Source organism: Janibacter sp. DB-40 (assembly GCF_029510815.1).
GTDB lineage: Bacteria > Actinomycetota > Actinomycetes > Actinomycetales > Dermatophilaceae > Janibacter.
In genome coordinates this window covers 111,787-168,531 of record NZ_CP120360.1, presented here as the reverse complement: position 1 = coordinate 168,531, position 56,745 = coordinate 111,787, and the positions used below count along the sequence as shown (strand labels likewise).

At 71.9% G+C, this 56,745-nt stretch carries 52 protein-coding genes and 1 pseudogene (2 of these 53 cut by a window edge); 27 read left to right on the top strand and 26 right to left on the bottom strand.

From position 1 onward, the window contains the following. Positions 1-913: the 5' portion of an HAD-IB family hydrolase gene (locus tag PVE36_RS00850; RefSeq protein WP_277453977.1), read on the bottom strand. The gene continues 554 nt to the left of window position 1, outside the view; 913 of the gene's 1,467 nt are visible here — the first part of the coding sequence; its start codon is at positions 911-913; its stop codon lies beyond the left edge, outside the window. A 62-nt stretch (positions 914-975) separates the two neighbouring features. On the opposite strand from PVE36_RS00850, the gene PVE36_RS00845 reads away from it, so the two are divergent. After that, complete coding sequence (locus PVE36_RS00845; RefSeq protein ID WP_277453976.1) at positions 976-1,638, top strand: VOC family protein; 663 nt, start codon at positions 976-978, stop codon at positions 1,636-1,638. A gap of 108 nt (positions 1,639-1,746) precedes the next feature. Here PVE36_RS00845 and PVE36_RS00840 read toward each other — a convergent pair whose 3' ends face one another. After that, positions 1,747-2,919, bottom strand: a complete 1,173-nt coding sequence (locus PVE36_RS00840; RefSeq protein ID WP_277453974.1) for an MFS transporter — start codon at positions 2,917-2,919, stop codon at positions 1,747-1,749. A gap of 69 nt (positions 2,920-2,988) precedes the next feature. Here PVE36_RS00840 and PVE36_RS00835 point away from each other — a divergent pair, with 69 nt between their 5' ends. Continuing rightward, positions 2,989-6,738, top strand: coding sequence for a transglutaminase family protein (locus PVE36_RS00835; protein ID WP_277453973.1), 3,750 nt, complete (start codon positions 2,989-2,991; stop codon positions 6,736-6,738). A gap of 24 nt (positions 6,739-6,762) precedes the next feature. Here PVE36_RS00835 and egtD read toward each other — a convergent pair whose 3' ends face one another. The 4 genes from egtD to PVE36_RS00815 all read right to left on the bottom strand — a co-directional run bounded on the left by egtD (position 6,763) and on the right by PVE36_RS00815 (position 10,276). Continuing rightward, positions 6,763-7,698 (bottom strand): L-histidine N(alpha)-methyltransferase, encoded by a 936-nt coding sequence (gene egtD, locus PVE36_RS00830; RefSeq protein ID WP_277453971.1) that lies wholly within the window; start codon positions 7,696-7,698, stop codon positions 6,763-6,765. After that, entirely contained in the window at positions 7,695-8,945 is a 1,251-nt protein-coding gene (gene egtB, locus PVE36_RS00825) for an ergothioneine biosynthesis protein EgtB (RefSeq protein ID WP_277453970.1), read from the bottom strand. Before egtB ends, egtD begins: the two co-directional genes overlap by 4 nt. Positions 8,946-9,100: 155 nt before the next feature. Further along, positions 9,101-9,574, bottom strand: a complete 474-nt coding sequence (locus tag PVE36_RS00820) for a pyridoxamine 5'-phosphate oxidase family protein (protein WP_277453969.1) — start codon at positions 9,572-9,574, stop codon at positions 9,101-9,103. 75 nt (positions 9,575-9,649) lie between these two features. Further along, on the bottom strand, positions 9,650-10,276 hold the full coding sequence (locus tag PVE36_RS00815) for a hypothetical protein (protein WP_277453968.1): 627 nt from the start codon (positions 10,274-10,276) through the stop codon (positions 9,650-9,652). Positions 10,277-10,352: 76 nt separating this feature from the next. On the opposite strand from PVE36_RS00815, the gene PVE36_RS00810 reads away from it, so the two are divergent. The 4 genes from PVE36_RS00810 to PVE36_RS00795 are packed head-to-tail and all read left to right on the top strand — an operon-like array spanning position 10,353 to position 13,586. Beyond that, positions 10,353-10,805 carry a MarR family transcriptional regulator gene (locus PVE36_RS00810; protein ID WP_277453967.1) on the top strand — a complete coding sequence of 151 codons (453 nt, stop codon included), beginning with the start codon at positions 10,353-10,355 and terminating at the stop codon, positions 10,803-10,805. Continuing rightward, positions 10,802-11,224, top strand: coding sequence for an organic hydroperoxide resistance protein (locus tag PVE36_RS00805; protein ID WP_277453966.1), 423 nt, complete (start codon positions 10,802-10,804; stop codon positions 11,222-11,224). Before PVE36_RS00810 ends, PVE36_RS00805 begins: the two co-directional genes overlap by 4 nt. 5 nt (positions 11,225-11,229) lie before the next feature. After that, positions 11,230-12,240 (top strand): NADP-dependent oxidoreductase, encoded by a 1,011-nt coding sequence (locus PVE36_RS00800; RefSeq protein ID WP_277453965.1) that lies wholly within the window; start codon positions 11,230-11,232, stop codon positions 12,238-12,240. Continuing rightward, positions 12,240-13,586, top strand: coding sequence for a deoxyribodipyrimidine photo-lyase (locus tag PVE36_RS00795; protein WP_277453964.1), 1,347 nt, complete (start codon positions 12,240-12,242; stop codon positions 13,584-13,586). Before PVE36_RS00800 ends, PVE36_RS00795 begins: the two co-directional genes overlap by 1 nt. 43 nt (positions 13,587-13,629) lie before the next feature. On the opposite strand, the gene PVE36_RS00790 is transcribed toward PVE36_RS00795, so the two are convergent. After that, entirely contained in the window at positions 13,630-14,640 is a 1,011-nt protein-coding gene (locus PVE36_RS00790) for an aldo/keto reductase family protein (RefSeq protein WP_277453963.1), read from the bottom strand. An 80-nt stretch (positions 14,641-14,720) separates the two neighbouring features. Then, a complete protein-coding gene (locus tag PVE36_RS00785) occupies positions 14,721-15,530 on the bottom strand; it encodes a maleylpyruvate isomerase family mycothiol-dependent enzyme (RefSeq protein WP_277453962.1) in 810 nt (269 codons plus the stop codon). A 137-nt stretch (positions 15,531-15,667) separates the two neighbouring features. On the opposite strand from PVE36_RS00785, the gene PVE36_RS00780 reads away from it, so the two are divergent. Both PVE36_RS00780 and PVE36_RS00775 read left to right on the top strand, forming a co-directional pair. Further along, a complete protein-coding gene (locus PVE36_RS00780; RefSeq protein ID WP_277453961.1) occupies positions 15,668-16,507 on the top strand; it encodes an SDR family NAD(P)-dependent oxidoreductase in 840 nt (279 codons plus the stop codon). A 20-nt stretch (positions 16,508-16,527) separates the two neighbouring features. Then, positions 16,528-17,310 carry a thioesterase family protein gene (locus PVE36_RS00775; RefSeq protein WP_277453959.1) on the top strand — a complete coding sequence of 261 codons (783 nt, stop codon included), beginning with the start codon at positions 16,528-16,530 and terminating at the stop codon, positions 17,308-17,310. A gap of 127 nt (positions 17,311-17,437) precedes the next feature. Here PVE36_RS00775 and PVE36_RS00770 read toward each other — a convergent pair whose 3' ends face one another. After that, positions 17,438-18,919, bottom strand: a complete 1,482-nt coding sequence (locus PVE36_RS00770) for a DEAD/DEAH box helicase (RefSeq protein ID WP_277453958.1) — start codon at positions 18,917-18,919, stop codon at positions 17,438-17,440. 344 nt (positions 18,920-19,263) lie between these two features. Here PVE36_RS00770 and PVE36_RS00765 point away from each other — a divergent pair, with 344 nt between their 5' ends. Continuing rightward, positions 19,264-19,542: a hypothetical protein gene (locus PVE36_RS00765; RefSeq protein WP_277453957.1), complete on the top strand. Its 279-nt coding sequence runs from the start codon at positions 19,264-19,266 to the stop codon at positions 19,540-19,542. 73 nt (positions 19,543-19,615) lie between these two features. On the opposite strand, the gene gdhA is transcribed toward PVE36_RS00765, so the two are convergent. Then, the gene (gene gdhA / locus PVE36_RS00760; RefSeq protein ID WP_277453956.1) at positions 19,616-20,971 is read right to left on the bottom strand and encodes an NADP-specific glutamate dehydrogenase; all 1,356 of its coding nucleotides are present in this window, start codon (positions 20,969-20,971) and stop codon (positions 19,616-19,618) included. A 163-nt stretch (positions 20,972-21,134) separates the two neighbouring features. Between gdhA and PVE36_RS00755 the strand changes: the two genes are divergently transcribed. From PVE36_RS00755 to arsC, 4 genes are read left to right on the top strand one after another with little or no spacing between them, the layout of a single operon-like run. Next, positions 21,135-21,449 carry a GNAT family N-acetyltransferase gene (locus tag PVE36_RS00755; protein ID WP_277453955.1) on the top strand — a complete coding sequence of 105 codons (315 nt, stop codon included), beginning with the start codon at positions 21,135-21,137 and terminating at the stop codon, positions 21,447-21,449. 10 nt (positions 21,450-21,459) lie between these two features. Then, complete coding sequence (locus PVE36_RS00750) at positions 21,460-22,374, top strand: exodeoxyribonuclease III (RefSeq protein WP_277453954.1); 915 nt, start codon at positions 21,460-21,462, stop codon at positions 22,372-22,374. A gap of 30 nt (positions 22,375-22,404) precedes the next feature. Then, positions 22,405-23,805 (top strand): PQQ-binding-like beta-propeller repeat protein, encoded by a 1,401-nt coding sequence (locus tag PVE36_RS00745; protein ID WP_277453953.1) that lies wholly within the window; start codon positions 22,405-22,407, stop codon positions 23,803-23,805. Between the two features lie 20 nt (positions 23,806-23,825). After that, entirely contained in the window at positions 23,826-24,182 is a 357-nt protein-coding gene (gene arsC / locus PVE36_RS00740; protein WP_277453951.1) for an arsenate reductase (glutaredoxin), read from the top strand. A gap of 107 nt (positions 24,183-24,289) precedes the next feature. Here the strand turns inward: arsC and PVE36_RS00735 are convergent, their stop codons facing one another. Both PVE36_RS00735 and PVE36_RS00730 read right to left on the bottom strand, forming a co-directional pair. Beyond that, a complete protein-coding gene (locus PVE36_RS00735; RefSeq protein WP_277453950.1) occupies positions 24,290-24,610 on the bottom strand; it encodes a putative quinol monooxygenase in 321 nt (106 codons plus the stop codon). 4 nt (positions 24,611-24,614) lie between these two features. Then, positions 24,615-25,763: a hypothetical protein gene (locus PVE36_RS00730; RefSeq protein WP_277453948.1), complete on the bottom strand. Its 1,149-nt coding sequence runs from the start codon at positions 25,761-25,763 to the stop codon at positions 24,615-24,617. A gap of 28 nt (positions 25,764-25,791) precedes the next feature. On the opposite strand from PVE36_RS00730, the gene PVE36_RS00725 reads away from it, so the two are divergent. Both PVE36_RS00725 and PVE36_RS00720 read left to right on the top strand, forming a co-directional pair. Further along, entirely contained in the window at positions 25,792-26,868 is a 1,077-nt protein-coding gene (locus tag PVE36_RS00725) for a phosphatase domain-containing protein (protein ID WP_277453947.1), read from the top strand. Beyond that, positions 26,861-27,721: a DNA-formamidopyrimidine glycosylase family protein gene (locus tag PVE36_RS00720; RefSeq protein ID WP_277453946.1), complete on the top strand. Its 861-nt coding sequence runs from the start codon at positions 26,861-26,863 to the stop codon at positions 27,719-27,721. Before PVE36_RS00725 ends, PVE36_RS00720 begins: the two co-directional genes overlap by 8 nt. Before the next feature lie 133 nt (positions 27,722-27,854). On the opposite strand, the gene PVE36_RS00715 is transcribed toward PVE36_RS00720, so the two are convergent. Beyond that, positions 27,855-28,583: an FCD domain-containing protein gene (locus tag PVE36_RS00715; protein ID WP_277453943.1), complete on the bottom strand. Its 729-nt coding sequence runs from the start codon at positions 28,581-28,583 to the stop codon at positions 27,855-27,857. 162 nt (positions 28,584-28,745) lie between these two features. Between PVE36_RS00715 and PVE36_RS00710 the strand changes: the two genes are divergently transcribed. The 4 genes from PVE36_RS00710 to PVE36_RS00695 are packed head-to-tail and all read left to right on the top strand — an operon-like array spanning position 28,746 to position 33,374. Continuing rightward, on the top strand, positions 28,746-30,476 hold the full coding sequence (locus PVE36_RS00710; protein ID WP_277453941.1) for an L-lactate permease: 1,731 nt from the start codon (positions 28,746-28,748) through the stop codon (positions 30,474-30,476). Then, a complete protein-coding gene (locus tag PVE36_RS00705) occupies positions 30,473-31,264 on the top strand; it encodes a (Fe-S)-binding protein (protein ID WP_277453939.1) in 792 nt (263 codons plus the stop codon). Before PVE36_RS00710 ends, PVE36_RS00705 begins: the two co-directional genes overlap by 4 nt. A 44-nt stretch (positions 31,265-31,308) precedes the next feature. Then, on the top strand, positions 31,309-32,724 hold the full coding sequence (locus PVE36_RS00700) for a LutB/LldF family L-lactate oxidation iron-sulfur protein (RefSeq protein ID WP_277455885.1): 1,416 nt from the start codon (positions 31,309-31,311) through the stop codon (positions 32,722-32,724). After that, positions 32,721-33,374: an LUD domain-containing protein gene (locus tag PVE36_RS00695; RefSeq protein WP_277453936.1), complete on the top strand. Its 654-nt coding sequence runs from the start codon at positions 32,721-32,723 to the stop codon at positions 33,372-33,374. Before PVE36_RS00700 ends, PVE36_RS00695 begins: the two co-directional genes overlap by 4 nt. Positions 33,375-33,459: 85 nt before the next feature. Here PVE36_RS00695 and PVE36_RS00690 read toward each other — a convergent pair whose 3' ends face one another. Genes PVE36_RS00690 through PVE36_RS00680 form a run of 3 tightly spaced genes read right to left on the bottom strand, consistent with a single transcriptional unit; the run spans position 33,460 to position 36,272 of the window. Continuing rightward, the gene (locus PVE36_RS00690; RefSeq protein WP_277453934.1) at positions 33,460-34,308 is read right to left on the bottom strand and encodes a hypothetical protein; all 849 of its coding nucleotides are present in this window, start codon (positions 34,306-34,308) and stop codon (positions 33,460-33,462) included. A gap of 3 nt (positions 34,309-34,311) precedes the next feature. Beyond that, on the bottom strand, positions 34,312-34,977 hold the full coding sequence (locus PVE36_RS00685) for a response regulator transcription factor (protein ID WP_277453931.1): 666 nt from the start codon (positions 34,975-34,977) through the stop codon (positions 34,312-34,314). Further along, the gene (locus PVE36_RS00680; protein ID WP_277453929.1) at positions 34,974-36,272 is read right to left on the bottom strand and encodes a sensor histidine kinase; all 1,299 of its coding nucleotides are present in this window, start codon (positions 36,270-36,272) and stop codon (positions 34,974-34,976) included. Before PVE36_RS00680 ends, PVE36_RS00685 begins: the two co-directional genes overlap by 4 nt. A gap of 178 nt (positions 36,273-36,450) precedes the next feature. On the opposite strand from PVE36_RS00680, the gene PVE36_RS00675 reads away from it, so the two are divergent. Beyond that, entirely contained in the window at positions 36,451-38,211 is a 1,761-nt protein-coding gene (locus PVE36_RS00675; protein WP_277453927.1) for a long-chain fatty acid--CoA ligase, read from the top strand. 3 nt (positions 38,212-38,214) lie between these two features. On the opposite strand, the gene PVE36_RS00670 is transcribed toward PVE36_RS00675, so the two are convergent. Together PVE36_RS00670 and PVE36_RS00665 are read right to left on the bottom strand one after the other, a co-directional pair. Then, complete coding sequence (locus PVE36_RS00670) at positions 38,215-38,994, bottom strand: fructosamine kinase family protein (protein WP_277453926.1); 780 nt, start codon at positions 38,992-38,994, stop codon at positions 38,215-38,217. Positions 38,995-39,163: 169 nt separating this feature from the next. Next, positions 39,164-40,642 carry an NAD-dependent malic enzyme gene (locus tag PVE36_RS00665; protein WP_277453923.1) on the bottom strand — a complete coding sequence of 493 codons (1,479 nt, stop codon included), beginning with the start codon at positions 40,640-40,642 and terminating at the stop codon, positions 39,164-39,166. Positions 40,643-40,902: 260 nt separating this feature from the next. On the opposite strand from PVE36_RS00665, the gene PVE36_RS00660 reads away from it, so the two are divergent. Continuing rightward, the gene (locus PVE36_RS00660) at positions 40,903-42,117 is read left to right on the top strand and encodes an ATP-binding protein (RefSeq protein WP_277453920.1); all 1,215 of its coding nucleotides are present in this window, start codon (positions 40,903-40,905) and stop codon (positions 42,115-42,117) included. Between the two features lie 22 nt (positions 42,118-42,139). On the opposite strand, the gene PVE36_RS00655 is transcribed toward PVE36_RS00660, so the two are convergent. Beyond that, positions 42,140-43,324 (bottom strand): TIGR04053 family radical SAM/SPASM domain-containing protein, encoded by a 1,185-nt coding sequence (locus PVE36_RS00655; protein ID WP_277453919.1) that lies wholly within the window; start codon positions 43,322-43,324, stop codon positions 42,140-42,142. A 70-nt stretch (positions 43,325-43,394) separates the two neighbouring features. Then, a complete protein-coding gene (locus PVE36_RS00650) occupies positions 43,395-44,171 on the bottom strand; it encodes a hypothetical protein (protein WP_277453918.1) in 777 nt (258 codons plus the stop codon). Positions 44,172-44,215: 44 nt separating this feature from the next. Here PVE36_RS00650 and PVE36_RS00645 point away from each other — a divergent pair, with 44 nt between their 5' ends. The 4 genes from PVE36_RS00645 (at position 44,216) to PVE36_RS00630 (ending at position 47,133) form a co-directional block, all read left to right on the top strand. Further along, entirely contained in the window at positions 44,216-45,739 is a 1,524-nt protein-coding gene (locus PVE36_RS00645; RefSeq protein WP_277453916.1) for a fused MFS/spermidine synthase, read from the top strand. Positions 45,740-45,818: 79 nt separating this feature from the next. After that, positions 45,819-46,052, top strand: a complete 234-nt coding sequence (locus PVE36_RS00640) for a ribbon-helix-helix domain-containing protein (protein ID WP_277453914.1) — start codon at positions 45,819-45,821, stop codon at positions 46,050-46,052. 4 nt (positions 46,053-46,056) lie between these two features. Continuing rightward, positions 46,057-46,371, top strand: a complete 315-nt coding sequence (locus PVE36_RS00635) for a type II toxin-antitoxin system PemK/MazF family toxin (RefSeq protein ID WP_277453912.1) — start codon at positions 46,057-46,059, stop codon at positions 46,369-46,371. A 51-nt stretch (positions 46,372-46,422) separates the two neighbouring features. Next, the gene (locus PVE36_RS00630) at positions 46,423-47,133 is read left to right on the top strand and encodes a VOC family protein (protein ID WP_277453911.1); all 711 of its coding nucleotides are present in this window, start codon (positions 46,423-46,425) and stop codon (positions 47,131-47,133) included. 29 nt (positions 47,134-47,162) lie between these two features. Here the strand turns inward: PVE36_RS00630 and PVE36_RS00625 are convergent, their stop codons facing one another. After that, complete coding sequence (locus PVE36_RS00625; protein ID WP_277453910.1) at positions 47,163-48,497, bottom strand: alpha-hydroxy-acid oxidizing protein; 1,335 nt, start codon at positions 48,495-48,497, stop codon at positions 47,163-47,165. Positions 48,498-48,552: 55 nt separating this feature from the next. Between PVE36_RS00625 and PVE36_RS00620 the strand changes: the two genes are divergently transcribed. Next, the gene (locus tag PVE36_RS00620) at positions 48,553-49,590 is read left to right on the top strand and encodes a zinc-dependent alcohol dehydrogenase family protein (protein ID WP_277453909.1); all 1,038 of its coding nucleotides are present in this window, start codon (positions 48,553-48,555) and stop codon (positions 49,588-49,590) included. Positions 49,591-49,610: 20 nt separating this feature from the next. Here the strand turns inward: PVE36_RS00620 and PVE36_RS00615 are convergent. The 5 genes and pseudogenes from PVE36_RS00615 to PVE36_RS00595 all read right to left on the bottom strand — a co-directional run bounded on the left by PVE36_RS00615 (position 49,611) and on the right by PVE36_RS00595 (position 55,765). Further along, positions 49,611-51,022 (bottom strand): annotated as a pseudogene (locus tag PVE36_RS00615) (FGGY family carbohydrate kinase). A gap of 78 nt (positions 51,023-51,100) precedes the next feature. Further along, complete coding sequence (locus PVE36_RS00610; RefSeq protein ID WP_277455884.1) at positions 51,101-52,552, bottom strand: mannitol dehydrogenase family protein; 1,452 nt, start codon at positions 52,550-52,552, stop codon at positions 51,101-51,103. A 47-nt stretch (positions 52,553-52,599) separates the two neighbouring features. Continuing rightward, positions 52,600-53,442, bottom strand: coding sequence for a carbohydrate ABC transporter permease (locus tag PVE36_RS00605; protein ID WP_277453908.1), 843 nt, complete (start codon positions 53,440-53,442; stop codon positions 52,600-52,602). Beyond that, positions 53,439-54,320 carry a sugar ABC transporter permease gene (locus PVE36_RS00600; protein WP_277455882.1) on the bottom strand — a complete coding sequence of 294 codons (882 nt, stop codon included), beginning with the start codon at positions 54,318-54,320 and terminating at the stop codon, positions 53,439-53,441. Before PVE36_RS00600 ends, PVE36_RS00605 begins: the two co-directional genes overlap by 4 nt. Positions 54,321-54,391: 71 nt before the next feature. Next, the gene (locus tag PVE36_RS00595) at positions 54,392-55,765 is read right to left on the bottom strand and encodes a sugar ABC transporter substrate-binding protein (RefSeq protein WP_277455881.1); all 1,374 of its coding nucleotides are present in this window, start codon (positions 55,763-55,765) and stop codon (positions 54,392-54,394) included. A 109-nt stretch (positions 55,766-55,874) separates the two neighbouring features. On the opposite strand from PVE36_RS00595, the gene PVE36_RS00590 reads away from it, so the two are divergent. Then, positions 55,875-56,745, top strand: the 5' portion of a protein-coding gene (locus PVE36_RS00590; protein ID WP_277453907.1) for a sugar-binding domain-containing protein. The gene runs 98 nt beyond the window's last position; 871 of the gene's 969 nt are visible here — the first part of the coding sequence; the start codon lies at positions 55,875-55,877; its stop codon lies beyond the right edge, outside the window.

Here is a 56,745-nt window from a genome sequence, read left to right as displayed (position 1 = left end):
GAGCGGGGGCGTCGAAGAGCTCCTTCTTGCCCAGGAAGCGTGCGGTCCGGCCGGTACGTCCCATCGCGACGACCATCGCGGCGACGTCGAAGTACGAGCGGTGGTTGCCCACGAGGATCGCCGGTCCCGTGTCGGGGACGTTCTCGGTGCCCCTGACGGTGAACCTCGCGTAGGGGAAGACCTCGGGCCGGGCGAGCATCGTGACCAGGCGCTGCAGCTCCATGCCCAGGACCGGCACCTTGAAGACGCCGGGTGAGGCGTCGAAGTGCAGCACCGGCCACTGGGCCGCGGTGGCCAGGACCTGCAGCCGCGGGTCGGGGTTGACCGCACCGGGGTTGCCGACGGCCCTCAGCAGCGGCGCGTCGTAGATCGAGTCCGAGTAGGCGAAGGACTCGTCGAGGTCGATGCCCTCCTCCGCCGCCCACTCGCGCACCGCGGCGACCTTGCCCATCGACCACACGAAGTGGCCGTCGTTGCGGCCGGTGAAGTGGCCGGTGTCGTCCACCTCGTACCGGGTGGCGATGACGTAGTCGATGCCGAGGCGCTCGGCGAAGGGCAGGATGAGGTGCTCCGGGGTCGTCGTCGCCAGCACGACCGGTCGTCCGGCTTCGTGGTGCTCGTCGATGAGCATGTGGGCGAAGGGCCCGACCATCGGCTCGAGCACGTCCGCCGCCAGCTGCGCGGCCTCGTCGAAGGCATCGGCCGGACGCCCCTTGGCCACGAGCACGGCCTGGCGGGCGAGGGCGATGGACCCGAGGGACTCCCCGAGGAGGTTGAAGTAGCCGAAGAGCAGCGCCTCCCCCGGCAGCCGCGCGGACACGACACCCGTCTCCCGCATCGCGGCCGACAGGGCCGGGCCCGAGGCCTTGGGCAGGAGGGTGCGGTCGAGATCGAAGAACGCGGCGCCGGTCATTCCGCGAGGCTACCGAGCCGTACCAGTGCGGGTGAACCCGAAAGCGCCCTAACGTGGGTCACATGAACGATGACGCCAAGCAGGTCCTGACCAGCCAGCAGGTGAACGACCAGGCCCCCGTCGGGTGGCGCGAGGTGAACGGGATGCTGTGCACGCGCCTGATCACCAAGGACTTCGACCAGTCGTTGCGGCTCGTCGACGAGATCGCCACCGCCGCCGACGAGGCCAACCACCACCCCGACATCGACCTGCGTTACGGCTGGGTCGGCCTGCGGATGGTCAGCCACGACGTGGGCGGGATCACCTCGCGCGACATCCAGCTCGCTGGCGTGATCTCCCGGCTCGCGGACGACCGCGAGGTCGAGCACGCCCCGCAGGTCCCCACCGCGATGACCGTCGGCATCAACACGGCCGACCCGGACAGGATCCGCGACTTCTGGTCGGCCCTGACCGGTCACGCACCGGCCCCCCACGACAGCACCTCCCTGCCGAGCCCGGACGGCCAGATGCCGGAGATCTGGTTCCAGGTGACCGATGACCCCGGCGAAGGGGGCCCCTTCCACCTCGACGTGTACGTGCCGCACGACACGGCGCAGGAGCGGGTCGACGCGGTGGTCGCGGCCGGTGGCCGGCTCGTCACCGACGAGTACGCCCCCGCCTGGTGGGTCCTCGCGGACGCCGACGGCAACCGGGCGTGCGTCTGCACCTGGCAGCCGCACAACTGACCCCGTGGCGAAGGGGGGGGGCACTCCCCCCCTTCGCTCGCAGGAGCCTAAGCAGTTGCGCCCGGACCTCGCAGGAGCCTAAGCAGTTGCGACCGGACGCGCAGGAGCCTAAGCAGTTGCGGGGCGTCCCCGCACCAGCGCCAGGGGCAGGGTGGCCAGCGAGAGCACCGCCGCCACGAGCAGCGCCTCCGTGAGCGACGCCCCGGCGGCGATCGCACCGACGAGGACCGAGCCGAGGCCGGTGCCGGCGTCGAAGCCGACGTTCCACACCGCGCTCGCCGTGCCGTAGTCACGCCGGGAGACGGAGGCGAAGGCGAGGAGCAGGGTGAGGTTCTGCAGCGCGCCGTAGGAGATGCCGACGCACAGGACGCCGAGCAGGAGCAGGACCGCGGCCGCTGCCCCGTCCCGGGTGAGGGACACCGCGACGAGGACGAGCCCCGTGCTCGTGACGAGCACGAGCGGCCACAGGAAGGGGCGGGTCCCGTAGATGTCGGCGAGCGCGCCCATCTTCCACCGGGTCACGGCGGCGGCGCCGGTGAGCACGAGCAGCGCCACGGTCGCGAGCCAGGCCGCACCGGCGAGGTCGCTGGAGAAGGTGATGAGCGCGCCGCCGGCGAGGGTGACGCCCAGCAGCAGGAGCATCGCGCGCACGAGCGAGCGGTAGACCTGCGCCCGCGAGTGCGTCACGGGCGAGTCGTCGGGCTCGACGACGAGGGACCGGCCGGCGAGCCACGCGGGGACGGCGCCGACGACCGGCAGCGCCCCGGCCGCGAAGACCAGCCAGAAGCCGATCTCCTGCGCCAGCCACGGGCCGATCGGCATGAAGACCACCTGCGGGGCCGCGATGGCCAGCCCGTAGACGCCCACCGCCTGACCGCGCCGGCGGGGGTCGACGAGATTCGCCACCGCGGCGCTGCCGGTGACGGTGAGGACCCCGAAGCCCAGGCCGCGCACGGCCGCGAGGAGGAGGACCCACGACAGCTCGTCGGCGACGAGGTGGAGCAGCGCGGGCAGGCCGAGCAGCAGCTGACCGGCGGCCATGACCGGGCCCCACCCCCACCGTCGCACCGCCACGGGGACGAAGGGCTGGGTGAGCACCGTGAAGAGCATGAGGACGCCGTTGACGGCCCCGACACCCGCCGAGTCCGCGCCGCCCTGGGCGGCCCAGAGCGGCGCGACCGGCATGAGGGCGGAGAAACCGCTGAAGCCGGCCACCGTGGCCACGAGCAGGACCGGCATCCCGGGCAGGCGCCAGACGGGCGTGGTCGGGACAGCGGTCATCCCCGCATTGTCGCCGACAGGGCTCCTCGTCCCGTCATCCGGCACCCCACCCGCGCCTACAGTGGGCGGGTGACCATCCGCGTGGCCCTCGAGCACCGCACGAGTTATCGCTTCAGCGAGCCCGTGCAGGTCTATCCGCACACGATCCGGCTGCGCCCGGCGCCGCACTCGCGCACGCCGATCCCGAGCTACTCCCTGCGGATCGAGCCGGAGAACCACTTCGTCAACTGGCAGCAGGACCCCTTCGGCAACTGGCTGGCGCGCGTCGTCTTCCCGGACAAGGTCGACCACCTCGAGGTCACCGTCGACCTGCTCGCGGACATGACGGTCATCAACCCCTTCGACTTCTTCGTCGAGGACTGGGCGGCCACCTTCCCCTTCGCCTACCCGGAGCAGCTGCGCGGCGACCTCGCCCCGTACCTCCACCCCGTGGGCGACGAAGGGGGTCGTGGGGACGCCGCGACATCCCCCGACGTCGTCGCCTGGCTCGAGGAGCGGCTGCCCTCGCTGCTCACCGCCCCCCGGGACGCGGCCGTGGGCACCGGCACCCCGATCGTCGGCTTCCTCGTCGGCCTCAACCGCGCCATCCGCGAGAGCGTCGACTACACGGTCCGCCTCGAGGCCGGCGTGCAGACGCCCGCCCACACCCTCGACCGCGGCATCGGCTCGTGCCGCGACAGCGCCTGGCTGCTCGTCGCGGCGCTGCGCCACCTCGGGCTGGCCGCCCGCTTCGTCTCCGGGTACCTCGTGCAGCTGAGCACCGACCAGGCCGCGGTCGACGGCCCCAGCGGGCCGGAGGAGGACTTCACCGATCTGCACGCGTGGGCCGAGGTCTACGTCCCCGGCGCGGGTTGGGTCGGCCTCGACGCGACGTCCGGGCTGCTCTGCGGCGAGGGGCACATCCCCCTCTCGTGCACCCCGCACCCCTCCTCCGCCGCCCCGATCAGCGGTGCCACCGGCCCCGTCGGCGTCGACTTCGACTTCGCCAACACCGTCACCCGCCTGGCCGAGGACCCCCGCGTCACCAAACCGGTCGACGACGGGCAGTGGTCCCGGATCACCGCCGTCGGCGAGGCGGTCGACGACCTGCTGGCGAAGGGGGACGTCCGCCTGACCATGGGCGGCGAGCCGACCTTCGTCGCGGCCGGGGGCACGACCGACCCGCAGTGGCACACCGCGGCCGACGGCGAGCAGAAGCGCGCCCTGGCCATGGCGCTCGCGCGGCGGCTGTCCGGTCCCGGCACGCTGCGTCACCACGGCCAGGGCAAGTGGTACCCGGGTGAGCCCCTGCCCCGCTGGCAGATCATGCTCGCCGACCGCACCGACGGGCAGCCGCTGTGGAGCGACCCCGACCTCCTCGACGACCCGTGGGGCGAGGAGCGCCTCGACTCCGGATCGCCGGAGGCCGTCGGCGCCGCCCGCGACCTCGCCGTCGCGATCTCCCGCCGGCTCGGGATCGACGTCGCGCACCTCGCCGCGGCCGTCGAGGACCCGCTTCAGCGGCTCGTCACGGAGGCTCGTCTGCCGGCGGGCGAGCGGCCCACCGCGGGCGACCTGACCCCGGACTCCCCGGAGCTGGCCGACGAGCGGGCCCGGGCGGCCCACGTGGCCGGGGTGGACGAGTCCGTCGACGCGGACACGCCGGCCGCGTGGGTGCTGCCGGTCTTCCCCGCCCCCGACGGCGAGGGCTGGGCGACGACGACGTGGCGGACCCGTCGCGGCTTCCTCGCCCTCGTCCCCGGCGACTCGCCGGCCGGTCTGCGCCTGCCGCTCGGCTCCATCGCGTGGGGTGAGGGGCCGACCACGCCGGAGCGGTCCCCCTTCGCCCCGCGCGGAGCGCTGCCCGCCGCCGACCCCCCTTCGCAGGAGCCTAGGCAGTTGCACGGCGACAGGGCCTTCAATTCGCAAGAGCCTAAGCAGTTGCAGGGTGAGGGGGCAGCCACCGCGCAGGAGCCTAGGCAGTTGCAGGGTGAGGGGGCGGCCACTGCGCAGGAGCCTGGGCAGTTGCGAGCTCCCGCACAGGTGATCCCGATCGAGGAGGCGCCGCGGACCGCGCTGGCCGTGGAGCACCGCGACGGTCACCTCTTCGTCTTCCTGCCCCCGCTCGAGGACCTCGAGGACGCCGTCGGGCTCATCGCGGCCGTCGAGGGCGCCGCGGCCGAGGTCGGGCAGCCGGTCGTCCTCGAGGGCTACCCCCCTCCCGGTGACGAGCGGGTGCGCACCATGTCCGTCACGCCCGACCCCGGCGTCATCGAGGTCAACGTCTCCCCCACCTCCTCGTGGGCCGAGCTGGTGGAGCAGACCGAGTCCGTGCACGAGCACGCCCGCCAGATCCACCTGGCGAGCGAGAAGTTCGAGCTCGACGGCTCGCACACCGGCACCGGCGGCGGCAACCACCTGACCCTCGGCGGCCGCACCCCCGCCGACAGCCCGCTGCTGCGCCGCCCCGACCTGCTGCGCTCGCTCGTGACCTACTGGCAGCACCACCCGGCGCTGAGCTACCTCTTCTCCGGGCGCTTCATCGGGCCGACGTCGCAGGCACCGCGCGTGGACGAGGGCCGCTCGGACACGCTCTACGAGCTCGAGATCGCCTTCGCCCAGATGGACCACGTCCTGGCGATGGAGCACGACGCGCAGGACATCACCGAGCCGCTGACCGAGGACCACCACGTCAGGCGGCACACCCGGCCGTGGCTCGTCGACCGCCTGCTGCGGCACCTGCTCACCGACGTCACCGGCAACACCCACCGCGCGGAGTTCTGCATCGACAAGCTCTTCGCCCCCGGCAGCGAGCGGGGGCGCCTCGGGCTGCTCGAGATGCGCGGCTTCGAGATGCCCCCGCACCCGCGGATGGCGTTGCTGCAGGCGCTGCTCGTGCGCTCCCTCGTCGCGAAGTTCTGGGACGAGCCCTACTCCGCCCCGCTCGTGCACTGGGGCACCCGCCTGCACGACCGGTACCTGCTGCCGGCCTTCGTCGCCGCCGACCTGCGGGACGTCCTCGACGACGTCAACCGCTACCTGGGGTCGCAGGGCGTGGGACAGCTCGACCCGGAGTGGTTCGACTCCTTCCTGGAGTTCCGCTTCCCGCGGCTCGGGGACACGGTCGTCGGCGGAGTCGAGCTGGAGCTGCGGAGCGCGATCGAGCCGTGGCACGTCCTCGGTGAGGAGGTCAGCCAGTCCGGCACCGCCCGCTACGTCGACTCCTCCGTGGAGAAGGTCCAGGTCCGCGCCGTCGGCCTCGTCGAGGGCCGGCACGTGCTCACGTGCAACGGCGTCCCCGTCCCGATGGTCCCGGTCGCCGAGCAGGGCTGGGGCGGGCCGGTCGGGGCGAAGGGGAGCACCGGCGCCTTCGTCGGCGGGGTCCGTTTCCGCGCGTGGGCGCCGCCGTCCGCGCTGCACCCGACGATCGGCGTGCACGGCCCGCTCGTCTTCGACCTCGTCGACCGGTGGTCCGGGCGCTCGCTCGGCGGCTTCACCCACCACGTGACCCACCCGGGAGGGATCTCCTACAGCACCTTCCCCGTCAACGCGGCGGCTGCCGAGTCCCGCCGTGCGGCGCGCTTCGTCGTCGGCGGGCACACCCCCGGACCGGTCGACGTCGCCGCGCTGCCGGACCCGCTCGCGAGCCTGGGCCCGGCCGTGACCGACTTCCCGGTCACCCTCGACCTGCGCCGCTTCCCCGGGACGGACCGGGCCACGGGGACCGTGGACGACGTCGCCGGGCCGCCGGCCGGTGCGGGCGGGGCCGGGATGCCTCCTGCCGCCGGTGCCGACGTCGTGGAGACGAGCGCCGAGGGCCCGGTCCCGCCCACGGCCTGACCCCTCGACCAGCGCACCGCGCCCTCAGGTGGCGCGGGCGAGAGTGAGCGAGAAGTCGCCCGCCTCGTCGGTCCACCCGGCGACCGTCGCCAACCCGTGGGCCGCCAACTCGGCGTGCAGCGCATCGAGGTGGAACTTGCGGGAGATCTCGGTCCGCAGGTGCTCCCCCTCCGCAAGCCGCCACCGCCGGCCGATACCGGTGAAGTCCGCCTCGACGTCACGAACCGCTCGCAGGCGCATCTCGATGTGCAGCGCGTCCTCGTCCCACAGCGCCACGTGCTCGAAGTCCTCCCGGTGCAGCCCGGTGACCGGGGCCTCCCGGTTGATGACGTCGATGAGGTTGAGGTTGAACTGCGCGGTGACGCCGGCGGCGTCGTCGTAGGCGGCGACCAACCGAGCCGGGTCCTTCACCAGATCCGCGCCGAGGAGGAAATGGTCCCCCGGGACGAGCGCGCCGCGCACCATCGCCAGGAAGTCCGAGCGCTCGGGATCGGTGAAGTTGCCGATGGTCCCGCCGAGGAAGAGCAGCAGACGTCTGCCCGGCTCCCCGGCGAGCGAGGGCAGGTGGTGGAAGTCGGCCACTGCCGGCGCGACGGTGAGCGTCGGGTACTCCGCTCGCAACCGGTCGGCGGCCTCCAGGAGCACCTCTCCGCTGATGTCCAGCGGTGCGTACACCGCCTGCCGGTCACCGGTGGTCAGCGCATCGAGGAGGACCCGGGTCTTCGTCGAGGAGCCGGCACCGAGCTCGTCGACGGCGCTGGCACCGGTGATCTCGATGATCTCCGCGCTGCGACGCGCCAGGATCTCGTGCTCGGCCCGGGTGGGGTAGTACTCCGGCAGGCCGGTGATCTCGTCGAAGAGGCGGCTGCCGCGCTCGTCGTAGAACCACCGCGGCGGCAGCGACGGCGGCGGCGACCACAGGCCGGCGCGCAAGTCGGCCTCGAGCTGCTCCCGGCTCACCGGGCGAGCCGCAGACCGGAGAAGACCCAGCGCGAGTCCGCCGGGAAGAAGTTGCGGTACGTGATCCGCGGGTGCTCCAGCGGCGTGATGGCGCACGCACCGCGCAGCACGTGCTGGTCGTTCATGAACTTGCCGTTGTACTCGCCAACCGCGCCGGGTGCCGTCTCGAAGCCGGGATAGGGCAGGTAGGCGCTGGCCGTCCACTCCCACACGTTGCCGAGCGTGATCTCGCGGGCAGGCGCCGGGTGGCACCGCTCGGGGTCGAGCAGCTCGCCGCGCACCTCGTCGCCGCTGGCGGCGAAGGCCTCCCACTCCTGCTCGGTGGGCAGGCGGTACCCGGCCCACCGCGCGAAGGCGTCGGCCTCGAAGTACGAGATGTGGCAGACCGGCTCGGCCGCGACGACGGGCCGGCGACCCGAGAGGGTGAACGTCGTCCACCCCTCGTCCTCGTCCCGGCGCCAGTAGCCGGGGGCGTCCCAGCCGGTCGCCTGCAGCGTCGCCCACCCGTCCGACAGCCACAGCTGGGGATCGCCGTAGCCACCGTCGGCGATGAACTCCATCCACTCGGCGTTGGTGACCTGCCTGCCGGCGACCTCCACGTCCTCCAGCCACACCCGGTGGCGGGGGCGCTCGTTGTCGAAGGCGAACCCGCGGCCGTCGTCGCCGACCTGGGTGAGCCCTCCGGGGAGGTGCGTCCAGCGAAGGGGGTCGGGTCCGGCGCCGGGGTCCAGATCGGGCGCCCGGTCGACGTAGGACGGCTGCAGGACGTTGCCGGACAGGAGGTGCTTGAGGTCCATCAGCAGCAGCTCCTGGTGCTGCTCCTCGTGGTGGCAGCCCAGCTCCACGAGGTCGAGCGCCGCGTCGTCGAGGCTACCCGCGGCGAGCCGGTCGGCGACCTGCCGCTCGACGTCCTCGCGGTAGGCGGCGACCTCGTCGATCCCGGGGCGGGTCACCTGGCCGCGGGCGGCTCGCGGGTGTCGCTCCCCGACGGCCTCGTAGTAGCTGTTGAAGAGGTACCGGAAGGCCGGGTCGCGCGGCCGGTACCCGGGGTCGCTGCCGAGGACGAACTCCTCGAAGAACCAGGTGGTGTGGGCCCGGTGCCACTTGGCCGGGCTGGCCTGCATCATCGACTGCGGCGTCTGGTCCTCGGGGCTCAGGTCCCGGGTCAGGCGATCGGTACGGCTGCGGACGTCACGGAAGCGTGCGAGCAGCCTCGTGACGTCCGGGCGGGTGGATGTCGTGGTCATCGTGTCCTCCATGCGACGAGGTCTGACGAACCCCGCCGGGCACCGAGTTGTGGAGCTTCGGACGCGATCGACGTTACCCGACCCGAGCGATCGGCGCCGGGTGTCCGGTGAGGTGCCCCCGACCGATCAGCCCCTGACGCGCCCGTCCTCCCGGATCACAGGGAGATGGTGCCGGAGTCGCCGGGCTTGGCCTTGTGGTCGCCGACGACGCCCTTGGCCATCTCCACCACCAGCGCGGCCTTCCCGGGCGACTCCCAGTAGGAGGCGGTCTCCGCGGTGACCGTGAGCACGGTGCTGTTGGGGTCCTCGGGTCCACCGGGCATGAAGGCTGCATTCGCCGGGCCCCAAAGCTGCTCGAGCAGGCTGCGGTCGTCGTTGCGTCGGGCGGTGCCGCTGAGGCTGACCCACCCGTCGTCGGAGGAGTAGGCGACGTTGACCTGCGGGGTGGCCTCGATGGCGGACATCTTGTCGGCGACGGCCTCGGTGATGAAGTGCACGACACCCGGGTCGTCGAACTCCTGCGTGGCCATCGGCATGGAGACCAGACGTCCCTGCTCGTCGACGTAGGTCAGGACCGCGATCCGCGTGTCCTTCATGATCGAGGTGACGACGTCCTTCTCGTGCGGCATGTGGCTCTCCTTCTCCGGATGGGGTGCGGCACCGGTGGGCGCCGCAGGTCGGCGCACTACCCGGTCACGGGCCGTTCACACCCGCACGACGGTGGTCGTCACCACGGTCAGGCTCGGCTGCGCGGGGGTGGAGCTGAAGCCGAAGCGCGGGTCCGGGGTCACCTCGCCCAGGCGTCCCAGGTCCCGGCCCCGCCACGTCCCGGCCGCGTGGGTGACGGCGTGCTGGTCGCGGGCGCCGTAGTACTCCCGGCGCCCGTTGCCCGCGCTGCCCCGGGTCCGCACGCCCGGGTGCACCAGGCGCGCCACCGGGTCGGCGAGGGTCGCGAAGGCCCGGCTGCGGGTGAGCGGCCCGGGCACCGCTGCGAGCAGCCACCCGGTCGCCGTCCGCGACCCGAGGTCGAGGCTGGCGCGCAGTGGCCCGGCCTCGACGAGCCAGCGGCGGGCCCCCTTCGCCCCGGTCTCGGTCAGTGCCACGTCGCACCGCACCACCTCGTCGAAGGTGTAGGTCGAGGTGACGTAGTCGGCCACCGCATCGGTGGGCGCCAGGAGCACCCTGCGGTCGTCGGCGGTCGCGACCATGACGTCGGTGAAGGACCCCAGCGGCGAGTCGGCCCAGTCGCCGACCACGAGACGGACCCCGCTGCTCGTCCCGGCCCCGAGGATCCGCCCGTCGAACCGGTCCACCGTCCGCCTGTGTGCCATCGGACCATCCAAGCAGGATGGATAGATTGCGCACAACCAAGTTGTGCGCAATCTAAATGTGTGCAACTGTCGACGCATGCAGACCGACCACCAGCTCGACCAGCAGCTCTGCTTCGCGCTGTACTCGGCGGCACGCACCGCCATGGCGGGCTACCGCGAGGAGCTCACCGCGATGGGTTTGACGTACACCCAGTACGTCGCCCTGCTCGCGCTGCTGGAGGAGGACGGGCGCACCGTCTCGCAGCTCGGCGCGGCCCTGCACCTCGACAGCGGCACCCTCTCCCCCCTGCTGGGGCGGATGGTCGACGCGGGCTTCGTCGAGCGCCGACGCGAAGGGAGCGACGGCCGGGCCGTGACCATCCACCTCACGCCGGCCGGCCGCGAGCTCGAGCCGAGGGTCTGCGCCATGCAGCAGCGCCTGTACGAGTCCCTGGACATGGACACCGACGAGCTGGCGACGCTCCGCCGGCTCGCCCGCCGCTTCAGCGAGGCGGCGACCACCCACCCCGACGAAGGAGCACCACGATGAACCCCATCTACACCGCAGAAGCCCTGGCCACCGGGGCCGGGCGCGACGGCCGCGGCCGCAGCGCCGACGGGCGGCTCGACCTCGACCTGGCCGTCCCGACGGCCATGGGCGGGTCCGGCGACGGCACCAACCCGGAGCAGCTCTTCGCCGTCGGCTACGCCGCCTGCTTCCACTCCGCCCTCCAGGCCGTCGCCCGCGAGACGAAGGCCGACCTGCGTGACTCGGCCGTCGGCTCCCGCGTGCACATCGGCTCCACCGACGCCGGGGGCTTCCGCCTCGCGGTCGAGCTCGAGGTGACCCTGCCGCACGTCGAGGACGAGGCCGCCCAGCAGCTGGCGGACCGCGCCCACGAGGTGTGCCCCTACTCCGACGCCACCCGCGGCAACATCGACGTGACCGTCACGGTCGTCCAGGACTGATGCAGATGAGCAGCACCCCCACGACCACCCGTCAGATCTCCCTGGCCTCACGGCCGCACGGCGAGCCGACGCCGGAGAACTTCCGCCTCGAGACCGTCGACCTGCCGCAGCCGGCCGACGGCGAGATCCTCGTGCGCAACACGCTCATGTCGGTCGACCCCTACATGCGCGGCCGGATGAACGACGCAAAGTCCTATGTCGCCCCCTTCCGGATCGATGCTCCGCTGGACGGCGGGGCGGTGGGCGAGGTCATCGCCTCCCGCTCCGCGGACGTCCCGGTCGGGGCTCACGTCGTGCACGGTCTCGGCTGGCGCGAGCACGTCACCCTGCCCGCTGCAGAGGCGAGGGTCATCGACACCGAGGCCGCACCGGCGTCCGCCTACCTCGGCGTCCTGGGCATGCCCGGGGTGACCGCCTACGTGGGCCTGACCGCCATCGCCGGGATGCGTGAGGGGGAGACCGTCTTCGTCTCCGGCGCCGCCGGCGCCGTCGGGCAGGTCGCAGGTCAGGTCGCCAAGGCTCTCGGCGCCGCGCGTGTGGTCGGCTCGGCCGGCTCCCCGGCGAAGATCGAGCGGCTGCTCGAGCTCGGGTACGACGCGGCGTTCAACTACAAGGAGACCTCCGTGCGCGACGGCCTGCGCGAGGTCGTCCCCGACGGCATCGACGTCTACTTCGACAACGTCGGCGGCGACCACCTCGAGGCCGCGATCGGTCACCTCAACCGCTTCGGCCGCGTGGCGATGTGCGGAGCGATCTCCCAGTACAACGCGACCGAGCCCGCTCCGGGCCCACGCAACCTCTTCCAGGCCATCGGCAAGGGACTGACCCTGCGCGGCTTCATCGTCAGTCAGTACCCGCACCTGGCCGACGAGTACCGCGCCCACGCCGCCACGTGGCTCGCCGAGGGGCGGTTGGTCGGGGACGAGACCGTCCGCGACGGTCTCGAGGGCGCGCCGCAGGCCTTCATCGACCTGCTCGCCGGGGCCAACACCGGCAAGATGCTCGTGCGGCTCTGATGAGCACCTCGCTGCTGTGGTTCCGCAGGGACCTGCGTCTGGGCGACCACCCCGCCCTGTGCGAGGCGGCCGCCCGGGGCGAGGTGCTCCCCCTCTTCGTCATCGACCCCTCGCTGTGGAAGCCATCCGGCGGACCGAAGCTCGCCTGGCTCGCCGCGACCCTGCGTCACCTCGACGAGTCGCTGGGCGGCCGACTGGTCATCCGGCTCGGCGACCCGGTCGACGTCGTGCCGCGCGTGGCCCGCGAGGTCGAGGCCGGATCCGTGCACGTCTCCCGCGAGAACGAGCCCTACGGCCTCGACCGCGACCGGCGGGTCGTCGCCGGGCTGCAGGAGATCGGGGTGGAAGGAGTTGCCACGGGGTCCCCCTTCGCGGTCGACCCCGGGACGCTCACGACGAAGGGAGGCACCCCCTTCAAGGTCTTCACCCCCTTCGCCCGGGCCTGGCTGGAGCACGGCTGGGCCGCGCCCCTGGCGGCACCCACCGACGTGCGGTGGGCCGAGGCCGCGAGCGACGGCCGCGTCGCCGCGATGATCGACAAGGCGATCCGGGAGAGCCCGATCGAGCTGCCCGACGCCGGTGAGGAGGCCGCGTTGCGGCGCTGGGCGGACTTCCGCGACGGGCCGCTGACGGACTACGACGGGGACCGGGACCGGCCGGACCGCGACGGCACCTCGCGGATGTCCGCCGATCTCCACCTCGGGGTCGTCCACCCCAGACAGCTCCTGGCCGACCTCGCCGGCCGCGGCGACGCAGGCGCCCGGGCCTACCGCACCGAGCTCGCGTGGCGGGAGTTCTACGCGGACGTGCTGCTCGCGCAGCCGGAGTCCGCCTGGCACGACCTGCGCCCGCTGGCCATCTCCTACGACGAGCCGGAGGATGCCATCGCGGCCTGGCGCGAGGGGCGCACCGGATACCCCTTCGTCGACGCCGGGATGCGTCAGCTGCTCACCGAGGGCTGGATGCACAACCGGGTGCGCATGGTCACCGCGAGCTTCCTGACCAAGGACCTGCACGTGTGGTGGCCCACCGGCGCCCGGCACTTCCTCGAGCACCTCGTCGACGGCGACCTGGCGTCGAACAACCACGGCTGGCAGTGGGTCGCCGGAACCGGCACCGACGCGGCTCCCTACTTCCGCGTCTTCAACCCCGTGACCCAGGGGCAGCGCTTCGACCCCGACGGTGACTACGTGCGCCGGTGGGTGCCCGAGCTGGCACACCTGCCGGGCAAGGCCGCGCACGAGCCGTGGAAGCACGATGACGGGTACGCCCACGACTACCCCCGGCGGATCGTCGACCACGCCGAGGAGCGGTCAGTCGCCCTCCAGCGCTACGAGGCCGGCTGACCCCGGGCCGGCCGACCGGGGGCCAGCCGGCCCGGGGTCGACCTCAGCTCGGCCGCGTCTGCGGCGCCTGCTTGGCCGTGATCGCGGGGTCGCTCGCGACGTGCTCGCCGAGGACGTCGTCGATCCTGGTCATGACCTCCGGCTCGAGCACCACGCCGGACGCAGCGACGTTCTCCTCGACCTGCTCGGGGCGCGAGGCCCCGATGATGGCGGCCGCGACGTTCTCGTTCTGCAGGACCCAAGCCACCGCGAGCTGGGCCATCGTCAGGTCGAGCTCCTCGGCGATCGGCCGCAGACCCTGCACGGCGGTCAGGAGGGCGTCGTCGTTGACCCGGCCGGCGATCGACTGGCCGGCCTCCTCGTGGGCGGCCCGGCTCCCTTCGGGCAGCGGCTGACCCGGCTGGTACTTGCCGGTGAGGATGCCCTGGGCGATCGGGGACCACACGACCTGGGAGAGGCCGAGCTCCTGGCAGGTCGGGACGACCTCGCCCTCGATGACCCGGTGGATCATGGAGTACTGCGGCTGGCTGGAGATCAGCCGGATGCCCAGCTCCTTGGCCAGCGCGTGCCCCTCGCGGATCTGCTCGGCCGTCCACTCGCTGACGCCGATGTACAGGGCCTTGCCGGAGCGGACGACGTCCGCGAAGGCCTGCATCGTCTCCTCCAGCGGCGTCTCCGTGTCGAAGCGGTGCGCCTGGTAGAGGTCGACGTACTCCGTGCGCAGCCGCACCAGCGAGGCGTCGATCGACTCGCGGATGTGCTTGGCGGACAGGCCGGAGTCGTTGGGTCCCTTCGGGCCAGTCGGCCAGTAGACCTTGGTGAGGATCTCCAGCGACTCGCGCCGCTCCCCCACGAGCGCCTCGCCGAGGACGCTCTCCGCGGCGGTGTTGGCGTAGACGTCGGCGGTGTCGAAGGTCGAGATGCCGTGGTCGAGCGCGGCGCGCACGCACGCCTTCGCCGCGTCCGCCTCCACCTGCGACCCGTGGGTGAGCCAGTTGCCGTAGGCGATCTCGGAGATCTTCAGACCGCTGTTGCCGAGGTATCGATGCTTCATGCCGCCACGCTACGCGGGCTGGAGGCCTGGGTCGAAGACGGAGCGCGGCCTCGAGGTCGCGCTCCGTCTTCGACTGCGTCTCAGGGGGTGACGTTCAGCTGGCGCACCACGCGCGCCGCGATGTCCGCGTCGCCGGTCACGGTGACCTCGGCGTCCTCGGGCGCGATCCGCCCGCCGGTGAGCAGCAGCCAGGTCTCGTCGCTCATCTCCAGCACGACCGCCTCAGCCTCGGCGCCGTCCTCGGGGGCGAAGGGGGCCGCCCGCCCGTCCTCGCCGACCCGGGCGGTGAGGACCCGGCCCTGGGGGCCGCTGACGTGGGCGACGACGGAGGTGCCGGCGGGCAGCTTGCGCAGCGCGGCCGGGAAGGCAGCGGTCATCACGCCGGCGACGTGCGCCGCGCCCGTCGTCGCCGTCGTCATCGGCCGGCCGGTGGCGCGGCGGATGTCCTGCTCGTGGACCCACAGGTCGATGGGCCGGTTGCGCAGCCAGGTGCGCATGTCCCAGCCCAGCTCGCCGGCGAGACCGAGCGCGGGGGCCTTCGGGTCGCTCAGGTCCGCGCTCGCCAGTGCCTCGCGGCGCACCGCGCTGGCCCGCTCGAGCTCGGTGAGCAGCTCCTGCGCCGAGCGGCCACGCCGGGCGGCGACCCCGGCCTCGGTGACCTCGGTCGGCATCGGCTGGTTGCGGGCCGGCTCGACCACGACCCGGCCGCCCGCCGGCTGCTCGAAGCCGGCCGCCTCGGACTCCAGGTGGGTCAGGTGGGCGAGGACGTCGCGCACGGTCCAGCCCGGGAGCGCCGGGCGGTCCCACTCCTCCTCGGACAGGTCGTGGAGGAGCGCCAGGAGATCCTGCGCGGCCTCGTCCCACACGGTCAGCGGGTCAGCGTTGGTCATGGCGACACCCTAGAGCGCCGAGGGTTTCGCAAGAGCCTAAGCAGTTGCGGCACCTGCTCGCAGGAGCCCAAGCAGTTGCGCCGCCCTGCTCGCAGGAGCCCAAGCAGTTGCGGGTGAGGGCGTGGGACCATCGGGCGGTGACCACCTACCGAGCTGACGGATCCCCCCTTCGCGTCGTCCTCATCGGTGCCGGTGACCTCGGGATCCGCGTCGGGACCGCACTCGCCGACGCCGGCCACCACGTCACCGGTGTCCGCCGCACCATCGACGCCCTCCCCGCCCAGATCACCGGTCTCTCCGCGGATCTCGCCACCGACGACCTGCCGGACCTGCCCGCCGACCTGCTTCTCGTGGCCCTCGCTCCCGACCAGCGGGACGAGACCGGGTACCGCCACACCTACGTCGAGGCGATGCGACGGGGGGTCGACGCCGTGCTGCGCGCCGGCACCCCGCGGCGAGCGGTGCTCATCTCCTCGACGAGCGTCTACGGCGACCTCGAGGGGGAGATCGACGAGGACACCGCACCCGCGCCGGCCACCGGGCGGGCGGAGGTGCTGCTCGAGGCCGAGCGGCTCTTCCACGACCGGACGAAGGGGGCGGTGCTGCGCCTCACCGGTCTGTACGGGGCGCCGGGCAACCGGCTGGTCACCCGCGTCCGGCAGGGCGAGAACCACGACCCGGGGAGGTGGACGAACCGGATGCACCGCGACGACGCGGCCGCTGCCGCCGTCCACCTGCTCACCCGGGTCGACCCGCTGCAGCCGCTCTACATCGGCACCGACGACGAGCCGGCGACCGCCGGGGCCGTGCGGGACTTCGTCGCCGACGAGCTGGGGGTGCCGCGGCCGGAGCCGACCGGGAGCACCGAGCCGAGCGGCCGCCGGATGAGCAACGCACGGTTGCGGGAAAGCGGTTTCCGGCTGCGGTACCCGACCTTCCGCGAGGGCTACCGGGCACAGGTGCAGCTCGACTCCTGAGGCCTGCTTAGGGTGAGCCCATGAACCTGCAGGAGATGCTCGACCAAGCCGCCACCGGTACCGCCCACGTCGAGGAGGGCTGGGGCCAGGGCCGGGCCACCTACGGCGGGCTCGTCGGGGGGCTGATGCACTCGGCGCTGCGGGCCCAGCTGCCCGCGGACGTGCCGCTGCGCAGCCTCACGGTCAACTTCGTCGCGCCGGTCACCCCCGGGGCGGCCGAGGTCGACGTGCAGATCCTGCGCTCGGGCAAGAGCGCGACGCAGGGCCTGGTGACGCTGCGCCAGGCGGACACGGTCGTGGCTGCGGCACTGGCCGCCTTCGGCGCGCCGCGCGAGTCGGCCCTGGCGGTGCGCTCGGCGATGGCGATGCCGCAGCTGCCCGAGCCCACGACGATCGACCCGCTGCCCTACGTCCCCGGGATGACGCCGGACTTCTTCCAGCACGTCGAGATGCGTCTGGCCGACGGCAACATCCCCTACTCCGGAGCGGAGACCTCGCACATGACGGGGTGGATGCGCTTCCGCGAGGCGCCGCCGGCCTTCGACGAGCGGCACTTCGTCAGCCTCGCCGACTCCTGGCCGCCCGCGGTCATCCAGATGCTGGCGAAGCCCGCGCCGGGCAGCAGCCTGACCTGGACGCTCGAGCTCCTCGACGACGTGACCGCCGAGCCGGACGCCCACTGGGCCTACGCCGTGCACACCGACCATGCCGAGGACGGGTACGCCCACACCGACGCCCGCATCTGGCACCCGGACGGTCGGCTCGTGGCGATCAGCCGGCAGACGGTGTCCGTCTTCGGCTGAGCCAGCACCCGACCGACGACCCTCATTCGAAGAAGGAACGCGCCCTCGAGGCCGCGTTCCTTCTTCGAATGCCAAACGCCCCGCAGGGTCCATGGCTCTGCGGGGCGTCTGCGTCAGCTGGTGAGGATCAGCGGCTGCGACCCGAGCTGCTCGAGGAGAAGGCGACGACGCTGCCGCCGCGGGAGTTGCCGCCCTGGCGCGATCCGCCGCTGCGGCCCTGACCGGCACCGCGGGACTGGCCACCGCGACCGGAGCCGCCCTGGCCGGAGCCGCGGCCCTGACCGTTGCGGTTGCGACCCGCGCCGCCGCGCTCACCGCGACCACCAGCGCCACCGCCGTTGCGGCCGCCCTGGCCACCACGGCCGGAGCCGCCACGACCGCCGCGGGAACCCCCCTTCGCCCCGCTCTGCTGCTGCGGGGTCGCGGCGACGAAGCCGCCGGGGAAGGACCGCTCACCGGGGGCGAGCTCGGCGAGGAGCGCGTCGCCGGAGGTGACCTTGGTCGTCGTCGGCTTGATGCCGGCCTTGCGGGTGAGGTCACGCACGTCGCGGACCTGCTCGTCGGTCATGAGCGTGACGACCGTGCCCTCGGCGCCGGCACGGGCGGTCCGGCCCGAGCGGTGGAGGTAGGCCTTGTGCTCGACCGGCGGGTCGGCGTGGATGACGAGGGCGACGTCGTCGACGTGGATGCCGCGGGCGGCGATGTCCGTGGCGACGAGCGTCTGGGCCGCGCCGGAGTGGAAGGCGTCCATCGAGCGGGTGCGCGCACCCTGGCTGAGGTTGCCGTGCAGCTCGACCGCGGGGACCCCGGCGGCGTTGAGCTGGCGGGCCATCCGCTTGGCGCGGTGCTTGGTGCGGGTGAAGACGACCTTGCGACCGGGGGCCGCGACGAGGTCGGTGAGGACCGGCAGGTGCTGGTTGGACTGGATGTGCAGCACGTGGTGGGTCATCTTCGCGACCGGGGACTGCGCCGAGTCGGCCTCGTGGGTGACCGGCTGGTCCAGGTAGCGCTTGACGATCTGGTTGATCGCGCCGTCGAGCGTGGCGGAGAAGAGCATCCGCTGGCTGCCGCGCGGGGTCTTGTCGAGGATGCGCTTCACGCCGGGGAGGAAGCCGAGGTCGGCCATGTGGTCGGCCTCGTCGAGGATCGTGATCTCGATGGAGTCGAGGTTCACGTGGCCCTGGTTCATCAGGTCCTCGAGGCGGCCGGGGCAGGCCACGACGACGTCGACGCCCTTGGCGATGGCGTTGACCTGGGGGTTCTGGCCGACGCCACCGAAGACGGTGCGGCTGCGCATGCCGAGGACGGCGGCGAAGGGGGCGAGGGCCTCGTCGATCTGCGTCGCCAGCTCACGGGTCGGCGCGAGGATCAGGGCGCGGGGACGCCGGCCCTGGCGGCGCTTGTCGCTGGCCGCGAGGCGGGTGAGCATCGGCAGCACGAAGGCGAGGGTCTTGCCCGAGCCGGTGCGCCCGCGGCCGAGGACGTCACGGCCGGCGAGGGAGTCCGGCAGCGTCGCGGCCTGGATGGGGGTGGGGGTGGTGATGCCGTCCTTCTCGAGGATCGAGGTGAGGGCGGTGGGCACGCCGAGGTCGGCGAACGTGGTGGTCACGAAGGGGTGCTCCTGAGGGAGTCATGATGCTTCGGTTCTGCCCGGCGCGGACCCGCTGTGTGCGGTCGCGGCGCGTTGGCATCGTTGCAAGAAGAAGAGCAGCACGCTGCAGAACTGGGCGGCTGCTGGTGTCCAGTCTACAGGTGGCGAAGGGGGACACTCACCACGGTTGTGTGTTGAAGAGGTGGCCCACGCTGCCGGGGACGCTGCAAGAGCCCTGCCGGCACCGGGAGGTACCGGTTCAACACACAACCATTCGAGGCTTCTCGACAGCAGAGCTGCGGTTAAGCTACGACCCGTCGAGGGGAGCTGACTCTCCCTTCGCCGGAGCTCAGGGTGGCCGAATGCACCGAGACGCGACGGATCAACCCGACCACACCGCCGAGCTGACCCTCTTGCGAGCCCGACTGCACGCGCCGCACCTCAGCGTCCTGGAGGCGGGGGCGATGCTCGCGGTGGTGGAGTTGCTCCGTCGACACGAGCAGGGGCGGTTCGAGATCTGCGAGAACCCGTACTGCGTCTCACTCGTCTCGCTGTGCCTCGGCTCGCGCTTCCAGGTGACGCACGACCAGGAAGACCTCGAGGCGCGCTGTGGGTGCGACTGCCACGAGCCGATCACCTGATGTGCGCACTCAGGTAGGCGGTCTCGAGGCTCGCTCGCTGCGCGAACTCGCACCTCGACCAACGTGGGGTGGATCAGATGACGCCCTGCGCCACCATCGCGTCGGCGACCTTGATGTAACCCGCGAGGTTGGCGCCCATGACGTAGTCCCCGGGCTGGTCGAACTCGGCCGCGGTCTCGACGCAGTTGCGGTGGATGTCGCGCATGATGTCCTCGAGGCGCGCCTCGGTCTCCTCGAAGCCCCAGGAGTCGCGGCTGGCGTTCTGCTGCATCTCCAGTGCGGAGGTGGCGACACCACCGGCGTTGGAAGCCTTGCCGGGCGCGTAGAGCACCTTGGCGTCGCGGAAGACCTCGACGGCACCCGGCACGCACGGCATGTTCGCGCCCTCGGCGACGAGCTGGAGCCCGTTCTCGACGAGGACCTTGGCGTGGTCCCCGGTCAGCTCGTTCTGCGTGGCGCACGGGAGGGCGACGTCGCACGGGACGTCCCAGATGGAGCCGTCGGCCACGTGGCGGACGGATCCCCCCTTCGCCTCGGCGTAGTCGGTCAGGCGGCCCCGCTGGAGCTCCTTGATCTCCTGCAGCAGCGTCAGGTCGATGCCGTCCTCGTCGACGACGTAGCCGCCCGAGTCGGAGACGGCGATGACCTTGCCGCCGAACTGGTGGATCTTCTCGACGGCGTAGATCGCGACGTTGCCGGATCCGGAGACGACGACCTTCTTGCCCTCGAGGGACTCGCCCCGCTCCTTGAGCATCTCCTGGGCGAAGAAGACCGTGCCGTATCCGGTCGCCTCGGTGCGCACCTGCGAGCCGCCCCAGGACAGGCCCTTGCCGGTGAGGACACCGGACTCGTAGTTGTTGGTGATGCGCTTGTACTGGCCGAAGAGGTAGCCCAGCTCACGACCGCCGACGCCGATGTCACCGGCCGGCACATCCGTGTACTCGCCGATGTGGCGGTAGAGCTCGGTCATGAAGGACTGGCAGAAGCGCATGATCTCGGCATCCGAGCGACCCTTGGGGTCGAAGTCGGAGCCGCCCTTGCCGCCGCCGATGGGCATGCCGGTCAGGGAGTTCTTGAAGACCTGCTCGAAGCCGAGGAACTTGATGATCGACAGGTTCACGCTCGGGTGGAAGCGCAGCCCACCCTTGTACGGGCCGAGCGCGGAGTTGAACTCGACGCGGAAGCCACGGTTGATCTGGACCTCACCGGTGTCGGTCGTCCACGGGACGCGGAAGATGATCTGACGCTCCGGCTCGCAGATGCGCTGCATGATCGACCACTGGGCGTACTCGGGGACCCGGCCGGCGATCGGCGACAGCGACGACATCACCTCGTAGACCGCCTGGTGGAATTCCTTCTCACCGGGGTTGCGGGCGATCACCTCGTCGAAATGACTCGTGAAGAGGGGGTGGAGGGCGGGAGCAGACATGCTTGATCTCCATCATCGTCGGGTCGCGTTCAGGGGCCACACGGTAGCGGCCCGGTCGCCGATCCCGTGTCCCCGTCCTTTGGCTGAGAAGACACTCGCGCCCCCCGCCACCCCGCGGAAGTGACCTCTCTCACGGATCGGGACGCGTGGCACAGTGGGCCCCATGAGTACCTCTGTCACCCGCGAGAGCAACCCGGATCGCTTCGAGATCAGCAGCGACGACACCGTCGCCGGGTTCACCCAGTTCCTCGACCGGGACGGACGCCGGATCTTCTTCCACACCGAGATCGGCGAGGAGTTCGGCGGGCAGGGCCTGGCCGGGATCGTCGTCGGCGAGGCGATCGACGCGACCCGCGAGGAGGGGCTGACCGTCGTTCCGGTGTGCCCCTACGTCAAGAAGTGGCTGACGAAGCACCCGGAGCACGAGGACATCACCGCCAAGCCCACGCCGGACGACCTCGCCGCGGTCGGTGCCTGACACCGCCCGCATGCGCGTCGCCACCTTCAACGTCAACGGCATCCGCGCGGCGCAGCGCCGTGGCTTTGAGCCGTGGCTCGCCGAGCGCGACCCCGACGTCGTCGCGCTCCAGGAGGTCCGTTGCTCACCCGACAAGCTGCCGCCGGGTGTCTTCGGCGAGTACCACCTGACCTACGAGCCCGGCCACATCGCCGGTCGCAACGGCGTCGCCGTGCTCACCCGCGAGCGCCCGGCGGCCGTGCGCACCTGGGACGGCGAGGTGCTGGTGCGCGCACCCGGCGAGGAGCACACCCACCGGGAGCCCTCCCCGCCGGGGACGATGGCGCGGGGACTGGCCCCCTTCGCCTCCGAGGGGAGGTACGTCGAGGTGGACCTGTCGGACCGCGCGGTCACCGTCGCCTCCCTCTACCTGCCGAAGGGGGGTCTGCCGGCCCATCTGCAGAAGCCGGGTGGGCGCGAGGCGCCGGACGGCGGGGCGAAGTACGAGCGCAAGATGGGCTTCCTCGCCTCCTTCGCCCGGCAGCTCGACCGCTCCCGCAAGGCGGCGCGGGCCGCGGGCCGGGACTTCCTGCTCCTCGGTGACCTCAACGTCGCCCACACCCGCCAGGACCTCACCAACTGGCGCGGGAGCGCCAAGTCCGAGGGGTTCCTGCCCGAGGAGCGCGAGTGGTTCTCCTCGATCGTCTCGCCACGCACCCTCATCGACGTCGTGCGCCACGTCCACCCGGACGCGGACGGCCCGATGTCGTGGTGGTCGTGGATGGGCGGCGCCTTCGACCGGGACACCGGCTGGCGGATCGACTACCACCTCGCGACCCCGGCGCTGGCCAAGCGGGCCGTGGCCGCCGGGACCGACCGACCGGCCAGCGCGGCCGAGCGGGTCAGCGACCACGCGGCCGTCGTCGTCGACTACGTCGACGCCTGACCGGAGACCACGAGAAGGGGGCTCACCCGCATGACCCACACCCGGCGGATCCGCGCGGTCGGTGCCGCGCTGGCCGTCGGCGTGCTCGCCGGGTGCAGCCTCATCGGTGACGACCCCGCCCCCGAGGGCGAGCCGCCGGAACAGGCGTCCGACCGTGTGACGGCGTTCCGCGAGACCGGACGGCCGGTGACGCACGACCTGCTGGCGACGATGGGTAGGGCACCCACGCAGCTCTTCACCCTCCCCGTCGCCGCGACGGACCCGCGGCAGGAGTGCCGCGGAGCGACGTGCGTCGTCACCTGGCGCCCGCTCGACGCCGACACCGTCGTGGCCGAGGGCACCGTCAGCAGCTCCCGCGGGGACCGGCACGACTTCCGCTCCGCCGTCGACCTGACGACCGGTGGGGTGGCGTGGTCGACCTCCGAGTCCGTCCCCGCGGGGCAGGTGGACACCGGTGAGATCTGCGTCGGCGGGACCGCCGACGCGCTCGTCTGCGTGGAGACCGGGACCAGCGGCCCCGACCAGTACGCCTTCCGCACCATCTCGGCGGACAACGGCGCGCAGGTGGCGCGTGCCCCCTTCGCCGAGGTCGTGCCCTACGCCGGGGCACCGACCCCGCAGGACTCGACGATCGTCGGCATGAGCGCCGAGCGCCGCGGTGACGACGTCCACGTGAGTGTGCTCGTCCAGGAGGACGAGGCCGCCACCCGGACGGCGTCGGTGCACGCGGCGAGGATCGGGGCCGACGGCTCGATCCTGTGGCACAACCAGTCCCCGGCCAGCATCGGCGACGGGATCCTCAGCGAGATCCACCTCCTCGGCGACGAGCTCGTCATCACGCACGTGACCACCGAGGACGGCGAACCCTTCGCCCTCTCGGCCGAGACCGGCGACCTCGTCGTGATGTCCTCGGACAACGCCGACGCGCTGACCGGCATCGCCGAGTCCGCCCGCCAGTTCGTCGACGACGGCAGCGCCACCGACCACCGCTTCCTGCACGACGGATCCGGCAACACCCAGGTGCTGCCCAGCGGTGACGTGGACGAGGACCCGCTGTGGAGCATCCCCTCCGACGTGGGGCTGGGAGCCGTGTGCGGTGGCGTCGTGGCCCTGACCAACGACCCGTACGACGACGTGACCGGGCACGCCGCCTCCGTGCACGCCCTCGAGGACGGTCGCGAGCTGTGGCGCCGCCCGCTGCCGGACGAGGCGGCCATCTCCTGCGACGGCGACCACCTCGTCGTGGCCGACGACGACGGGCTGACCGCGCTGGCCCCCGAGACGGGTGAGCAGGCGTGGTCGGTCGACGGCCCGTGGGAGCAGGCGCGCACCATCAAGGCGCTCGACCCGACCGGAGCGTCCGAGCGCTTCGCCGTGATCGGCGCCGACGCTGCCGGCGAGGAGACGGTCACCGTCTACCAGGCCCGGTAGGCACCGCTACGGTGACAGCCATGAGTGACCTCACCGTGCTGCACAACCCGAAGTGCTCGACCTCCCGCTCCGCCCTCGAGACCCTCGACGCGGCCGGCAAGCAGGCCCAGGTCGTGCAGTACCTCAAGGAGCCCCTCGACGAGGCGGCCCTGCGCGAGCTGATCGCCAAGCTCGAGGACGAGCCGACCGACCTCGTGCGCCGGGACTCGTTCTTCAAGGACCAGGGGCTGAGCGATGACGACGTCGCCACGACCGACCAGGTCGTCGCCGTCCTCGTCGAGCACCCGCGCCTGATGCAGCGGCCCGTCATCGTCAAGGGCGAGCGCGCGATCATCGGCCGCCCGAAGGACCGCGTCGCCCCCTTCGTCGAGGACTGAGCGCACCCCACTCAGCAGGAGAAACCCCCGCTTCGCAAGAGTCTGGAACTCATGCGAGGCGGGGGTTCATCGGGTCACCCGGAAATCGGGGGGCTGGTGGGGCGAACTCAGTCCACCTGCAGCTCGCCCATCTCCTCCCAGCCGGTGCCCTCGACGACGCGGCTGATGATGCGCGGCGTCTCGGCGAGCGCGGGCCGCATGGTCTCCAGGCCCTTGGCGAAGTGCTCGCTGCTCACGTGCGCCTCGCCGGCGTCGTCCTGGAAGGCCTCGACGAGCACCCACTCGTCCTCGCGCTCCAGGCTCTTGCTCCACTCGAAGAAGATGTTGCCCGGCTCGGCGCGGGTGGCCTCGGTGAACTCCCGGACGAGCTCGGGCCACTGCTGCGTCCACTCGGGTTTGGTGCGGTACTTCACGACGATGAGGATCATGCCCTCACGCTAACGCGGTCCGCAGCGCGCCGTGGTTGACCAGGTCGGCGGCCGCCGCGCGCACCAGCGCACTGGCATCGGGGTGGTCCCCGAGCTCGGCGACGACCACGTCGACCAGCTCGTCGATGGTGTGCTCCACGTCCGCGGCCAACCAGATCGCGGCCCCGGCACCGGCCAGGCGAAGGGGGCGTGACCCGACGAGGACGAGCACCTCACCGTCGTGGGCGATGGCGTCCGACCACGACCCCCGGACGAGCTGGGTGGCCGCCCCGAGACGCATTTCCCCAGGGAGGTGCGGATCCTTGGGGGCCGTGTCTGGCACTTCCCCGAGGACGTGCGGGTCGTCGGGGGGCAGGTGCTCCCATGCCGGGGGCGGCATGGCGGGGCCGGCGAGGTGCTCGCGCACGAGGTCGTGGCAGGTGTCGATCTCGGCGTAGCGCAGCCGGGCGGCTGGCCCACCGACGGTGACCGCGCGGGCCAGCCGGTCCAGACCGTCGGGGACGAGCCAGGTCGAGGAGGTCTCCGGCAGCACCGCGATGAGCTGGTCGAGCAGGCCCACCGGCTCGATGCTCGGCTCGGTGGCCTCCCCGTCCCGCTCGAGCGTGAGCAGTCGCTCGAGCCGGGCCAGCCCCGGCGTCGGCCCGAGGCCGAGCTCGTCCGGTGACGGCTCCTCCTTGCGCCAGCGGTCCCGCGGGTCGACGACCAGGGACGGCGGCTTGGGGTGCGGCGCGATGCGGTGGTCCTCCAGCAGCACGAGTGTCTCGTCCGAGAGGTAGCCCAGCCGCCGCCCGAGGACCCGGGTGGCGGTCGACTTGCCCCCACCCGAGGGTGCGACGAGAGCGATCGCGCGTCCCGACTCGTCGGCGAGCGCCGCCGCGTGCAGCAGGGTGACCCGACCGCGCAGCCGCACCAGCCCCTTGTTGGTCACCTCGCGGGAGAGGTCGTAGGGCTGCTGCGACGTGGTGACGCGGATCGTCTCCGGCTCGTCGTCGACGATCGTCGTCGCCCGGGTGGCGAGGTCGATGCACCGCTGCCACCGGGCCGCGGTCCCCGCGGCGGTCGCCGCATCGAGCCCGGACACGTCGAGCACCCACCGGCACCCCATCGACACCATGTCGAGGTGACGGTCCTCCCCCTTCGCCCGGTGACTCACGCACGACATCCTCCCCTAGGCTCGGAGCATGCCGAGACCGCACTCCGCCGCGATCATCGAGGACGCATGGCACCGCCAGGTGGCCGGCGCCATGCGTCGCCGCGGATGGGGCACCCGGGTGCTCGCCCACACCGGCTACGGGAGCGTGGACCGGGTGCGCGTCCTCGGCCGGGTGCTGATGACCCGCCGCCCGTACGCCCCCGCCGCGGCCGACGCCCGGGCGACCTGGCTGGAGCTGCGCACCGCCGACAACGAGCGAAGGGGGTGGCGCTTCTTCTTCGCCACCCCGGCCAGCGGCGAGCCGGTCACCGTGACCATCGGGGAGAAGGAGTTCCGCACCCGCGTGGACCGCTCGGGCATCCTCGACCTGACGATCACCGGCCACGACCTCGAGCCGGGCTGGCACGACCTGCACATCTCCTCGCCGCGGGCCGCGGACACGACGGCGGCGGTCTTCATCGTCGACCCGGAGGAGACCTTCGGGATCGTCTCCGACATCGACGACACGATCATCACGACAACGATGCCCCGGCCGATGATCGCCGCGTACAACACCTTCTTCCGCCACGAGGGCACCCGCCGGGCCGTCCCCGGGATGGCGACGATGTACCGCGAGCTGCTGCGCGAGCACCCGCGCGCACCGATCGTCTACGTCTCGACGGGCGCGTGGAACGCCGTGCCGCCGCTGACCCGCTTCCTGCGGCGGGCCGGCTACCCGCTCGGGCCGATGCTCATGACCGACTGGGGCCCGACCAACACCGGCTGGTTTCGCTCCGGCCAGGACCACAAGCGCGCCTGCCTGCACCGGCTCGTGCGCGAGCTGCCCGAGGTCCGGTGGGTGCTGATCGGTGACGACGGGCAGCACGACCCGAGCATCTACGGCGAGTTCGCCGAGCAGCGCCCCGACCGGGTGCGCGCCATCGGTATCCGTGTGCTGTCCGCGACCGAGCAGCTGCTGAGCCACTTCACCCCCATCGCCACCGACGCCTACGAGCAGCACGTCGGGGTCCAGCTGCCGATCTGCCACGCGGCCGACGGCTACACGATGCTGGAGCAGATGCGCCAGGCCCTCGGGACCACACCCTCGGAGCGGAGCGATGCCTGAGCTGCCCGAGGTGCAGGGACTCGTCGACTTCCTCGACGAGCACCTCGGCGGGCTGGCCGTCGAGTCGCTGGAGCTCGCCTCCTTCACCGTCCTGAAGACGGTCGACCCACCGCCGCAGGCCCTGGCCGGTGCGCCGGTCGACGGGGTGCACCGGCACGGCAAGTTCCTCGACATCGACTGCGACGGGACGCACATGGTCATCCACTTGGCGCGCGCGGGGTGGATCCGCTTCAGCGAGGAGCTCCCGCGCACGATGCTGCGGCCGGGCAAGTCCCCCGTCGCGCTGCGGCTGCGGATGTCCGACGGCTCGGGCTTCGACCTCACCGAGGCGGGGACGAAGAAGAGCGTGGCCGCCTACCTCGTCCGCGACGTGCAGGAGGTGCCAGGCGTCGCCCGCCTGGGCCCCGACCCGTTGTCCCCGGGCTTCACCCGGGAGGCCTTCGGCGAGCTGCTCGCCCGGCGCCCGGCCCAGGTCAAGGGCGTCCTGCGCGACCAGTCGCTCATCGCGGGGGTCGGCAACGCCTACTCCGACGAGGTGCTGCACGTGGCGCGGCTGTCCCCCTTCGCCCATGCCGCGAAGCTCACCGACGACGAGGTCGACGTCCTCTACGAGGCACTGATCACGACCCTGACCGATGCGGTCGCCGCCGCCTCCGGCAAACCGGCCCAGCAGCTGAAGGACGCCAAGCGCGCGGGGATGCGCGTCCACGGCCGCACCGGCGAGGAGTGCCCGGTGTGCGGGGACGTCGTGCGCGAGGTCAGCTTCGCCGACCGGTCCCTGCAGTACTGCGCCACCTGCCAGACCGGCGGCAAGGTGCTCGCCGACCGGCGCACGAGCAAGTTCCTCAAGTAGCCGCCCCCAAGTCCGCAACTGCTCAGGCTCTTGCGAAAACCAGGCCCCCAAGTCCGCAACTGCTTAGGCTCTTGCGAATACCCGGGCCCCCAAGTCCGCAACTGCTTAGGCTCCTGCGAAAACAGGGGGGAGGTCAGACGTCGGCGGTGATCAGGCGCCAGGCGGAGCGGATGTGCTCCTCGGTGATCTGCGCGGCGGCGTCCCCGTCACCGGCGGCGACCGCCTCGTAGATCGCCCGGTGGTCCGCGCGGAGCTTGTCGACGACGTCCTCCCACCGCCCCACCGACCGGAAGGCGTCGAGTATCGGCAGCCGCATCGACTCCCGGATGGCGGCGGTGAAGTCGCGCGCGAGGTGGTTGCCGGCCGCCGATGCGAGCGCGACGTGGAAGGCGGTGTCGCAGTCGTTGAAGGTCACCCGGTCGATGTCCGGGTCCGACATCCGCTCGAGCAGCTCCTCGATCGACGCGAGGTGCTCGGGCGTCGCGTTGGTCGCCGCCAACCGCACGCTCAACGACTCCAGGGAGACCCGCACCTCGAGGACGTCGGGTACGGGGAAGTTGGCCAGGGCCACGTGCAGTCGCAGCAGGCGACCGAGGGCGCCGCTCGGCACGGCGGTGATGATCGTCCCGCCCGCTCCCCCGGCGCCCACAGCGGAGCGGACCACGCCCTGGGCCTCCAGCGTGCGGACCGCCTCACGCACGGCCCCGCGGCCGACCTCGAGCATCCTCGCCAGCTCGCGCTCGGCGGGGAGGGTGTCCCCGACCGCCAGGCGGCCGCCGAGGATCTGCTCGTCGACCCACGCGAGCACGATCTCGTAGGCCTTGGGGGCCCGAGCCGGTGCTGGGGTGGCGTCAACGGTCACCAGCACAGGATGGCACGCGCCGAGGCTGTGGAGAACAGATGGTCGGACCATTGCGGGAGGACAATGGTCCGACCATTGACACGCCACGGCGCGGTCCTCTACAGTCGGCCACCTGAATGGTCCGACCATTACTCCTGCCCAACGAAGTGCACCCGGAGACCCATGAGCACCGCTGCAGCACCAGCCGCCTTCCAGCCCGACATCGCCCCGGTCGCGGACAGCCTCGTCGCCTCTGCCCTCGTGGCCCTCCTCCCGCTCGTGACGATCTTCGTCACCCTCGGCGTCCTTAAGTGGAAGGCCCACTGGGCCGGCCTGAGCTCGGTCGCCGTCGCCATCCTCGTGGCCGTCCTCTTCTTCGGGATGCCGATCGACCTGGCGTTCCTCTCCGCGACCGAGGGAGCCGTCTTCGGCCTCTTCCCGATCATGTGGATCGTCTTCACGGCGATCGTCCTGTACCAGGTCACGGTGCGCTCGGGTCACTTCGAGGACCTGCGCGCGACCTTCCGGCTGATCTCCGACGACCCGCGCATCCAGGCGATCATCATCGCCTTCTGCTTCGGTGCCCTCCTCGAGGCGCTGGCCGGCTTCGGCGCCCCGGTGGCCATCACCGGCGTCATGCTCATGGCCGTCGGCTTCGCCCCCCTTCGCGCCGCCACAGTCGTACTGCTGGCCAACACCGCCCCCGTCGCCTTCGGTGCCATCGCCATCCCGATCATCACCGCCGGCAACCTCACCGGCATCCCCTACCAGGAGATCGGCGCCTACGTCGGTCACCAGGCCCCGGTCATCGCGGTCTTCGTCCCGCTGCTCCTCGTGCTCATGGTCGACGGCAAGCGCGGCGTGAAGCAGACCTGGCCGGCAGCCGTCGTCATCGGCATCACCTTCGCGGTCACCCAGTGGATCTCCGCCACGTGGATCTCGGTCGAGATGACCGACATCATCGCCTCGCTGGTCTCCCTGGCCGTCGCCGTCGCCTTCCTGCGCGTCTGGCAGCCGACCGGCGGCGACGAGGCCACCGAGTCCCTGCAGGTCGAGCGCGAGAAGCAGTTCGCGACCGTCGGTGGCGCCCCGACCGACGCCGCCTCTGGCTCCGCCGGTGAGCACCACGTCTCGCCCGAGGAGCTCGATGCCCAGGCCGACGCGCTCACCCCGAAGTCGATCGCGTGGGCGATGTTCCCCTACGTGCTCGTCGTCGCGGTCTTCTCGATCGCCAAGCTGGTCCCGCCGGTCGATGCCTTCCTCACCGGCACCGACGTGGCGGTCCCGTGGCCCGGTCTCGACGGCCAGGTCCTCAACCACGACGGCAGCGTCAGCGGCTCCACCACCTACGGCTTCCCGTGGCTCTCCTCCCCCGGCACCCTGCTGCTGATCTGCGGCATCGTCGTCGCGCTCGTCTACGGCATCGGCTTCTCCGGTCTCTTCGCCGAGATGAAGGCCACCGCCATCCAGATGCGCTTCGCCTTCCTCACCGTCGCCTCCGTGCTGGCGCTGGCCTATGTCATGAATCTCTCCGGCCAGACCATCACCATCGGCGCCTGGATCGCCGGCACCGGCACCGCCTTCGCCTTCTTCAGCCCACTGCTCGGCTGGATCGGCACTGCGGTCACCGGTTCGGACACCAGCGCCAACGCCCTCTTCGCCACGCTGCAGCAGAGCGCTGCCGAGCGCGCCGGCATCGACCCGACGCTGCTCGTCGCCGCGAACACCTCCGGTGGTGTGGTCGGCAAGATGATCAGCCCGCAGAACCTCACCATCGCGGCGACCGCCGTCGGGCTGGTCGGCAGGGAGTCCGAGATCTTGCGCAAGGTCCTACCGTGGAGCGTGGGGCTCATCATCGTGATGTGCCTGCTCGTCGGACTCCAGTCCACCGTTCTCTCCTGGATGCTGCCATGACCACCTCGTCGCCCGCCCCGTCCTCGCACCCGATCGGCGCCACCGACCTGCGCGTCGCCCTCTTCGCCACCTGCTTCAACGACACGATGTGGCCGGAGACGCTCAAGGCGACCGTGCGGCTGCTCGAGCGCCTCGGGTGCGAGGTCGAGTTCCCGATGGAGCAGACCTGCTGCGGCCAGATGCAGACCAACACCGGCTACGGCAAGGACGCGGCACCGCTGGTGCGCCGCTTCGTCGACGTCTTCGACGGGTACGACGCGGTCGTCGCCCCGTCCGGGTCGTGCGTCGGGTCGGTGCGTGAGCAGCACGCGACGATCGCCCGTGAGGTCGGCGACGACACGCTCCTCGGTCGCGTGCAGCAGACCGCGCCCCGCACGTACGAGCTCTCGGAGTTCCTCGTCGACGTGCTCGGCGTGACCGACGTCGGCGCATACTTCCCGCACCGGGTGACCTACCACCCGACCTGCCACTCCCTGCGCATGCTGCACGTGGGCGACAAGCCCCTGTCGCTGCTGCGCGCCGTCAAGGGCATCGACCTCGTCGAGCTGCCCGGCGCGGAGGAGTGCTGCGGGTTCGGTGGGACCTTCGCGATGAAGAACGCCGACGTCTCCATCGCCATGGGGGCCGACAAGGCCCGCAACATCACCGGCACGCAGGCCGAGGTCGTCGTCGCGAGCGACAACTCATGCCTGGCACACATCGGCGGGATGCTCTCCCGCCAGCGCGCGGGAGTGCGGCGCCTGCACCTCGCCGAGATCCTCGCGAGCACGGAGGAGGAGCAGCTGTGACCACCACCCGACCGGGCCCCCTGCAGGAGACGTCACCGACCTTCATGGGTATGCCGTCCTTCCCGGAGGCCGCCGAGGAGGCGCTGGGCAGGACCCAGCAGCGCCACAACCTCCACCACGCCACGCACACGATCCGCGCCAAGCGGGCCGGGGTCGTCGGCGAGCTCGACGACTGGCAGGCCCTGCGCACCGCAGGCGCCGACGCCAAGGACGAGGCCCTGGCCCACCTCGCGGACTACCTCGAGCAGCTCGAGGAGAACCTCACCGCCAACGGCGCCACCGTCCACTGGGCGCGCGACGCCGAGGAGGCCAACCGGATCGTCACCGGACTGGTCCGGGCCAAGGAGACCGACGAGGTCGTCAAGGTCAAGTCGATGACCACCCAGGAGATCGAGCTCAACGAGGCCCTCCGGGACGCCAGCATCGACGCCTGGGAGACCGACCTGGCCGAGCTGATCGTCCAGCTCGGCGGCGACCTGCCCAGCCACATCCTCGTCCCGGCGATCCATCGCAACCGCAGCGAGATCCGCGAGATCTTCCTGCGGGAGATGGGCGCGGTCGGCCGGGCCGCGCCCGAGGACCTCACCGACGACCCGGCCCGCCTCGCCGAGGCCGCCCGACTGCACCTGCGGGAGAAGTTCCTGCGGGCGAAGGTCGGGATCTCGGGGGCGAACTTCGCGATCGCCGACACGGGCAGCCTCGTGGTCGTCGAGTCGGAGGGCAACGGCCGGATGTGCCTGACCCTTCCGGAGACGCTCATCTCCGTCGTCGGCATCGAGAAGGTCCTGCCGAGCTGGGACGACCTCGCTCCGATGCTGCAGCTGCTGCCTCGCTCGAGCACCGGCGAGCGGATGAACCCCTACACCTCGACGTGGACGGGCACCCACGACGGGGACGGCCCGCAGGAGGTGCACGTCGTCCTGCTCGACAACGGCCGCACGCACGTCCTCGGCGACAGCATCGGGCGCCAGGCGTTGCGGTGCATCCGCTGCTCGGCCTGCCTCAACGTCTGCCCGGTCTACGAGCGCACCGGCGGCCACGCCTACGGCTCGGTCTACCCGGGGCCGATCGGTGCGGTGCTCAACCCGCAGCTGCGCGGCACCGCGAGCGAGGTCGACAAGTCGCTGCCGTACGCCTCGACCCTGTGCGGCGCCTGCTACGAGGTCTGCCCGGTCAAGATCAACATCCCCGAGCTGCTCGTGAAGCTGCGCGGCGAGGTCGCCGACCAGGAGCGACCCAGCGCCGAGTCGGCCGCGATGGCCGCCGCCGGCTGGGTGCTGTCGGACCCGCGCCGCCTCGGCGCCGCACAGAAGGCCGCGAACTCCGTCGGTCGCCTCCTCGGTGACCGCACGATCCGCACCGTCCCGGGCATGGGCGCGTGGACGAGTGCCCGGGACGTGCCCACACCCCCCACGGAGTCCTTCCGGCAGTGGTGGGCTCGCGAGAGGGGGACGCAGTGAGCAGCGCCAAGCAGGAGATCCTCGACCGGATCCGCGGGGCGACCGCGGACATCACCACGGAGGCGAAGGGGGTCCCCCACCCCACCGGCACCGCGTCACCGCAGGAGAGCCCGGCCACGGCGACGCTAAACCGCTTCGCCGAGGCCGTCGCCGACTACGAGGCGAGCGTCCTGCGGGTGCACGCCTCCGACCTCGCCGACACGATCGCCCGGGTCCTGCAGGACAACGACTGCCGATCGGTCATCGTCCCCGACGGTGTCGACGAGGAGTGGACCGGCTCCCTGGGGACCGCACCCGAGGTGCTGCGGGACTCCCCTTCGCTCGCCGCCGCCGACCTGGACCGGGTCGACGCCGTCCTCACCGCGTCCGCGGTCGGGATCGCGGCGACCGGGACCATCGTGCTCGACCACCGGGCCGACCAGGGCCGACGCGCCCTGACGCTCGTCCCGGACACCCACGTGTGCGTCGTGCGTGCCGACCAGGTGGTCGCGGACGTGCCGGACGCGGTCTCCCGCCTGCGGCCCGACCCGCACGACGCGCGGCCGTTGACGTGGATCAGCGGGCCGAGCGCCACGAGCGACATCGAGCTCGAGCGGGTCGAGGGTGTCCACGGCCCCCGGACCCTGGTCGTGCTGCTCGTCGAGGTGTAGGCCACCCACCCCTTCGCCCCGGGACGCGAAAATCGACTCAGGACGTGGTAATTACCGCGTCCTGAGTCGATTTCTGCGCCCGGAGTCAGGAGGCGGAGAGGCTCACCGACCCGACGCCGCCCTCGACGACGACCGTGCGGTCCGACGCGGGGTCGCTGCCGAGGTCGTTGTGCACGTCCCCGACACCCCCGCTGGCATCGACGTCGTACGCGGCCGTGTCCGGCAGCTGCACCGACACGCCGCCGACGCCGACCTTGGCGCGCACGTGCTGCGGAGGCTCGACGGACTCGACCCACAGCGAGCCGACCCCCAGGTTCGCGGTGATGCGCCCGCCCGTGGACTCGGCGATCCGCACGTCACCGACACCGGTCTCGACGTCGACGTCACCGTCGATGCCCTCGACCGTGACCCGGCCGACGCCCTCCTCGATCCGCACGTCCGCACCCTCGGGCACGACGACCGTCCAGTCGGTCGAGCAGGGCAGGACGACCCCGGAGGGGCAGGTCGCCTCCAGCGAGGCGGTGCCGCCGGTGACGTCGACTGAGGCGTCCGGTCGGCGCAGGCCCCACTCGGTCGTGCGGGTGACCCGCGGCTCCTCGCCGGCGTCCGCCGCACGGACGCGTACGTCACCGACGGCGTTGTCGATCCGCAGGTCGGAGACGTCCGCGGGCAGTGCCTGCTCGCTCGTGGACGTCTGCTTCAGCATCGGCCCGGCGAGGAGGATCCCGACCCCGAGCACGAGCACGATGGTGAGCAGGCCCGCGACGACCCAGATGGGGCCGGAGGGGGTGCGCGACGGGGGGACCTCCGCCGCGAGCCGCGCGGACTCGGCGCGCCTGGTCTCGCGCACCCGCTGGGCGTCACGCAGGTAGCGCTCCCGCATCTCCGGGTCCTGCGGCTCACCGGGTCGGGTGGGCACGGGCGTCTGGGACATCGGTCAGTCCTCCTGGTCGAGCCAGCGGAGCACGGCGAGCACGCGGCGGTGGTCACCGTCTGCGGGCGGCAGGTCGAGCTTGGTGAAGATGGAGGTCACGTGCTTCTCCACGGCCCCGTGGGAGACGAAGAGCTCCTTGGCGATCGCGGAGTTCGTCCGGCCCTGGGCCATCAGGTCGAGCACGTCCCGCTCGCGCGGGGTGAGCGCCGCGAGCGGGTCCGCGTGGCGGGCCCGGGTCAGCAGCTGGGTGACGACGTCGGGGTCGAGGACCGTGCCGCCGCCCGCGACGTCCCGCAGCGCGGCGATGAAGTCGCTCGTGTCGGCGACGCGGTCCTTGAGGAGGTACCCGACCCCCTTCGACTTCGAGGCGACGAGCTCGGTCGCGTACTGCTCCTCGACGTACTGGCTGAGCACCATCACGGCCGTGTCGGGGTGGCTGTCGCGGACCTTGAGTGCGGCGACGATCCCCTCGGAGGTGAAGGTCGGGGGCATTCGCACGTCCACGACGACGAGGTCGGGCCGGTGCTCCTCCACGGCCGCCAGGAAGGTCTCGCCGTCCGGGCATGCCGCCGCGACCTCGAAGCCGGCCGATGTCAGCAGGCGCACGATCCCGTCACGCAGGAGGACGGAGTCCTCGGCCAGCACGACCTTGGTGGGGGTCTCGCTCATGACAGGCTCCGTCCGGTGCGAAGGGGGAGGGTTGCGGTCAGTCGGGTCGGTCCGCCGTGCGGGGAGTGCACCTCGAGGGTGCCGTCGACGGCGGTGACCCGCTGGCGCAGTCCGGTCAGGCCGGTGCCCCGCGCGGGATCGGCGCCGCCGCGGCCGTCGTCGGTGACGACGGTCGTCAGGTGCTCCTCGTCTCGGGTGACGTCCACCCGGGCGTGCTCGGCACCGGAGTGCTTGGCGACATTGGTCAGGGCCTCGCTGACGACGAAGTAGGCGATCGCCTCGGTCGTGGGGTCGAGCCGGCCGACGTCGCGCACGTCCACCGACACCGGGACGGCGGACCGGGCCGCGAGCGCGGGGAGCGCGGCCTCCAGACCCCGGTCGGCGAGGATCGGCGGGACGATGCCGCGGGCGACGTGGCGCATCTCGACGATGGCCTCCTTGGCGGAGCGGTGTGCCTCGTCGATGAGCCCGGCCGCGGACTCCGGGTCGTCGTGGAGCGCCTGCTTGGCCATGCCGAGGGTCATCGCGATGGAGACCATGCGCTGCTGCGGCCCGTCGTGCAGGTCCCGCTCGATCCGGCGGCGCTCGGCCTCAACGGAGTCGACGGCCTCGCGGCGGGAGTCGGTGAGGGTGTCGACGCGGGCCGTGAGGTGCTCGAGGACCTTGCGCTCGTCCCGCCCGAGCAGCCAGCGGGCGAGCACGATGTCGACCGAGGTGAGCAGGTGGGCGACGAGGGGCAGCAGGATCAGGACGACGAGGGCGGACACCCAGGTGATCGCGAGCGCCGTGAAGCCCTGCACCTCCACGAGCCCGTAGATCTCAAACCCCTGCTCGGGCGAGCGTCCGCTGAGCACCGGGACGATCAGCAGCAGGAGCGTCTGGGCGAGGACGAGCACGGTCAGCCAGCCGGTGACGAAGCCCCACAGCGAGTGCAGCGCCAGGTAGGCGACGCTGCGCCACGAGTGCTCGTCGAGGAGGAGCCGCCGCCACCACGGCTGCTCCCGTCGCGCCGGCGGGTGCACGCGACGACCGGAGAGGGCGACGATGCGGTGCCGCTCGGCGTGGCCGATGATGCCGGCGAGCCACACGAGGGGGATGAGCAGGAGCAGGCCGATGCCGCCCGCGGTGATGGCCACCGTCGCGCCGATGACGAGCGCCGTGAAGACCATCGCCACGACCGAGGTGAGGATGCTCGTGACGAGGAGGAGCACACTGCCCCAGCCGGCGAGCCAGCGTCGCCCGAGGCCGGGGCGCTCCAGCCGCTCCAGTGGTGGATTCATCGTCTGTGTGGTCACGGGACAACTCTCGCAGCCGGCGCCGCCCCGGTCTGCCGAGTTCTCCCCAGGACGAAGGGGGTTCTCCCCCTTCGCCATGCCGCGTGGTGCTGCGTCGGTGTCCTTGTCGTGCGGCGACCGCCGGACCTACTCTTTGGTACGGCCCTCACCGTAGAGGGCACCTGTGATGGAGACCCCCATGGCTGCCGCCACCCTCTGTGAAGCCTTCCAGCAGACCCTGACCGTCGACCCGGGGGCGGTGGCGCTGCGGACGCCGGGGGACGCCGTCTCGGTCACGTGGGCGGAGTACGGCGACCACGTGCGCGCGGTGGCCGCAGGCCTGGCCGCACTCGGGTACCGGCACGGGGACACGCTCGGGATCATGCTCTCCAACCGACCCGAGTTCGCCTGGGTCGATGCTGGCGCGATGCACCTGGGGATGACCCCCTTCTCGATCTACAACACGTCGGCACCGGAGCAGGTCGAGTACCTCTTCGGCAACGCGGGCAACCGGATCGCGGTCACCGAGACCGCCCTGTTGGGGGCGATCCTCGGCTCCGGGGTCGCCCTCGACCACGTCGTCGTCGTCGACGGCACACCCGAGGGCGCGACCCACACCCTGGCCGAACTCGAGGGCCTGGGTGATCCCGACTTCGACTTCGAGGCCGCCTGGCGCGCGGTGCAGCCGGACGACGTGCTCACCCTGATCTACACCTCCGGCACCACCGGCCCGCCGAAGGGGGTCCAGCTCACCCACCGCAACCTGCTCGCCGTGCTCCACGGCGCCGAGGGCGTCGTCGACGTGCGCTTCGGTGACCGCATCACCTCCTTCCTGCCGGCCGCGCACATCGCCGACCGGGCGTCGGCGCAGTACTTCAACGTGGCCAGGGGGGTGCAGGTCACCTACATCGCCGACCCGCGGGAGATCGCGACCGCGCTGCCCGACGCCCGACCGACGGTCTGGTTCGCCGTGCCCCGGGTGTGGGAGAAGATCAAGATGGGCATCGAGGCGAAGGTCGCGGCGGACGAGAGCCCGGTGAAGCGGAGGCTGGGCGCCTGGGCGCTGCGGATGGCCGACAAGCAGGGCGGCGCGTTGCTGGACGGCAAGCGGCTGAAGGGCCTCGACGCGGTGCAGCTGATACTCGCCGACCGGCTGGTGCTGAGCAAGGTCCGGGGCGCGCTCGGCCTCGACCAGCTGCGGTGGTCCTGGTCGGGCGCTGCGGCGATCGCCCCCGAGACGCTGCGTTTCTTCATGGGTCTGGGCATCGACGTGTGCGAGATCTGGGGCATGTCGGAGATCGCCGGCGCCGGGACGATCAACCCGCCGGGTCGGGCGAAGGTGGGGACCGTCGGCCCGGCGCTGCCCGGCTTCGAGATGCGGATCGCCGATGACGGCGAGCTGCTCTTCCGCGGGGACTGCGTGACACCCGGCTACCGGGGCGACCCGGAGAAGACCGCCGAGACCATCGACGCCGACGGCTGGCTGCACACCGGGGACGTCGGGACGATCGACGCGGACGGGTACCTGACGATCACCGACCGCAAGAAGGAGCTGATCATCAACGCGTCCGGCAAGAACATGTCCCCGTCGATGATCGAGAACACGCTCAAGGTGACCACCCCGCTCGCCGCGACGCTGACCGTCGTGGGTGACGGCCGCCCCTACAACGTCGCGCTGGTGACGCTGGACCCGGACGCGGCCGCCGCCTTCGCCGAGCGGGTCGGTGCCCCCGCGGACCCGGCCGTCCTCGCGGAGCACCCGGAGCTCGTCGCCGAGGTCGACAAGGGCATCGAGGCGGGGAACGCCAAGCTCTCCCGCATCGAGCAGGTCAAGCGCTTCAGGGTGCTCCCCGAGTACTGGGCGCCCGGCAGCGACGTGCTCACCCCGACGCTCAAGCTGCGCCGCAAGCCGATCAACGAGCGCTACGCCGAGGAGATCGAGGCGCTGTACCGCGGGTGAGGGTCAGGCGTACTTGCGCGCCATCTCCACGGCCTGCTGGACGTAGCCGCCACCGAAGATCACGGCGTGGACCATCACCGGGAAGAGCTGGTGCAGCCCGACCCGCTCCTGCCAGCCGTCCGCCAAGGGCGCGGCCTCGTCGTAGGCGGCGATGATGCGCGCGATGTGCGGGGCGGTGAAGAGCAGCAGCATCGCGAGGTCGGTCTCGGGGTGGCCGCCGTGGGCGGCGGGGTCGATGAGCACGGCGCCCTTGCGGGTCCACAGCACGTTGCCGGCCCACAGGTCACCGTGGATGCGCGCGGGTGGGCGGTCGTCGTCGAACTCACCGGACTCGAGGCGGGTGGCGACGCGCTCGAAGAGCTCGCCCTCCTCCTCCCACAGCCCCTGGGAGCGGCCGGCGCGCAGCATGTGGCGGATGCGCTGCTCGGCGAAGAAGGCACCCCACGTCTCCGTCGGCTCCACCGGCATCGGCATCGGGGCGTCCCCCGGGCCGATGAACCCGTGGCTCGTCCACCGCGCGGGCGGCGCGCCGAAGGCGGGAGCCCCGGCGGCGTGGGTGGCCGCCAGGGCCGCCCCGAACTCGTCGGCCGCGACATTGGTCGAGGGGGCCGGGACGTACTTCGCGAGGTCGATGTGGGTGACGTCGACGTCCCTCAGCTCGGCGACGTGCGCTCCGCCGTCCGCCTCGGCCTCGGCGAGCCACAGCAGCCCCGCGGCCTCCCAGGAGGAGTAGCCACGAGGCGCGGCGGAGGTGTCCTTGCGGTAGGTCGGTGAGCTGCTCACGTGACCCAGCCTGCCATCCGCACCGGCTCCGCCTGCCCGGCCTCCTCCTTCGCAGGAGCCTAAGCAGTTGCGCAGGAAGAGCCGCAAGAGCCTAAGCAGTTGCGCAGGAAGGGCCGCAAGAGCCTAAGCAGTTGCGCAGGAAGAGCCGCAAGAGCCTAAGCAGTTGCGGTCACTGCACCCGCGGCATGATGCCGGTGTCGTCGACCGGCGCGGCGGTGGAGCGGGACCCGACCTTGATCGGTCCGGTCGGTGAGCCGGTGGTGGACTTGCCCTCCCCCGAGATCGCGACGGCCACGGCGTCGGCGACCTCGGAGTGGAAGACGCTCGGGATGATGAACGAGGGGTTGATCTCCTCGTCGGTGACCACCCCGGCGATCGCGTCGGCCGCGCGGATGAGCATGTCGGTGGTGATGTCCTCGGCGTGCGCGTCGAGCAGGCCGCGGAAGACCCCGGGGAAGGCGAGGACGTTGTTGATCTGGTTCGGGTAGTCGCTGCGGCCCGAGGCGACGACCGTGGCGTACTGCGCGGCCTCGGCCGGGTCGATCTCCGGGTCCGGGTTGGCGAGCGCGAAGACGATCGGGTCCTGCGCCATGCGGTCGCGGATCCACTCGGCCTTGAGGATGTTCGGCGCGGAGACACCGATGAAGACGTCGGCGTCCTGCAGTCCGTCCGGCAGGTCGCCACGGATCCTGCGCGGGTTGGTGCGCTCGGCGAGCTCCTTCTTGGCGGGTGAGAGCGAGTCGTCGTCGCGGGAGAGCAGCCCCTCGCGGTCGAAGACGATGACGTCCTTCGCGCCGGCGGCCAGCAGCAGGGTGACGATGGCCGACCCGGCGGCGCCACCGCCGGCGACGACGACGTTCGCCTCCTCGAGCTGCTTGCCCACGACGCGCAGGGCGTTGCGCAGGGCGGCGAGGACGACGATCGCGGTGCCGTGCTGGTCGTCGTGGAAGACCGGGATGTCCAGGCTCTCCCGCAGGCGACGCTCGATCTCGAAGCAGCGCGGCGCGGCGATGTCCTCGAGGTTGATGCCACCGAAGCCGGGGGCGATCATCTCGACGGCGCGCACGATCTCGTCGGTGTCCTGGCTGGCCAGGCAGATCGGCCAGGCATCGATGTCGGCGAACTGCTTGAACAGCGCGGCCTTGCCCTCCATGACCGGCATCGCGGCCTCGGGGCCGATGTTGCCCAGGCCCAGGACCGCGGAGCCGTCCGTGACGACGGCGACGCTGTTGCCCTTGATCGTCAGGCGGCGTGCGTCGTCGGGGTTCTTCGCGATCGCGGTGGAGACGCGACCGACGCCGGGGGTGTAGGCCATCGACAGGTCGTCGCGGGTCTTCAGCGCGACCTTGGAGCGCACCTCGATCTTGCCGCCGAGGTGGAGCAGGAAGGTGCGGTCGGAGACCTTGTGGACGGTCACCCCGTCCACCGCCTCGACCGCCTCGACGAGGTCGTCGGTGTGGTCGACGTTGATGCCAGAGCAGGTGACATCGACGGTGAGCCGGTCGTGCCGCGAGTCGGCGATGTCGATGGCGGTGACGATCCCGCCCTGCTCGGCGATCACGGTGGCCACCCGTCCGACGACGGCGTAGTCCGTGGAGGTGTGCAGGCGGATGGTGACGGAGTAGGACGAGGGGGTTGCGGCGGGCATGTGACCAGTCTCTCACCACGACGACGGGCTCGCGGCACGGCACGCGCCGAGGAGCGAAGGACGGGACCATCCGGCGCGATGCACGACTATGCGCCGATATCGGTCTATGTCTAGATTTGCCTAGAAAAGGGAATCGGGGCGTCGCGACGAACCCGGCCCCGCCCCCTTCGCCCGCGCCCGGACCGACTGCCCGCGCAACACGCCTTGCGCAATCTCCCGAGATATCCGGAGTTGCCTATACATGCGGATACGGTCCCATCGTGGACCCGATCACCAACCCCTATGCCCCCGGCGCCGGCCAGCGCCCTCCCGAGCTCGCCGGCCGCGACGAGCAGCTGAAGCGATTCGACGTCGTGCTCAAGCGCATCGTCACCGGCCGACCGGAGCGCTCCCTCGTCCTCACCGGCCTGCGCGGCGTCGGCAAGACGGTCCTGCTCAACCAGCTGCGCTCGGCCGCCGTGCGCGCGAAGTGGGGCACCGGCAAGCTCGAGGCCCGCCCCGACCAGGGGCTGCGCCGGCCGCTCTCCAGCGCGTTGCACCAGGCGGTCCGCGAGCTCGGGCACACCCAGGAGGACGAGGTCGCGCACGTGCTCGGGGTGATCAAGTCCTTCGCCCAGCGCGACGCCAAGCCGGGCACGAAGCTGCGCGAGGTCTGGAACCCGGGCATCGACGCCCCCGCCGTCAAGGGCCGCGCGGACTCGGGTGACATCGAGATCGACCTCGTGGAGCTCTTCACCGACGTGGGCGGGCTGGCCGCGGACCTCGGGCGGGGCATCGCGGTCTTCATCGACGAGATGCAGGACCTCGGCCCGGAGGACGTCTCGGCGATCTGCGCGGCCTGCCACGAGATGAGCCAGAACGGCGCGCCCCTCATCGTCGTCGGCGCCGGCCTGCCACACCTGCCGGCCGTGCTGTCGGCGAGCAAGTCCTACAGCGAGCGGCTCTTCCGCTACCAGCGCATCGACCGGCTGGCTCGGGCGGAGGCCGACCACGCGCTCACCGCACCCGCGGCCGACGAGATGGCCGAGTACGAGCAGGAAGCGCTCGACGCGCTGTACTTCGCGACCGGCGGCTACCCGTACTTCATCCAGGCCTACGGCAAGGCGGTCTGGGACCGCGCGCCGCAGTCCCCGATCCGGGCCGAGGACGTCCGGGTCGCCTCCCCCGAGGCGGAGTCGGAGCTCGCGGTCGGCTTCTTCGGCTCGCGGTACGAGCGCGCGACCCCGGGCGAGCGGGAGTACCTGCGCGCCATGGCGGATGTGGCGGCAGACATCGCGGCGAAGGGGGAGGAGGAGCTCGACGACATCGAGTCCGTCCCCACCTCGGAGGTCGCCCGGGTGCTCGACAAGAAGCCCCAGTCCCTCTCCCCCGCCCGCGACGCGCTGCTGAAGAAGGGCCTGATCTACTCCGCCGAGCGGGGCCGGATCGCCTTCACCGTCCCGCACTTCGGGAGGTACCTGCGCGAGCAGACGTGAGGGCGGCGGCGAGCCGCGGCGGCTACGACAGAGGTGTGAGCGCCTCGTCCGCGACGGCACTGGGCACGTAGGCGCAGCTCGGGTCCTCCGCCATCGGGTCCCCGGTGACGGCGTAGGCGTGCGAGCGGGAGCCGCCGCAGACCTCACGGAACTCGCACACCCCGCACTTGCCGCCGAAGAAGTCGGGCGAGCGCAGCTGACGCATGATCGGCGCCGTCCGGTAGATCTCCGCCACGGGCGTCGTCCGCACGTCCCCGGCCACGTGCGGGAGGAAGCCCGAGGGGTAGACCTTCCCGGTGTGGTCGATGAACATGAACCCGCGACCGGAGTTGACGTCGATCGGGGGGCGCGCAGGACGGTCGCGTACGTCGACCCCTTCGAGCTCGATCGCCGTCATCGCCCCCAGCCGCCGGTACAGCTCACCCCGTCCGGCCGCGGGGTCGTCCCCGGCCGCGGCGGCGATCTCCCGCTGGAGGACGACCCGGCGGAAGTGGGGCGCCTCCGTGGTCTTGATCGCGATGAACCGCGACACGTCGGCCAGCCAGTGCAGCACGTCCTCGACCTCGTCGGCCGAGAGCGTCTGCAGCTGCTGGCCCCGCCCGGTCGGCACGAGGAGGAACACGCTCCAGAGCTTCGCGCCGAGCTCGATGACGTCGCGCAGCAGCGCGGGTAGCTCCTCCACGGTCGTCCGGGTCACGGTGGAGTTGATCTGCAACCGGAAGCCCGCGTCCGTGACCTGCTGCGCCGCGACCCGGGTGGCCGTGTACGTGCCCTCGAAGCCACGGAAGGCGTCGTGGGTGCCGGCCTGCGCACCGTCGAGCGACAGCGAGATGGCCCTGGCCCCTGCGGTGTGCATCTCCGTGAGGCGCTCCGGCGTCAGGTTCGGGGTGACCGACGGCGAGAGCGAGACCGACAGCCCGGTCGACGCTCCGTACCGCACGAGGTCGGCCAGGTCGGGGCGCTCGAAGGGGTCACCACCGGTCAGCACGACCAGCGGGTGGGGCTTGGGGAAGCCGGCGATGCCGTCGAGCAGCCGGCGCCCCTCCTCCAAGGTCAGCTCGCCGGGGTTGCGGCGAGTGATGGCGTCGGCGCGGCAGTGCAGGCACGCGAGCTGACAGGCGCGCGTGACCTCCCAGATGACGATGAACGGGCGGTCGTGGACATCGTGCTTCTGCCGACGCACGGAGCGGGAAGGAGACCGGGTCACACGAATAAACTACGCCCAGTCGTAGAAAATACCGAACCGGCCCCGCGGACAGCTACCGCAGCGATCTCGCTCAGTCGGGCAGCAGCGAGATCTTCTGCCAGATCCGGGCGGCCAGGTCCGAGGTCAGGGACTCCACCCCGGCGACGGTGTCGAGGATGACGTCGTCCTCACTCGCCTCGGCGCAGAGGGCGGCCACCTTGCCGGTCAGCGACAACAGCTCCGAGCAGTAGTCGAGGTAATGGGCCATCTCCTCACGTGACATGGGGTCGCGCACCGACACACCCGTGGGGCTGTAGTTCGGGTTGAGGTGCTCGGGGTCCTTGGTCAGCTGGTGCATGTCGATGACGTGGGCCAACGAGCGCAGCCGATGCAGCAGCGCGAGGATGCGCGCCCGCTCGAAGCGCGCGGGCAGGGCGAGGAGGAACCAGATCGCGATGCCGGCGAAGACGACGTCGTTGATCCCCGACTCCACGAGGGGGACCCAGTCGGCCGAGCCGTCCACGAGCTCGACCCGCACCTGGCGCAGCACCGCGACCACGATCAGCACGGTCGCGGCCGTGATGGCCAGACCCAGGAGGGCCGAGACCCACCGTGCGATGCGCAAGCGGGTACGGCTGGCGCCGGAGGTGTCCTCGACCTCGTCGGCCAGGTCGGCGAGCTGGGCTGCCACCTGGACCAGGTTGCGCGCGGGGAAGCGAGCGGCGATCCGCTGACCCAGGTGCGCGATGCTCACCTGCACCAGATCGGCCTCGAGCCGGTCCAGGCTGGGGGTGACCTCCTGCGCAGGTGGCTGTGGTGCAGCCGGCTCCTCGTCGGCGGTTCGGGATCGGGCGCGGTCGACTGCCATGCCGATCAGCCTGCCACGCCCGAACAGTTGGCAGGATGCGGTCCATGACGGGCTCGACCTCACAACCTCCTGCCGCGCCGGTGTCCGCGCCCGCCGGCATGGGCCCTCGGACCGCGGCCGTGCTCGTCTTCGGGGCCTCCGCCGCAGTCCTCGTCGTCGAGATCGTCGCGCTGCGGCTGCTGGCCCCGTACCTCGGGCTCACGCTGGAGACGAGCACGATGGTGATCGGGGTCGCCCTCGGCGCGATCGCGCTCGGGTCGTGGGCGGGCGGCTGGTACGCCGACCGCGTGGATCCGCGTCGGCTCCTCGGGCCCGCCCTGGCGATCTCGGGGGTGATCGTGGCCTTCACGCCCTTGCTGATGCGGGCCACGGCGGAGTGGTCGCCGCCGCTGCTCTTCCTCGTCGCCGCAGGGACCATCATCGTCCCGGGCGCCCTGCTGTCAGCGGTGACGCCCCTCGTGACCAAGGTGAGGCTGACAACCATCGCCGAGACCGGGACGGTCGTCGGGCGCCTGTCCAGCATCGGCACCGTCGGCGCCATCGTGGGCACCGTGGTCACGGGGTTCGTCCTCATCTCGCACCTGCCGGTCAGCGGCATCCTCCTGGGCCTCGGTGGGCTGCTCGTGCTCGGCGGGGTGGTGATGGAGTGGCACGGACGCCGCCGGCGCAGCGCCGCGGCGCTCGCGCTCGTCGTCGCCGCGGGGCTCGGGAGCGGTGTCGCGCCCGGCGGCTGCGACGCGGAGACCCGCTACCACTGCGTGGAGGTGCTCGCCGATCCGGAGCGGCAGGGTGGCCGGACGCTGGTCCTCGACGGCCTGCGCCACTCCTACGTCGACATCGACGACCCCACCCACCTGGAGTTCGAGTACGTCCGTGCCATCGCCGCCGTCACCGATGCGTTCTTCGGCCCGGGCGAGGCGCTCGACGCCTACCACCTCGGAGGCGGCGGCCTCACCTTCCCCCGGTACCTCGAGGAGACCCGGCCCGGCACCCGCAGCGTCGTCTCGGAGATCGACGGCGGGGTGGTGGACATCGATCGACAGCTGCTCGGACCGGACTTCGGCGGTGGGATCGAGGTGCGCGTGGAGGACGGCAGACTCGGCCTCCGCGAGCTCGACGGCAACAGCCGGGACCTCGTCGTGGGCGACGCCTTCGGCGGGGTCAGCGTGCCGTGGCACCTGACGACTCGCAGGGCCATGACCGACGTCCATCGGGTCCTCGACGACGACGGGGTCTACGCGGCCAACCTCATCGACCACGGCGACCTGGCCTTCGCCCGGGCGAAGGTCGCGACGATGCTCGAGGTCTTCGAGCACGTGGCCGTGGTCGGTGAGCCGTCCACCGTCGACGTCGACTCGGCGGACCGCGAAGGGGGCAACATCGTCGTCGTGGGATCGGACCGCCCGCTCGACCCGACGGCCATCGAGAGTGCCCTCGACGCGCGGGACACCGAGTGGACTGCCATCGCCGGTGACGACGTCGCCACCTGGGTCGGCGACGCCCAGGTCCTCACCGACGACCACGCGCCCGTGGACCAGCTGCTGCAGCCGTACGACTTCACGTCGTGACGAGCCGGGCTGAGGACGACCACCGACCACTGATCACGAACGCATCCCATTTCGGGATGCGCTCCACTACCATGGATTCATGAGCATCCAGATCGCCGTTCGCCTCCCTGACGAGATGGTGGAGTTCCTCGACCGGGAGGTCGCCAGCGGGCGGGTGACCAGCCGCGCGGCGCTCGTGACCTCTGCGCTGGAGCGGGAGATGCGTCGGCTGGCCGCCGAGCACGACGTGGCTCTCCTGCACGAGAGGGGCACCGCCGACGACCTCGACGATCTGGTCACGTGGACGAGCACGCACGTGGGGCTCGGGGACTGACGCCGTGCGGGAGATCTGCCTCGTCAGGCTGGACAAGACCCGACCGGCGCTCGTCCTCACCCGGGAGACCGCACGTGGGGCCATGACGAAGGTGACGCTCGCCCCGATCACCACCACGATCAAGGGGCTGTCCAGCGAGGTCCGGGTGGGGCCGGCGAACGGTCTCGATCAGGACTGCGCCGTCGCCCTCGACAACGTCGTCACCGTCCCCGTGGAGCGGCTCGGACGCACCGTCGGGTACTTGTCGGCGGCCCAGGAGGACGAGCTGGCCCGGGCCGTGGTCCTGGCCTACGACCTGGACCTGCCGCTCAGCGGATGACCCACGCGGGAGCGGACCACTGAGGTCGGGTCAGCGATAACGTCCTACGGCATGGACATGCTCATGGGGGAAGCGATCGCCGAGGCCGACCTGACCGACTGGCGCAAGCTGGCGCAGGGGCTCCACGCGCGATACCTGGTCGACGACTTCGGGAGCAGCGCACGGTTCGTCGCCGCAGTGGGCGAGGCGGGCGACGCGCTCGCGCACCATCCGCGGGTGACGATCGACGATGGGTACGTCGACCTCAAGCTGGTCTCGCACGACGCCGTCTACCGCGACGACGAGGGCACCGAGCACCGCGTCGAGTGGGTGACCCAGCGGGACGTCGACCTCGCCCGACGGATCACGCAGCTCGCCTCCGACCACGAGGTCACCGCCGACCCCGCCTCGGTCAGCGACTTCGAGCTCGGCCTCGACACGGCACGCTCCGCGACCATCGCTCCCGTGTGGGCCGCTCTGCTGACCGGGAGCGCAGAGTCACAGGGGCGAGGGACCCCCTTCGGCGACGAGATCCGGGATGCCACGGGACGGGTACCGCACCTGTGGTTCGGCGATGACGACGAGCACGAGGGGCCTCGGCAGCGGTTCCACCTCGAGGTCTACGTGGCGCCCGAGGTGGCCGAGGCGCGGATCGCCGCCGTCCTCGCCGCGGGTGGGACCGTCGTCGACGACAGCGACGCGCCCTCGCTCACCGTGATCGCCGACCAGGACGGCAACCAGGGAGTCCTGTGTGTCGCCGCGTCCCCCGCGACCCAGGACTGACCTGACGCTCCTCGTCGCCCGACAGCAGGTCAGGCCCCGACGAGCAGCTCCCGGGTGATGTCCGCGATCGAGGCGGCGCCGACCAGCCCCATGGTCAGGTCGAGCTCCCCGAGCACGTTGTCGATGACGGCGCTGACACCGGCGGCACCGTCGAGCGCGAGGCCGTAGATGTGCGGTCGGCCCAGCAGGCAGGCATCGGCGCCGAGCGCCAGCGCGATGAAGAGGTCCGCGCCGGACCGGATCCCGCTGTCCATGAGGACCGTCGGCTCCGGCCCGACGGCATCGCGGATGCGGACCAGTGCGTCGAGGGCACCGATCGAGCGGTCCACCTGCCGTCCACCGTGGTTGGACACGACGATGCCGTCGACGCCCGAGTCGAAGGCGCGCCTCGCGTCGTCCTCGTGGAGGACACCCTTGAGCACCACGGGAAGGGAGGTGCGCTCCCTGAGCGTGGCGATGTGCTCCCACGACAGGGCCGGGTTGGAGTAGATGTCGAGGAAGGTCTCGACCGCCGCCCGCGGTTCGGCGGAGCGCAGGTTGTCCCGCAACCCGCCGGGGTGCTCGCGGGACATCGACAGCAGGGTGCCGACTCCCCCCTTCGCTGCCCTGGCCAGCTGCACGGGCTGCCGGGGGTCGAGGCCCAGGCCCTGCGCCGCCGCGCCGGCGGCCGCGATCCGCTCCCGGACGAGCGTCATGAAGCGCGGGTCCGAGGTGTACTGCGCGATCCCCTGCCCCCGGGCGAAGGGCAGGCTGCCCAGATCGAGGTCCTGGGTGCGCCACCCGAGCATGGTGGTGTCGAGGGTGACGACGAGCGCCTGCGCACCGGCCGCCTCGGCGCGCTCGATCATCGAGTCGACGAGGCCCTCGTCCGTCGACCAGTAGAGCTGGTACCAGAAGGGGGTCCCGGCCATCGCCCGCGCCGTCATCTCCATCGGGGCACTGCCCTGGCAGGAGAAGACGTAGGGGATGCCGCTGGCGTGCGCACCCTCGGCGACCCGCACGTCGGCGTCCTCGACGACGAGCCCGGCGGCCCCGACGGGCGCGAGCATCAGGGGTGCGTCCATCGGGGTGTCGAGGACCCGGGTGGACAGGTCGCGCCGGGTGGTCCCGTGCAGCATCCGCGGGACGGCCTGCCAGCGGTCGAAGGCGTCGCGGTTGGCCCGCACCGTCGCCCCCGTGCCCGCTCCACCCGCGACATAGGCCCATGCCTTGCGGCTCATCGCGCGCTTCGCCCGCCGCTCGAGCTCGGTGACGTCGGTGGGGACGGTCGGTGCGATGCCGAGCGCGCCGGGGCGGTAGATCGCGTTCTGCCGCGCTCGGCCGCGACCGGCGGGGGTGGGCATCGAGTCCGCGGGGGTCGTCATGGCGCACACGCTAGTGCCCCGTCCGCCGCCGGGACGCGGTTGAGAGGATGACCGTGTGCGAGCCGTGGTCATCGATGCCGTCCGAGCCCAGCCCGAGGTGCGGGAGGTGGCGCCCCCCTTCGCTCCGGAGGGTGGGGTCGTGGTGGAAGTGAGGGCGACCGGACTGTGCCGCAGCGACTGGCACGCGTGGGCGGGACACGACGACATCGCCTGGCCCCACGTCCCCGGTCATGAGCTCGCCGGGGTGGTGACCGAGGTCGGCGCCGGTGTCCGTCGGTGGCAGGTCGGGGACCGGGTCACCGTCCCCTTCGTCTGCGGCTGCGGGCGGTGCTCGTGGTGCGCCGCGGGCGAGGCGCAGGTCTGCCCGGACCAGGAGCAGCCGGGATTCACGCACTGGGGCTCCTTCGCCGAGTACGTGGCGCTGCACGCGGCCGACACCAACCTCGTCCGCCTCCCCGAGAGCGTGGACTTCACGACGGCGGCGAGCCTGGGGTGCCGCTTCGCCACGGCATACCGGGCGCTGGTCGCCCGGGCCGCACTGACGAAGGGGGAATGGGTCACCGTCGTCGGTGCCGGCGGCGTCGGGCTGAGCGCGGTGATGATCGCCCGCGCGCTCGGCGCCCGGGTGGTCGCGGTCGACCGGAACCCGCAGGCCCTCGCCGTGGCCACCGAGCTGGGCGCCGACCACACCCTCCTCGCGGACGGCCGCGACATCGGGGAAGCCGTGGCCGGGCTGACCGGCGGCGGCAGCCACGTCGCCGTCGACGCCGTGGGCAGCGAGCAGACCTGCGCCGACGCCATCCACAGCCTGCGTCGTCGTGGCCGCCACGTGCAGATCGGCCTGCTGCCGCCGGTCGAGGGCCACCCGCGGGTGCCGATGGCGCGGGTCATCGGCTGGGAGCTCGACCTGCTCGGCAGCCACGGCATGGCGGCGGTCGACTACCCGGGCATGCTCGCGCTCATCGAGTCCGGGGCGCTCCGGCCGCAGCGGCTCGTCGAGCGGACCATCGGCCTCGAGGAGGCGGCGGCACTGCTGCCCGGCTTCGACCGGGCGACCGTCGCGGGGATGACGATCGTGGACCCGGCACGCTGACTCCCCGGGCCGCGGCGGCGTCAGATGCCGTGGGTGGCCCGCAGCAGCTCGGCGTACTGACCGCGCACGGCCTCGCCGTCGGCAGCGCCGTCCGGGTCGGCGACCGAGTCCACCTCGATCTCCCACTGCGGGGGCTGCTCCTCACCGGAGAGCACCCACGCGGCCTGCCGGGCGGCCCCCGTCCGACGTACTCCCCGGCCACCGGCACGACGACCCGGGCGCCGAAGACGTCCGGGGCGATCGCCTGCACGGCGGTGGAGATCGACGCACCACCGATGAGGAAGACCCGGCGCACCTCGACGCCGTGCGCCCGCAGCGCGTCCAGGCCCGCGCCGACGTTGCACAGCATCCCCTCGTAGGCGGCCCGGGCGAGGTTCTCCGGGGTCATGTTGTCCCGCCGCAGCCCGGCCAGGGTACCGCTGGCGTGCGGCAGCGTCGGGGTGCGTTCCCCGTCGAGGTAGGGCAGGAGCGCCAGCCCCTCGGCGCCGGGACGCGCGGCGAGCGCCAGCCGGTCGAGCTCGGCGACGTCCACCCCGAGCATCTGGGCGGCGGAGGTGATGACCCGGGCCGCGTTGAGCGTGCACACCAGCGGCAGGTGGAGGCCGGTCGCGTCGGCGAACCCGGCGACGTCACCGGAGGGGTCACGGACCGCCTCGGCGTGGACGGCGAAGGCCGTGCCGCTCGTGCCGAGCGAGACCACGGCGTCGCCCTCGAGCAGCCCCAGCCCGAGGGCGGCGCCCATGTTGTCGCCGGTCCCCGGACCGACGACCAGGCCGGCGGCGGTCCGGCCCGCGGCAGCGTGCGGCCCGAGCACCGTGGGCAGGTCGGGCACCCGCCCGAGCGCGAGCTCGAGGAGGTCGGTGCGGTACTCGCCGCTCGCGGGTGACCAGTAGCCGGTCCCGCTCGCATCGCCACGGTCGGTCACCGCGTCGGCCACCCGCTCGCCGCCGTCGAGCAGGCGTGAGGTGATCCAGTCGTGCGGCAGCTCCACCCGAGCGACCCGGGCGGCCAGCTCCGGCTCGTGCCATGCCATCCAGCGCAGCTTCGTCACGGTGAAGCTGGCCACGGGCACGCTGCCGACGGCGTCCACCCAGGCGTCCTGGCCACCGAGCTCGCGCACGAGGTCCACCGCCGCGTCGGCCGAGCGGTTGTCGTTCCACAGCAGGGCGTCGCGCACGACCGCCCCGGAGGCGTCACTGGTGACCAGACCGTGCTGCTGGCCACCGACGGCGATCGCCGAGACGCCCTCGAGCAGACCCCCTTCGCTCGCCGCCCCGTAGGCCTCCCACCACCGGTCGGGATGGACCTCGGTGCCGTCGGGGTGACCGGCGCGGCCGGAGCGCACGACGGCTCCGGTCTCGGCGTCGTGGACGACGACCTTGGTCGACTGCGTCGAGGAGTCGACACCGGCAACGAGCGGGCGTGCACTCACGCGGACCTCCTGATCGGGGCTCGACGGCCAGTCTGGCGCGGGAGGCCGACTTCGGCCACCGCGGGCCGCGACGGACGGTCAGGCACCGACCCGCTCAACCCATCGCTCGACGGTGGCCCGGGCACCGACCTCGTGCAGGCTCGCGAGGGCCCGCCGGTAGGCGCTGGTGAAGCGCTCGTCCACGACGAGGTCGCCGAAGAGATCGGGGTCGCGCAGGAAGGCGAGCTCGTCCTCCTCCTGCCGTGCGGCCGCGGCCATGACCCGCTCCCGGATCCGGTCGACGACCTCGATCGGGTGCCCCTGCTCGTCCACCCCTTCCGCGTACCGGGCCCAGGACGCGACGACGAGCGCGGACAGCTCGATCTCCCCGCCGGCGGCGAGGTTCGCGCGGATCACCGGCACCAGCCACTTGGGGATCCGGTCGCTGCTCTCGGCGCAGAGCCGGGCGAGGGTGTCGCGGATCTCGGGGTTGGCGAAGCGCTCGATGAGCGTGCGGGCGTACTCCTCGAGATCCACCCCGGCGACCTCGGGCAGCGTCGGCATCCCCTCGCGGACCATGTAGCCGTGGAGGAAGCGGCGGAAAATCTCCTCCCCCAGCACCTCGTGCGCGTAGCGGTGGCCGGCGAGGTGGCCGAGGTAGCAGAGCGCCTGGTGGCTGGCGTTGAGCAGCCGCAGCTTCATCAGCTCGTAGGGCACGACGTCCTCGACGAGCTGGACACCGACCTGCTCCAGCGGCGGGCGGCCCAGCGGGAACTCGTCCTCGAGGACCCACTGCGTGAAGGGCTCGCAGACGACGGGCCACCCGTCCCGGACGCCGAACTCGCGCTCGAGCGTGGCGACGTCCTCCGGCGAGGTGACCGGGGTGATCCGGTCGACCATCGCGTTGGGGAAGGCCACCTCCCGCTCGATCCAGTCGGCGAGGTCGGGATCGGTCAGCCGGGTGAAGGCGGTGATCATCCGCCGGGCCACGTCACCGTTGCCCGGGAGGTTGTCGCAGGACATCACGGCGAAGGGGGCGGTGCCGGCGGAGCGGCGCCGGCGCAGCCCCTCGACGACGTACCCGAAGACGGAGCTCGGCGTGGCCCCCGGGACGAGGTCCGCCCGGATCGACTCCGCGTCGGCGTCGAGCTCGCCGGTGACCTGGTTGACGAGGTACCCGCCCTCCGTGATCGTCAACGACACGATGCGCACCGCGGGGTCGGTCAGTCGGTCGAGCACCGCCTCGGGATCGTCCGGCGCGAGCAGCGCCTCGCGGACGGACCCGATGATGCGCGGCTCCAGGCGGCCGTCGGGGTGCTTGACGACGAGGGTGTACCGCCCGTCCTGCGCGGCGAGGGTCTCCACGATCGCGCGGTCGTGCGGCAGCACCCCCACCCCGGTGAGGGCCCAGTCCGAGGCTTCTCCCGACTCCATGAGCCGGTCGAGGTAGGCCGCGAGGTGCGCCCGGTGGAAGCCACCGATCCCGAAGTGGACGATCCCCGTCCGCAGCGACGTGCGGTCGTAACCGGGGGCGGCGACCCGCTCGTCCAGGCCGGTGAGGCCCCCTTCGTCGGCGGTGAGGTCGACCAGCGCTCGGCTCACTTGACGGCTCCCATCGACAGGCCCTGCACCAGCTTGTCCTGCGCGGCGAAGCCGGCCACGAGCACGGGCACGGAGACGACGAAGGACGCCGCACAGACCTTGGCGAGGAAGAGGCCCTGGCTGGTGACGAAGCCGGTGAGGAAGACCGGGGCGGTCTGGGCCACCGTGCTCGTGAGCACCCGGGCGAGGAGCAGCTCGTTCCAGCTGAAGATGAAGCAGATGAGCGAGGCCGCCGCGATCCCCGGCGCCACGACGGGCGCGACGACCGACACGAGGGTGCGGATGAGGCCGGCACCGTCGACCTGGGCCGCCTCGAGCATCTCCGTGGGCACCTCCGCGAGGAAGGAACGCAGCATCCACACCGCGATCGGCAGGTTCATCGCCGTGTAGAGGACGACGAGGAACCAGATGTTGTCGAGCACCTGGAGCTGCTGCGCGAAGAGGTACAGCGGCATGATCGCGGCAACGATCGGCAGCATCTTCGTGGAGAGGAAGAAGAACATGACGTCCGTCCACTTCTCCACCGGCTTGATCGAGAGGGCGTATGCCGCGGGGAAGGCGAGCAGGATGACGAGGATCGTCGAGACGATGCTGGCCGTCATCGAGTTCAGCAGCGGCGGCCACGGCCCGGCGTCGAGGAAGGAGCGGTACCCCTCGAGGCTGAGCGGCGCGAAGAGGCTCGGGGGGTTGGTGGCCGCGTCCGGCTCGCTGTGGAAGGAGGTCAGCACCATCCACAGGACCGGGAGGGCGAAGAGGATGCCGCACACCCACGCGGCCGCCGTGAGCAGGCCCGCGAGCCCTGGCCGTCTGGACTTCTCGATCTGGGGTGCAGCGGTCACGACGTCTCCTCCTTGAAGATGCTGAAGACCGTGCGCAGCGCGAGGATCGCGACGATCAGCGTGCCGATGACGGTGACCACGCCCGCGGCGGATGCCCGTCCGTAGTCCTGCGCGAGGTAGAAGGTCTCGTAGATGAAGTACGGCAGGTTGGCGGTGCCGAGCCCGCCGGCGGTGATGGTGAAGACGTGGTCGAAGTTCTGCACGACGTAGATCGCGCCGAGCAGGCCGGCCAGCTCGATGTAGCGACGCAGGTGCGGCAGCGTCATGTACCGGAAGATCTGCCACGAGCTGGCGCCGTCCAGGCGGGCCGCCTCGATGACGTCGAGCGGCCGGCTCTGCAGGCCCGCCAGCAGGATGAGCATCATGAAGGGGGTCCACTGCCACACGAGCGCGACGATGATCGAGACGAGTGGGTTCTCGCTGATCCAGTCCGGTTGCGGCGCGTTGTCCCCGAAGACCCACGTGAGCATCCCGTTGAGCAGCCCGTACTCCGGGTTGTAGAGGGCGTGCTTCCACAGCAGGGCCGCGGCCACCGGCACGACGAGGAAGGGGGTGATCATCATCGTGCGCACCACCCCCCGACCGCGGAAGGGCCGGTCGAGCAGGATCGCGATGCCCAGCCCCAGGGCGAGGCTGACGAGGACCACCGAGGCGGTCAGCAGGATGGTGACGAGGACCGCCGAGCGGGCGTTGGAGTCGGTGAAGATGCTGGCGAAGTTGCCGAAGCCCGCGAACCCCCGGTTGTCGGGGTAGTAGGCATTCCAGTTCATCAGCGAGATGACCACGGCCGCCGCGAAGGGCAGCTGGGTGACCACGATCGTGAAAATCAGCGCCGGAAGCAGCGGCGCCCGTCGGGCCCACCGTCCCGCCCTGGCCATCGAGCTGGACCGGGGATCGGGCCCCGTGGTCTCGTCAGGGGCGCGGCCCCCTTCGGTCCGGGTCATGACGCTCATGGCTGCCTCCCTCCCTTGCCCTCGCGATACAGGGCGCCGACGTCGTCGGTGAGCTCCTGCCCGCGCTCGAGTGCGTCCTCCACGCTCTGCTGGCCGGCGATCGCCGCGCTGATCTCCCGGGAGACCTGCGTCCCCAGGGACGGGAACTCCGGGATGCCGACGAACTGCACGCCGGGCGCCGGGCGCGGCTGCACGCCCGGGTCCAGGGGATCGGTCGCCTGGAGCGCCTCGAGGGTCGGTCCCGCGAAGTCACCGGCCTCGGCCAGGTAGTCCTCGTTCTCGTAGGTGGACGCGCGCTTGCCCGAGGGGACCCGCGACCAGCCGAGCTCGGAGCCAACGAGCTCCTCGTACTCCTTGCTCGACGCCCACGAGATGAACTCCCAGGCCTTGTCCTTCTTCGTGCTTGCCGACTGCATGCTCCACACCCACGCGTAGAGCCAGCCCGAGCTGTCCGTCTCGACGGTCGGTGCCGCCGCGTAGCCGAACTTGCCCCGGTGCGGCGAGCCCTCGGCCTCGATGAGCCCCGCGGCCGAGGTGGCGTCGTACCACATGGCCGACTCCCCCTGCACGAGGCTGTTGAGGCACTCGGCGAAGCCGGCCTGGGGCGCGCCGCGCTCACCGTGGTCGCGGACGAGGTCGACGTAGAACTGCACGGCCTCGGTGAACTCCGGGGAGGCGACGCGCGCGTCCCAGTCCTCGTCGAACCAGGTACCGCCGTAGGTGTTGACCACCGTCGTCAGCGGCGCGAGGACCTGGCCCCACCCGGGCAGGCCGCGCAGGCAGATGCCGGCCATCCCCGGCTCGTTCTCGTCGACGGTGGCGGCCACCTCCGCGACCTCGTCCCACGTCGGCTCGTCGGGCATGGTCAGGTCGTGCTCGGCGAGGACGTCCTTGCGGTACATGAGGAAGGAGGACTCGCCGTAGAACGGCTCGGCGTAGATCGAGCCGTCCTGCGAGAGCGAGCTCTCCATCGAGTCGAGGATGTCGTCCTGGTCGAACTCGCTGTCCTGCTCGGCGTACTCGTCGAGGGGTGCGATCCACCCGGCCCGGGCGTAGATCGGGACCTCGAAGTTGCTCAGCGAGGCGACGTCGTACTGGCCTGCCTGGCTGGAGAACTCCTGGCTGATCTTGCCGCGGACGTCGTTCTCCGGCAGGACCGTGAAGTTGACGGTGATGCCGGTGTCCTCGGTGAAGTGCTCCCTGGTCAGCCGCTGCAGGTCGACCATCTGGGGGTTGTTGACCATGAGCACGTTGATGCTGCCGCTGCCGCCCTCGGGAGCGCCTCCGCCCCAGCCCGCGGTGCAGGCCGTGAGGGCCAGCGTGGCCGCCGCCGTGGCACACAGTGCTCGTCCGGCTCTCTGTCGCACGATTCGTCCTCCGTTGCACGAGGTACCGCCGCCGGCGTGGTCACCATCGATCCACCGATGCTCACATGAGCGGGGGTGTTGCTCATATGAGTAAAGGGCTTATGCTGCTCGTGTGTCAACCACCGGCAGGGTCCCGACCGAGGGCGGTCCGGGGCCGAGGGAGCTCGTCCTGGCGACCGAGGTCGCCCGGCGCCACTACGTGCTGGGCGAGGCCAAGACCGACATCGCCGAGACCCTGGGGATCAGCCGCTTCAAGGTCGCCCGGCTCATCGACCTCGCCCTGGGCGCGGGCATCGTGCAGATCAGCATCACGCCGCCGGACAGCCTCGACACCGAGACCTCTGCCCGTCTGCGCGACCACCTGGGGCTCGAGCACGTGCTGGTCACGCCGGGGCCCACACCGGCCGCTGCTCCTGCCGTGCGCGAGGCCCTGGCGCGGCTCGCCGCCGATCTGCTGCAAGAGCTGTTGCGCGAGGGCGACGTGCTCGGACTCCCGTGGTCGCGCACGGTCAGCGTCCTGCCCGGCCTGCTGCACGACCTGCCCCCGGTCGACGTCGTCCAGCTGACCGGCGCCCTGCAGGTGCCCGGCGTCGACTCCAGCGCCGTCTCCATCGCCCGGGAGAGCGCCCGGGTCACCGGCGGACGGGCCACGCTCTTCTTCGCCCCCTTCGTCCTCGAGGATGCCGCCGCGGCCCGTGCGGTGCTGCGGCAGAGCGAGGTCCGCACCGCCATCGCCGACCGGTCCCGGGTGACCCACGCCGTCGTCGGCCTCGGCGCGTGGGGTGCGGGCACCTCGACGATCCACGACGCCGTCTCGGCGCAGGAGCGCCGGAAGGTCCGTGAGGCGGGTGTCGTCGGCGAGATCGCCGGCGTCCTCTTCGACGCGCACGGGCGCAGCGTCACCTCACCGCTGGCCGACCGGCTGATCTCGGTGTCCGTCGCCGAGCTCGTGGCCATCCCGGAGGTCATCGCCGTGTGCTCCG

Coding starts and splice junctions, on each gene's coding strand:
- PVE36_RS00685 (WP_277453931.1), bottom strand. CDS start 34,977: ATGAGCGAGACCCCCACCAAGGTCGTGCTGGCCGAGGACTCCGTCCTC.
- PVE36_RS00845 (WP_277453976.1), top strand. CDS start 976: ATGAACGATGACGCCAAGCAGGTCCTGACCAGCCAGCAGGTGAACGAC.
- PVE36_RS00800 (WP_277453965.1), top strand. CDS start 11,230: ATGAGCAGCACCCCCACGACCACCCGTCAGATCTCCCTGGCCTCACGG.
- PVE36_RS00815 (WP_277453968.1), bottom strand. CDS start 10,276: ATGGCACACAGGCGGACGGTGGACCGGTTCGACGGGCGGATCCTCGGG.
- PVE36_RS00720 (WP_277453946.1), top strand. CDS start 26,861: ATGCCTGAGCTGCCCGAGGTGCAGGGACTCGTCGACTTCCTCGACGAG.
- PVE36_RS00820 (WP_277453969.1), bottom strand. CDS start 9,574: ATGCCGCACGAGAAGGACGTCGTCACCTCGATCATGAAGGACACGCGG.
- PVE36_RS00805 (WP_277453966.1), top strand. CDS start 10,802: ATGAACCCCATCTACACCGCAGAAGCCCTGGCCACCGGGGCCGGGCGC.
- PVE36_RS00640 (WP_277453914.1), top strand. CDS start 45,819: ATGAGCATCCAGATCGCCGTTCGCCTCCCTGACGAGATGGTGGAGTTC.
- PVE36_RS00840 (WP_277453974.1), bottom strand. CDS start 2,919: ATGACCGCTGTCCCGACCACGCCCGTCTGGCGCCTGCCCGGGATGCCG.
- PVE36_RS00600 (WP_277455882.1), bottom strand. CDS start 54,320: ATGGCCAGGGCGGGACGGTGGGCCCGACGGGCGCCGCTGCTTCCGGCG.
- PVE36_RS00810 (WP_277453967.1), top strand. CDS start 10,353: ATGCAGACCGACCACCAGCTCGACCAGCAGCTCTGCTTCGCGCTGTAC.
- PVE36_RS00785 (WP_277453962.1), bottom strand. CDS start 15,530: ATGACCAACGCTGACCCGCTGACCGTGTGGGACGAGGCCGCGCAGGAT.
- PVE36_RS00795 (WP_277453964.1), top strand. CDS start 12,240: ATGAGCACCTCGCTGCTGTGGTTCCGCAGGGACCTGCGTCTGGGCGAC.
- PVE36_RS00705 (WP_277453939.1), top strand. CDS start 30,473: ATGACCACCTCGTCGCCCGCCCCGTCCTCGCACCCGATCGGCGCCACC.
- PVE36_RS00750 (WP_277453954.1), top strand. CDS start 21,460: ATGCGCGTCGCCACCTTCAACGTCAACGGCATCCGCGCGGCGCAGCGC.
- PVE36_RS00790 (WP_277453963.1), bottom strand. CDS start 14,640: ATGAAGCATCGATACCTCGGCAACAGCGGTCTGAAGATCTCCGAGATC.
- PVE36_RS00755 (WP_277453955.1), top strand. CDS start 21,135: ATGAGTACCTCTGTCACCCGCGAGAGCAACCCGGATCGCTTCGAGATC.
- PVE36_RS00775 (WP_277453959.1), top strand. CDS start 16,528: ATGAACCTGCAGGAGATGCTCGACCAAGCCGCCACCGGTACCGCCCAC.
- PVE36_RS00665 (WP_277453923.1), bottom strand. CDS start 40,642: ATGCCCGCCGCAACCCCCTCGTCCTACTCCGTCACCATCCGCCTGCAC.
- PVE36_RS00700 (WP_277455885.1), top strand. CDS start 31,309: ATGGGTATGCCGTCCTTCCCGGAGGCCGCCGAGGAGGCGCTGGGCAGG.
- PVE36_RS00645 (WP_277453916.1), top strand. CDS start 44,216: ATGACGGGCTCGACCTCACAACCTCCTGCCGCGCCGGTGTCCGCGCCC.
- PVE36_RS00710 (WP_277453941.1), top strand. CDS start 28,746: ATGAGCACCGCTGCAGCACCAGCCGCCTTCCAGCCCGACATCGCCCCG.
- PVE36_RS00630 (WP_277453911.1), top strand. CDS start 46,423: ATGGACATGCTCATGGGGGAAGCGATCGCCGAGGCCGACCTGACCGAC.
- PVE36_RS00675 (WP_277453927.1), top strand. CDS start 36,451: ATGGCTGCCGCCACCCTCTGTGAAGCCTTCCAGCAGACCCTGACCGTC.
- egtB (WP_277453970.1), bottom strand. CDS start 8,945: ATGACCACGACATCCACCCGCCCGGACGTCACGAGGCTGCTCGCACGC.
- PVE36_RS00765 (WP_277453957.1), top strand. CDS start 19,264: ATGCACCGAGACGCGACGGATCAACCCGACCACACCGCCGAGCTGACC.
- PVE36_RS00725 (WP_277453947.1), top strand. CDS start 25,792: ATGCCGAGACCGCACTCCGCCGCGATCATCGAGGACGCATGGCACCGC.
- PVE36_RS00625 (WP_277453910.1), bottom strand. CDS start 48,497: ATGACGACCCCCGCGGACTCGATGCCCACCCCCGCCGGTCGCGGCCGA.
- PVE36_RS00745 (WP_277453953.1), top strand. CDS start 22,405: ATGACCCACACCCGGCGGATCCGCGCGGTCGGTGCCGCGCTGGCCGTC.
- PVE36_RS00650 (WP_277453918.1), bottom strand. CDS start 44,171: ATGGCAGTCGACCGCGCCCGATCCCGAACCGCCGACGAGGAGCCGGCT.
- PVE36_RS00690 (WP_277453934.1), bottom strand. CDS start 34,308: ATGTCCCAGACGCCCGTGCCCACCCGACCCGGTGAGCCGCAGGACCCG.
- arsC (WP_277453951.1), top strand. CDS start 23,826: ATGAGTGACCTCACCGTGCTGCACAACCCGAAGTGCTCGACCTCCCGC.
- PVE36_RS00735 (WP_277453950.1), bottom strand. CDS start 24,610: ATGATCCTCATCGTCGTGAAGTACCGCACCAAACCCGAGTGGACGCAG.
- gdhA (WP_277453956.1), bottom strand. CDS start 20,971: ATGTCTGCTCCCGCCCTCCACCCCCTCTTCACGAGTCATTTCGACGAG.